The 57,671-nt window shown below is 36.6% G+C and carries 64 protein-coding genes, 1 tRNA gene and 1 other RNA gene (2 of these 66 cut by a window edge); 50 read left to right on the top strand and 16 right to left on the bottom strand.

From position 1 onward, the window contains the following. From gap to EUI_RS0100795, 17 genes are all read left to right on the top strand, one after another. Nucleotides 1–860: the 3' portion of a type I glyceraldehyde-3-phosphate dehydrogenase gene (gap, locus tag EUI_RS0100870; RefSeq protein ID WP_010015429.1), read on the top strand. 157 nt of this gene lie to the left of the window's left edge; only the last 860 of its 1,017 coding nucleotides appear in the window; its start codon lies off the left edge, out of view; the stop codon is at nt 858–860. 114 nt (nt 861–974) lie between these two features. Beyond that, complete coding sequence (locus EUI_RS0100865; protein ID WP_010015428.1) at nt 975–1,784, top strand: metallophosphoesterase; 810 nt, start codon at nt 975–977, stop codon at nt 1,782–1,784. A 175-nt stretch (nt 1,785–1,959) separates the two neighbouring features. After that, nucleotides 1,960–2,406 (top strand): 3-hydroxyacyl-ACP dehydratase FabZ, encoded by a 447-nt coding sequence (gene fabZ, locus EUI_RS0100860; RefSeq protein ID WP_010015426.1) that lies wholly within the window; start codon nt 1,960–1,962, stop codon nt 2,404–2,406. Then, entirely contained in the window at nt 2,399–2,878 is a 480-nt protein-coding gene (locus EUI_RS0100855) for a MarR family winged helix-turn-helix transcriptional regulator (RefSeq protein WP_010015424.1), read from the top strand. Before fabZ (EUI_RS0100860) ends, EUI_RS0100855 begins: the two co-directional genes overlap by 8 nt. Beyond that, nucleotides 2,866–3,837: a beta-ketoacyl-ACP synthase III gene (locus EUI_RS0100850; RefSeq protein WP_010015423.1), complete on the top strand. Its 972-nt coding sequence runs from the start codon at nt 2,866–2,868 to the stop codon at nt 3,835–3,837. Before EUI_RS0100855 ends, EUI_RS0100850 begins: the two co-directional genes overlap by 13 nt. A 73-nt stretch (nt 3,838–3,910) precedes the next feature. Continuing rightward, on the top strand, nt 3,911–4,150 hold the full coding sequence (locus EUI_RS0100845; RefSeq protein WP_010015422.1) for an acyl carrier protein: 240 nt from the start codon (nt 3,911–3,913) through the stop codon (nt 4,148–4,150). Between the two features lie 56 nt (nt 4,151–4,206). Next, nucleotides 4,207–5,172 carry a nitronate monooxygenase gene (locus tag EUI_RS0100840; protein WP_010015420.1) on the top strand — a complete coding sequence of 322 codons (966 nt, stop codon included), beginning with the start codon at nt 4,207–4,209 and terminating at the stop codon, nt 5,170–5,172. Nucleotides 5,173–5,229: 57 nt separating this feature from the next. After that, nucleotides 5,230–6,174, top strand: coding sequence for an ACP S-malonyltransferase (locus EUI_RS0100835; RefSeq protein WP_010015418.1), 945 nt, complete (start codon nt 5,230–5,232; stop codon nt 6,172–6,174). A 2-nt stretch (nt 6,175–6,176) separates the two neighbouring features. After that, nucleotides 6,177–6,908, top strand: a complete 732-nt coding sequence (gene fabG, locus EUI_RS0100830) for a 3-oxoacyl-ACP reductase FabG (RefSeq protein ID WP_029508484.1) — start codon at nt 6,177–6,179, stop codon at nt 6,906–6,908. 15 nt (nt 6,909–6,923) lie between these two features. Continuing rightward, entirely contained in the window at nt 6,924–8,186 is a 1,263-nt protein-coding gene (gene fabF / locus EUI_RS0100825) for a beta-ketoacyl-ACP synthase II (protein WP_010015414.1), read from the top strand. Nucleotides 8,187–8,189: 3 nt separating this feature from the next. Further along, a complete protein-coding gene (accB, locus tag EUI_RS0100820; protein WP_010015413.1) occupies nt 8,190–8,651 on the top strand; it encodes an acetyl-CoA carboxylase biotin carboxyl carrier protein in 462 nt (153 codons plus the stop codon). A gap of 80 nt (nt 8,652–8,731) precedes the next feature. After that, on the top strand, nt 8,732–9,163 hold the full coding sequence (gene fabZ / locus EUI_RS0100815) for a 3-hydroxyacyl-ACP dehydratase FabZ (RefSeq protein ID WP_010382722.1): 432 nt from the start codon (nt 8,732–8,734) through the stop codon (nt 9,161–9,163). 2 nt (nt 9,164–9,165) lie between these two features. Beyond that, the gene (locus EUI_RS0100810) at nt 9,166–10,542 is read left to right on the top strand and encodes an acetyl-CoA carboxylase biotin carboxylase subunit (RefSeq protein WP_010015411.1); all 1,377 of its coding nucleotides are present in this window, start codon (nt 9,166–9,168) and stop codon (nt 10,540–10,542) included. Nucleotides 10,543–10,723: 181 nt separating this feature from the next. Then, nucleotides 10,724–11,563 (top strand): acetyl-CoA carboxylase carboxyltransferase subunit beta, encoded by an 840-nt coding sequence (locus EUI_RS0100805; protein ID WP_010015410.1) that lies wholly within the window; start codon nt 10,724–10,726, stop codon nt 11,561–11,563. A gap of 1 nt (nt 11,564) precedes the next feature. Then, nucleotides 11,565–12,362 carry a carboxyltransferase subunit alpha gene (gene accA, locus EUI_RS0100800; protein WP_010015409.1) on the top strand — a complete coding sequence of 266 codons (798 nt, stop codon included), beginning with the start codon at nt 11,565–11,567 and terminating at the stop codon, nt 12,360–12,362. A gap of 90 nt (nt 12,363–12,452) precedes the next feature. Beyond that, nucleotides 12,453–12,811, top strand: a transfer-messenger RNA (tmRNA) gene (ssrA, locus tag EUI_RS10270). 438 nt (nt 12,812–13,249) lie between these two features. After that, nucleotides 13,250–13,594 carry a hypothetical protein gene (locus EUI_RS0100795; RefSeq protein WP_010015407.1) on the top strand — a complete coding sequence of 115 codons (345 nt, stop codon included), beginning with the start codon at nt 13,250–13,252 and terminating at the stop codon, nt 13,592–13,594. A gap of 729 nt (nt 13,595–14,323) precedes the next feature. Here EUI_RS0100795 and EUI_RS0100785 read toward each other — a convergent pair. From EUI_RS0100785 to EUI_RS10585, 7 genes are all read right to left on the bottom strand, one after another. Next, entirely contained in the window at nt 14,324–14,920 is a 597-nt protein-coding gene (locus tag EUI_RS0100785; RefSeq protein WP_010015405.1) for a hypothetical protein, read from the bottom strand. A gap of 372 nt (nt 14,921–15,292) precedes the next feature. After that, nucleotides 15,293–16,273, bottom strand: coding sequence for a hypothetical protein (locus EUI_RS0100780; protein ID WP_010015402.1), 981 nt, complete (start codon nt 16,271–16,273; stop codon nt 15,293–15,295). Nucleotides 16,274–16,336: 63 nt separating this feature from the next. Continuing rightward, entirely contained in the window at nt 16,337–16,480 is a 144-nt protein-coding gene (locus EUI_RS10595) for a hypothetical protein (protein ID WP_010015400.1), read from the bottom strand. Between the two features lie 344 nt (nt 16,481–16,824). Then, a complete protein-coding gene (locus tag EUI_RS10700; RefSeq protein WP_010015396.1) occupies nt 16,825–17,055 on the bottom strand; it encodes a hypothetical protein in 231 nt (76 codons plus the stop codon). Next, nucleotides 17,056–17,424, bottom strand: coding sequence for a helix-turn-helix domain-containing protein (locus EUI_RS0100755; protein WP_029508483.1), 369 nt, complete (start codon nt 17,422–17,424; stop codon nt 17,056–17,058). A gap of 385 nt (nt 17,425–17,809) precedes the next feature. Beyond that, complete coding sequence (locus EUI_RS0100750) at nt 17,810–18,058, bottom strand: hypothetical protein (protein ID WP_010015394.1); 249 nt, start codon at nt 18,056–18,058, stop codon at nt 17,810–17,812. Nucleotides 18,059–18,229: 171 nt separating this feature from the next. Continuing rightward, nucleotides 18,230–18,376 (bottom strand): hypothetical protein, encoded by a 147-nt coding sequence (locus EUI_RS10585; protein WP_010015393.1) that lies wholly within the window; start codon nt 18,374–18,376, stop codon nt 18,230–18,232. A 465-nt stretch (nt 18,377–18,841) separates the two neighbouring features. Between EUI_RS10585 and EUI_RS0100740 the strand changes: the two genes are divergently transcribed. Then, the gene (locus tag EUI_RS0100740; RefSeq protein WP_010015392.1) at nt 18,842–19,174 is read left to right on the top strand and encodes a DsrE family protein; all 333 of its coding nucleotides are present in this window, start codon (nt 18,842–18,844) and stop codon (nt 19,172–19,174) included. 226 nt (nt 19,175–19,400) lie between these two features. Here the strand turns inward: EUI_RS0100740 and EUI_RS0100735 are convergent, their stop codons facing one another. From EUI_RS0100735 to EUI_RS10885, 3 genes are all read right to left on the bottom strand, one after another. Beyond that, nucleotides 19,401–19,928, bottom strand: coding sequence for a ClbS/DfsB family four-helix bundle protein (locus tag EUI_RS0100735; protein ID WP_010015391.1), 528 nt, complete (start codon nt 19,926–19,928; stop codon nt 19,401–19,403). A 134-nt stretch (nt 19,929–20,062) separates the two neighbouring features. Further along, nucleotides 20,063–20,404 (bottom strand): hypothetical protein, encoded by a 342-nt coding sequence (locus EUI_RS0100730; RefSeq protein WP_010015390.1) that lies wholly within the window; start codon nt 20,402–20,404, stop codon nt 20,063–20,065. 90 nt (nt 20,405–20,494) lie between these two features. Then, entirely contained in the window at nt 20,495–20,620 is a 126-nt protein-coding gene (locus EUI_RS10885; RefSeq protein ID WP_010015388.1) for a hypothetical protein, read from the bottom strand. 191 nt (nt 20,621–20,811) lie between these two features. Here EUI_RS10885 and EUI_RS0100720 point away from each other — a divergent pair, with 191 nt between their 5' ends. Then, nucleotides 20,812–21,264, top strand: coding sequence for a GNAT family N-acetyltransferase (locus tag EUI_RS0100720; RefSeq protein WP_010015387.1), 453 nt, complete (start codon nt 20,812–20,814; stop codon nt 21,262–21,264). Between the two features lie 148 nt (nt 21,265–21,412). Here the strand turns inward: EUI_RS0100720 and EUI_RS0100715 are convergent, their stop codons facing one another. The 4 genes from EUI_RS0100715 to rnhC all read right to left on the bottom strand — a co-directional run bounded on the left by EUI_RS0100715 (nt 21,413) and on the right by rnhC (nt 24,016). Further along, nucleotides 21,413–21,940, bottom strand: a complete 528-nt coding sequence (locus tag EUI_RS0100715) for a hypothetical protein (protein ID WP_010015386.1) — start codon at nt 21,938–21,940, stop codon at nt 21,413–21,415. Between the two features lie 65 nt (nt 21,941–22,005). After that, complete coding sequence (locus EUI_RS0100710) at nt 22,006–22,644, bottom strand: NAD-dependent epimerase/dehydratase family protein (RefSeq protein WP_010015385.1); 639 nt, start codon at nt 22,642–22,644, stop codon at nt 22,006–22,008. 91 nt (nt 22,645–22,735) lie between these two features. Next, nucleotides 22,736–23,026: an AFWIR motif membrane protein gene (locus EUI_RS0100705; RefSeq protein ID WP_010015384.1), complete on the bottom strand. Its 291-nt coding sequence runs from the start codon at nt 23,024–23,026 to the stop codon at nt 22,736–22,738. A gap of 60 nt (nt 23,027–23,086) precedes the next feature. Further along, entirely contained in the window at nt 23,087–24,016 is a 930-nt protein-coding gene (gene rnhC / locus EUI_RS0100700; protein ID WP_010015383.1) for a ribonuclease HIII, read from the bottom strand. Nucleotides 24,017–24,089: 73 nt separating this feature from the next. Between rnhC and zapA the strand changes: the two genes are divergently transcribed. The 13 genes from zapA (at nt 24,090) to EUI_RS0100635 (ending at nt 34,992) form a co-directional block, all read left to right on the top strand. After that, the gene (gene zapA, locus EUI_RS0100695) at nt 24,090–24,488 is read left to right on the top strand and encodes a cell division protein ZapA (protein ID WP_010015381.1); all 399 of its coding nucleotides are present in this window, start codon (nt 24,090–24,092) and stop codon (nt 24,486–24,488) included. After that, a complete protein-coding gene (locus EUI_RS0100690; protein ID WP_010015380.1) occupies nt 24,485–25,006 on the top strand; it encodes a CvpA family protein in 522 nt (173 codons plus the stop codon). Before zapA ends, EUI_RS0100690 begins: the two co-directional genes overlap by 4 nt. Before the next feature lie 64 nt (nt 25,007–25,070). Further along, complete coding sequence (locus tag EUI_RS0100685; protein WP_010015379.1) at nt 25,071–27,476, top strand: endonuclease MutS2; 2,406 nt, start codon at nt 25,071–25,073, stop codon at nt 27,474–27,476. Between the two features lie 199 nt (nt 27,477–27,675). Next, the gene (gene mutM / locus EUI_RS0100680) at nt 27,676–28,503 is read left to right on the top strand and encodes a bifunctional DNA-formamidopyrimidine glycosylase/DNA-(apurinic or apyrimidinic site) lyase (protein ID WP_010015378.1); all 828 of its coding nucleotides are present in this window, start codon (nt 27,676–27,678) and stop codon (nt 28,501–28,503) included. Between the two features lie 13 nt (nt 28,504–28,516). Further along, complete coding sequence (locus EUI_RS0100675) at nt 28,517–29,266, top strand: DUF975 family protein (protein WP_010015377.1); 750 nt, start codon at nt 28,517–28,519, stop codon at nt 29,264–29,266. After that, nucleotides 29,266–29,886 carry a dephospho-CoA kinase gene (gene coaE / locus EUI_RS0100670; protein ID WP_010015375.1) on the top strand — a complete coding sequence of 207 codons (621 nt, stop codon included), beginning with the start codon at nt 29,266–29,268 and terminating at the stop codon, nt 29,884–29,886. Before EUI_RS0100675 ends, coaE begins: the two co-directional genes overlap by 1 nt. Beyond that, nucleotides 29,873–31,219 (top strand): replication initiation and membrane attachment family protein, encoded by a 1,347-nt coding sequence (locus EUI_RS0100665; protein WP_010015374.1) that lies wholly within the window; start codon nt 29,873–29,875, stop codon nt 31,217–31,219. Before coaE ends, EUI_RS0100665 begins: the two co-directional genes overlap by 14 nt. A gap of 1 nt (nt 31,220) precedes the next feature. Continuing rightward, nucleotides 31,221–32,147 (top strand): primosomal protein DnaI, encoded by a 927-nt coding sequence (dnaI, locus tag EUI_RS0100660; protein ID WP_010015372.1) that lies wholly within the window; start codon nt 31,221–31,223, stop codon nt 32,145–32,147. Next, nucleotides 32,144–33,232 (top strand): YibE/F family protein, encoded by a 1,089-nt coding sequence (locus tag EUI_RS0100655; protein WP_014947681.1) that lies wholly within the window; start codon nt 32,144–32,146, stop codon nt 33,230–33,232. The genes dnaI and EUI_RS0100655 overlap by 4 nt, the downstream gene beginning before the upstream one ends. Beyond that, nucleotides 33,229–34,011 (top strand): YibE/F family protein, encoded by a 783-nt coding sequence (locus tag EUI_RS0100650; protein ID WP_010015370.1) that lies wholly within the window; start codon nt 33,229–33,231, stop codon nt 34,009–34,011. Before EUI_RS0100655 ends, EUI_RS0100650 begins: the two co-directional genes overlap by 4 nt. Further along, nucleotides 33,995–34,297 (top strand): hypothetical protein, encoded by a 303-nt coding sequence (locus EUI_RS0100645; RefSeq protein ID WP_010015368.1) that lies wholly within the window; start codon nt 33,995–33,997, stop codon nt 34,295–34,297. Before EUI_RS0100650 ends, EUI_RS0100645 begins: the two co-directional genes overlap by 17 nt. A 95-nt stretch (nt 34,298–34,392) precedes the next feature. Next, on the top strand, nt 34,393–34,788 hold the full coding sequence (locus tag EUI_RS0100640; RefSeq protein WP_010015366.1) for an immunity protein Imm33 domain-containing protein: 396 nt from the start codon (nt 34,393–34,395) through the stop codon (nt 34,786–34,788). A gap of 133 nt (nt 34,789–34,921) precedes the next feature. Next, nucleotides 34,922–34,992, top strand: a tRNA-Cys gene (locus EUI_RS0100635). A gap of 16 nt (nt 34,993–35,008) precedes the next feature. On the opposite strand, the gene EUI_RS0100630 is transcribed toward EUI_RS0100635, so the two are convergent. After that, nucleotides 35,009–36,019 (bottom strand): sugar transferase, encoded by a 1,011-nt coding sequence (locus EUI_RS0100630; RefSeq protein ID WP_010015365.1) that lies wholly within the window; start codon nt 36,017–36,019, stop codon nt 35,009–35,011. 208 nt (nt 36,020–36,227) lie between these two features. On the opposite strand from EUI_RS0100630, the gene EUI_RS0100625 reads away from it, so the two are divergent. From EUI_RS0100625 to EUI_RS0100590, 8 genes are all read left to right on the top strand, one after another. Next, complete coding sequence (locus tag EUI_RS0100625) at nt 36,228–37,292, top strand: BMP family lipoprotein (RefSeq protein ID WP_010015364.1); 1,065 nt, start codon at nt 36,228–36,230, stop codon at nt 37,290–37,292. Nucleotides 37,293–37,504: 212 nt separating this feature from the next. Next, the gene (locus EUI_RS0100620; RefSeq protein WP_010015363.1) at nt 37,505–38,953 is read left to right on the top strand and encodes an ABC transporter substrate-binding protein/permease; all 1,449 of its coding nucleotides are present in this window, start codon (nt 37,505–37,507) and stop codon (nt 38,951–38,953) included. Continuing rightward, a complete protein-coding gene (locus EUI_RS0100615) occupies nt 38,953–39,705 on the top strand; it encodes an amino acid ABC transporter ATP-binding protein (RefSeq protein WP_014947680.1) in 753 nt (250 codons plus the stop codon). The genes EUI_RS0100620 and EUI_RS0100615 overlap by 1 nt, the downstream gene beginning before the upstream one ends. Before the next feature lie 95 nt (nt 39,706–39,800). Further along, a complete protein-coding gene (locus EUI_RS0100610; RefSeq protein WP_010015360.1) occupies nt 39,801–41,234 on the top strand; it encodes an ABC transporter substrate-binding protein/permease in 1,434 nt (477 codons plus the stop codon). Between the two features lie 49 nt (nt 41,235–41,283). Further along, complete coding sequence (locus EUI_RS0100605; protein ID WP_010015359.1) at nt 41,284–42,312, top strand: competence protein CoiA; 1,029 nt, start codon at nt 41,284–41,286, stop codon at nt 42,310–42,312. Nucleotides 42,313–42,409: 97 nt separating this feature from the next. Further along, nucleotides 42,410–44,197: an oligoendopeptidase F gene (gene pepF / locus EUI_RS0100600; protein ID WP_010015358.1), complete on the top strand. Its 1,788-nt coding sequence runs from the start codon at nt 42,410–42,412 to the stop codon at nt 44,195–44,197. Between the two features lie 112 nt (nt 44,198–44,309). After that, the gene (locus tag EUI_RS0100595) at nt 44,310–44,705 is read left to right on the top strand and encodes a cytidine deaminase (RefSeq protein WP_029508482.1); all 396 of its coding nucleotides are present in this window, start codon (nt 44,310–44,312) and stop codon (nt 44,703–44,705) included. Between the two features lie 44 nt (nt 44,706–44,749). Further along, nucleotides 44,750–45,667 (top strand): NAD(P)-dependent oxidoreductase, encoded by a 918-nt coding sequence (locus EUI_RS0100590; RefSeq protein ID WP_010015356.1) that lies wholly within the window; start codon nt 44,750–44,752, stop codon nt 45,665–45,667. A 56-nt stretch (nt 45,668–45,723) separates the two neighbouring features. Here EUI_RS0100590 and EUI_RS0100585 read toward each other — a convergent pair whose 3' ends face one another. Continuing rightward, nucleotides 45,724–46,692 (bottom strand): LacI family DNA-binding transcriptional regulator, encoded by a 969-nt coding sequence (locus EUI_RS0100585; RefSeq protein ID WP_010015355.1) that lies wholly within the window; start codon nt 46,690–46,692, stop codon nt 45,724–45,726. Between the two features lie 193 nt (nt 46,693–46,885). Here EUI_RS0100585 and EUI_RS0100580 point away from each other — a divergent pair, with 193 nt between their 5' ends. The 10 genes from EUI_RS0100580 to rlmD all read left to right on the top strand — a co-directional run. After that, on the top strand, nt 46,886–47,902 hold the full coding sequence (locus EUI_RS0100580; protein ID WP_010015354.1) for a zinc-dependent alcohol dehydrogenase family protein: 1,017 nt from the start codon (nt 46,886–46,888) through the stop codon (nt 47,900–47,902). A gap of 4 nt (nt 47,903–47,906) precedes the next feature. Then, nucleotides 47,907–48,641 (top strand): hypothetical protein, encoded by a 735-nt coding sequence (locus tag EUI_RS0100575; RefSeq protein ID WP_010015353.1) that lies wholly within the window; start codon nt 47,907–47,909, stop codon nt 48,639–48,641. A 62-nt stretch (nt 48,642–48,703) separates the two neighbouring features. Then, complete coding sequence (locus EUI_RS0100570) at nt 48,704–49,087, top strand: VOC family protein (protein WP_010015351.1); 384 nt, start codon at nt 48,704–48,706, stop codon at nt 49,085–49,087. A 370-nt stretch (nt 49,088–49,457) separates the two neighbouring features. Further along, entirely contained in the window at nt 49,458–50,324 is an 867-nt protein-coding gene (locus tag EUI_RS0100565) for an ROK family protein (protein WP_010015349.1), read from the top strand. A 69-nt stretch (nt 50,325–50,393) separates the two neighbouring features. Further along, nucleotides 50,394–50,762 (top strand): winged helix-turn-helix transcriptional regulator, encoded by a 369-nt coding sequence (locus tag EUI_RS0100560; protein WP_010015348.1) that lies wholly within the window; start codon nt 50,394–50,396, stop codon nt 50,760–50,762. Between the two features lie 388 nt (nt 50,763–51,150). Continuing rightward, nucleotides 51,151–52,200, top strand: a complete 1,050-nt coding sequence (pheS, locus tag EUI_RS0100555; RefSeq protein ID WP_010015347.1) for a phenylalanine--tRNA ligase subunit alpha — start codon at nt 51,151–51,153, stop codon at nt 52,198–52,200. 2 nt (nt 52,201–52,202) lie between these two features. After that, nucleotides 52,203–54,662, top strand: a complete 2,460-nt coding sequence (pheT, locus tag EUI_RS0100550) for a phenylalanine--tRNA ligase subunit beta (RefSeq protein ID WP_010015346.1) — start codon at nt 52,203–52,205, stop codon at nt 54,660–54,662. Nucleotides 54,663–54,743: 81 nt separating this feature from the next. After that, nucleotides 54,744–56,030, top strand: a complete 1,287-nt coding sequence (locus tag EUI_RS0100545; protein WP_010015345.1) for a UDP-N-acetylglucosamine 1-carboxyvinyltransferase — start codon at nt 54,744–54,746, stop codon at nt 56,028–56,030. 127 nt (nt 56,031–56,157) lie between these two features. Next, on the top strand, nt 56,158–56,424 hold the full coding sequence (locus EUI_RS0100540; RefSeq protein ID WP_010015344.1) for a type B 50S ribosomal protein L31: 267 nt from the start codon (nt 56,158–56,160) through the stop codon (nt 56,422–56,424). A gap of 156 nt (nt 56,425–56,580) precedes the next feature. After that, a protein-coding gene (rlmD, locus tag EUI_RS0100535) for a 23S rRNA (uracil(1939)-C(5))-methyltransferase RlmD (RefSeq protein ID WP_010015342.1) crosses the window boundary here: on the top strand, nt 56,581–57,671 show its 5' portion. 286 nt of this gene lie beyond the right edge of the window; only the first 1,091 of its 1,377 coding nucleotides appear in the window; the start codon lies at nt 56,581–56,583; its stop codon lies beyond the right edge, outside the window.

The raw sequence follows: 57,671 nt of genomic DNA, 5'->3' as shown, positions 1-57,671 counted from the left end.
CAATTCACGGTACTTTGAACGCTGAAGTTTCATCAGATGATACTGGTATTATCGTTAACGGTAAGCACTACTCAGTTTATGCAGAACGTAATGCTGCTGACTTGAAATGGGTTGCTAACGATGGTGTTGACTATGTATTGGAAGCAACTGGTTTCTACACGTCAGCCGAAAAGTCACAAGCTCATTTGGATGCTGGTGCTAAAAAAGTATTGGTTTCAGCACCAGCTGGTGCTGTTCCTACAGTTGTCTATGGTGTTAACCAAGACATCTTGACTGCAGATGACACAATTGTTTCTGCTGGTTCATGCACAACGCAATCATTAGCACCAATGGCTAATGCATTGAACAAGGAATTCGGTGTTAAAGCCGGAACGATGACAACGGTTCATGCTTACACAGCTTCTCAAGCTTTGCAAGATGCACCTAAGTCAGGATTTGCTAAGCGCCAACAAAACCGCGCTGCTGCAAACACAACTTTGCCACATTCATCAGGTGCTGCTAAGGCTATTGGCTTGGTTATCCCTGAATTGGATGGTCGTTTGCAAGGACATGCATTCCGTGTACCTGTTATCGACGGTTCAGTAACTGAATTGACAGCTACTTTGGAAAAAGAAGTAACTGTTGATGAAGTCAATGCAGCAATGAAGAAGTACGAATCAGAATCATTTGGTTATAATGGTGATGGTCTAGTGTCAGTTGATATCATTGGTGACACACATGGTACAGTATTTGACCCAACACAAACTGAAATCACTACTGGTAACGGTTCTCAATTGGTTAAAATCTCTGCTTGGTATGACAACGAATATGGTTTCACTTCAAACATGATCCGTACATTGTTGCATTTCGCCACATTATAAAAAATATAAAGTAATACTAAAATAAAAACCTGCTTTGGCAGGTTTTTTTAGTGGCAACCTTTTTTAAACAAAATATGCTATACTTTATTCATCTATGCGAAAGAGGTTTCAACAGTGAAAGTTGCGTTTTCATCAGATAATCATTTTGACTTAAATAAGATTGATGTTAAGCGTGCCATGCATGTACAGGCGCTTTATTTATTGAACCAATCTGTTGATATTTATGTTATTGCTGGTGATTTGTTTAATGATTTTCAAAAATCATTATCATTTGCACGTGATATGCAGGATGCATTGGGCGATAAAATAATAATTCGGTTTATTGCTGGCAATCATGATATGGGTAATGGTGTGACATATGATGAGTTAGAGAGTGACATTGATCCACTCTATTTTCATAACAAGTTTATTGATTTAACGCCTACAGTGAGATTGATTGCTAACAATGGTTGGTATAACTATGACTTTGTTGGTGATGATTATACTGAAAAACAAATTCAGCAGTTTAAAAATTCATTTTGGTATGATCGACGAATTAAGCAACCTGTTTCAGATAAAGAACGCTTTAATCGTAATATGGCACAATTACAACACCAATTAGACATGGCTGATCATAAGCAAACTGTTGTTGTATCACACTTTGTCCCACGTAATGATTATATTAAACGTTTTCCAAATGGTGCATCACGCTTGGATATGGCTAATGCACTTTTAGGTAGTAACAAAGTCGGTGAAATTTTAGATAATTCTTATACTATTGCGACAATTACTGGACATCTACACTTACATCCCGCGCCATTAAAAGTTGGAAACAACATATATTACAATGCTGCAGTAGGTTATAACACAGCACGTGTTCATGAATGGGTTAGTGATGATTTTATGACAGAGTGGCAAAATCATCTTATTCTATTGGACTTTTAAGATACTGGCAACAGTATTTTTTTTATTTTACAATATTTAGTTTGACTATCGAAATAAATCATGAGATAATTTTGTTATTATATATTTCGATAGTCGAAGTATTAGACGAAAGGAAATGTGTGTTGTGATTTATAATTATCTCCATTAATAAGGTCACTAACCACGCTTACAAATCATGCCAGTTCTAACAACAACAGAAATTATGGATCTTATCCCAAATCGTTATCCCATTCTTTACATGGACTATGTTGAAGACATGGTCCCCGATGAATCAATCGTTGCGGTAAAAAATGTGACAATCAACGAACAATTTTTTCAAGGCCATTTTCCAGGGAATCCTGTGATGCCTGGTGTTTTAATTATTGAATCGTTAGCACAAGCAGCTTCAATTTTAATTTTATCATCTCCACAATTTAAAGGTAAAACTGCTTATATGACTGGCATTGATGATGCCAAATTCAAAAAAATGGTTGTGCCTGGTGACGTATTGAAGTTACATGTTACTTTTGGTAAATTACGTGCGAATATGGGGAGCGTAATTGTTGAAGCTAAAGTTGATGGAAAGACAGCGACATCTGCTGAGTTGATGTTTGTCGTTTCTCCAGATAAAACAGATGAATGACACACCAACACCGTATTTTGAAGAGTTAAATGATGAGCTTGTTGTCGTGTTTAATAATGTGATGTGGATTGAAGAAGCTGCTTTAAAGCAGAGCTATTTTTCTGATATTACATTAAAAGATATGCATACAATTGACGCCATTTCAATGTATTCTGAAAAAAGTGCATCACAAGTTGCTAAGATGATTCATTTAACCCCCAGTGCAATGACAACAGCTATTGATAGGCTTGTTGATAAGGGATACATTGAGAGGAGACGATCAGACAAAGATCGACGCGTTGTGCGTTTAGGTTTGACACACAAGGGCCGTGTTGTTTATCGTGCTCATCAAGAGTTTCATCGTGATTTAACGCACAACTTATTAAAAGATATGCAAGGGAGTGAAGTCGAAACGGTGAGACGTGCCATTCATAACTTGGTGAGTTATCTCAGAAACGTACGAAACATTAAAGGGGAGCCATGGAACATTTAAAGATTGTAGCCTCAGCACGGCAACTACCAGAACACCAAGTAACCAATCAAGAATTAAGTCACATTATGGATACGAATGATGACTGGATATTTAGTCGAACGGGTATTCATCAACGCCATATTGTGACAACAGAAAATACGAGTGATTTGGCTACGTCAGTGGCTAAACAATTATTAGACAAGTCAGGTATCACAGCAGATAGTTTAGATTTTATTATTGTTAGCACAATGTCACCTGACAGTTTATCACCAAGTACCGCAGCAATGGTTCAGGGGGCAATTGGTGCTAATCATGCTTTTGCTTTTGATTTAAGTGCTGCATGTTCAGGTTTTGTCTATGGGTTAAGTGTTGCTACTAGTCTATTATCAACACGATATCGACGTGGGCTTGTTATTGGGTCAGAAGTGTTGTCAAAATTAGTAGATTGGCAAGATCGTACAACAGCAGTACTGTTTGGTGATGGCGCAGCAGGTGTACTTGTTGAGACAACAACAGAAAATATTGGACTGCTTGGCGAACAATTGCGTACGTACGGTAATAAAGGGGATAATTTAGTAGCAGGGCAATTTGCTAATAAAAATCCTTTTGCTGGTGAAATTAGCCCAGTTGATCCATATTTTCATCAAAATGGTCGTGAAGTCTACAACTTTGCTACTCGTGAAGTTCCCGAGGTGTTACAAGCTGCCTTAGAAGATGCAGAAGTCGCAGCAGATGACGTGGATTATTATTTATTGCATCAAGCTAATGCTAGAATTGTCACATCAATTGCTAAACGCTTTGGACAACCTACGGATAAGTTTCCTACCAATATGGCCCAAAATGGTAATACTAGTGCAGCAAGTATCGGCTTATTGTTGGATGAACTAGTTGAATCTGGCAAGGTTCATGCTGGTCAGACAATTGCTTTTGTTGGCTTTGGCGGTGGTCTAACCGTTGGCGCGCAAATTTGGAAAATTTAAATAAATCGGTGTAGACGGCTGCACCGTAAAAATCTAACGAAAATACATAGACGGATATCAGGAGAATAGAATCATGACAGACACAGAGATTTTTGACAAAGTTAAGGAAATATTAGTAGATCAATTTGATTTAGAAGAAAATGAAGTGAGTTTGACAACAGACTTGACAAACGATATTGACGCTGATTCATTGGACTTATTTGAAGTCTTGAACCGCGTTGAAGACGATTTTGACATTAAGTTGGCTGTTGCCGAAGATATAAAGACAACACAAGACTTGGTTGACAAGGTTAAGGCGCAATTAGCAGCATAAATGTTACAAGTGATCAGTCAATGGTCACGTACATAGTTAATTTAAAGGAAAATATAATGGCAGTAATTGTAAATAACCCACTTTTTAAAAAATTAGGGATGAAATATCCAATCGTTGAAGGCGGTATGACATGGGCAGGAACTGGCGCTTTAGCAGCGGCAATTTCCGAAGCTGGCGGTTTAGGATTCATTGGTACAGGTTACTGGCATGGTGAAGATGTTCGTCGAGAAATCAAACGTGTTAAATCATTAACAGACAAACCTTTTGGGGTAAATGTGATGCTTTTGAGCCGTCATATTCGCGAAGTTTTTGACGTTATTATTGAAGAAGGTGTTGCTGTTGTAGCAACTGGTGCTGGCGATCCCTCACCCTTTTTGGCAGAATTACACGCAGCGGGAATTATTGTTATGCCGGTTGTACCTTCGGTTTCATTAGCACAGATGATGGAGAAAAAAGGGGTTGATGCTGTCATTGCTGAGGGTATGGAGTCTGGTGGACACATTGGCATGCTAACTACGATGACATTGGTACCACAAGTTGTCGATGCTGTGAACATTCCAGTTATTGCTGCTGGTGGTATTGGTGATGGTCGTGGTGTTGCTGCAGCCTTCATGTTAGGTGCAGCCGGTGCGCAGATGGGAACGCGATTCTTAACAGCTACTGAATCTGAAATCCATCCAAATTTCAAAGCTAAAATTATCAAGGCAAAAGATATTGATACGATTGTTACTGGTAATATCCTTGGAAATCGTGCTCGAGTTTTGAAAAATAAAATGGCAAAAAATTTCGTTAAAAATGAAGTGAACGAATTACAAAAAGAAAAACCAGATGCAGCCGCAATGGAAAAACTTGAGTCTGGTACATTACGTCGTGCAGTTCAAGAAGGTGACAAAGATGGTGGTGCATTTATGGCTGGTCAAATATCAGGATTGATTAAAGACGAAAAGCCAGCAGCAGATATTTTGTCAGATATTTGGACACAAGCAACTGATTTGATGGGTATTGACAATACAACATTGTAATATCAACCAATGATTGTTGGTGTGATTACAATTAGATAATATGTGAGGTTTAGTAGTATGAAACTGGGAATTTTATTTAGTGGTCAAGGGGCACAAAAAGCTGGTATGGGTCTTGATTTATATCAAAACATACCAGCATATCAAGCAACAGTTGATCAAGCGTCTAGCATTTTAGGCTATGATTTACAAGAAGTAGCAAATGATGACGCAAAAATTAAACAAACAGCATATGCACAGCCTGCTATTTTAACAATGAGTAACGCAATAATCAATGCATTAGGTGACGCATTACCAACGCCAGTAGCGGGACTTGGATTAAGCTTAGGGGAGTATTCTGCGCTATTAGCTAGTGGCACATTAAATTTTGATCAAGCTGTTGCTATTATTAAAGACCGTGGTATGTATATGCAAACTGTTGGTGATGCAAATCCTGGCAAAATGGTCGCTGTAATGGGAGATAACCAAAAGCTTGTTACAGATATTTTAACAACGTTACAAGCTGATGGTAAACATGTCTACCCAGCTAATTATAATACCTTTGCTCAGTTGGTTATTGGTGGCGTACCAAGAGATGTCGATATTGCAATGACTGCGTTATCGGAAGCAGGGATACAGCGGATGGTAGAATTGCCAGTATCTGGTGCATTTCATACGCCATTATTGACTGATGCAGCAACACAATTGACAGAACGCTTGTCTGGTGAAACGTTCGGAGACATGCAATATCCCGTGTATTCAAATACAACAGGGACACAATTTACCAAAGAAACGCTGTTTAATACATTAACTAAACAAATTATTTCACCAACATATTTCGCGCAAGCTATGCAAAATATGTTAGATCTAGGTGTTGACACATTCTTAGAAGTAGGGCCATCTGATACTTTGATCAAATTTGCTAAGAAAATCGCACCAAAAGATGTGAAGCGATATGCGATTACTGATTTAGAAAGCTTTAATGTGGTCAAAGAGATGTTGTTAGCAGAAGGAGAAAGTGTTTAATGATGATGGACTTTACAAACCAAACTGTATTAATAACTGGTTCTTCGCGTGGTATTGGCTTAGCGATTGCCAAAGCGTTTGATGCAGCCGGTGCGCATGTCATTTTACATGCACGTTCAGAAATAAAACCAAATATTTACGCGGATTTTAAACAAAAACCTCAAATTCTACAATTTGATATTGCAGATGCGGAAGCAGCAGAAGCAAGTTTGAAGGCACTGTACAAGCAAGATAATTTTGCTGGTGTTGATGTGTTAGTTAACAATGCTGGCATTACGAAGGATCAGTTGGCCATGGCTATGGCACCCAATGATTTTGCAGAAGTTGTCAATGTTAATTTGAATGGTACTTTTAATGTGACACAGCCAATATTCAAAAAAATGATTCGCCAAAAGCATGGAGCAATTATTAACTTAAGTTCAGTTGTTGGACTAATGGGAAATATGGGACAGATTAATTATGCAGCTTCAAAAGCTGGTATTATTGGTTTGACTAAGAGTCTGGCTAAAGAAGGCGCTCGTCGCGGCATTCGTGTTAACGCTATTGCGCCTGGTATGATTGTTTCAGATATGACCAGTGTATTATCGGAAGAGACACAGGCTAAAATTTTAGAAAATATTCCATTATCTCGATTTGGTGAAGCTAACGAAATTGCTGAGGCAGCATTATTCTTGGCTGGAAGTGCCTATATCACAGGACAAACGCTTAGTATTGATGGCGGACTATATATTTAATTAAAGGAGAATCACATGTCACGAGTAGTAATTACAGGTCTTGGTGCAGTTACACCGCTTGGTAATGATACAGAAACATTTTTGAATGGTATTTTCAATGAAAAAATTGGTATCAAACCTATTACCAAGTTTGATGCGTCAGAAACTGGTATTACGGTAGCTGGGCAAGTTGATGGATTTGATCCAGCACAACGCGTCGGCAAACGCGATGCACGTAAAATGGATTTATTTTCTCAATATGCTGTTGATGCAGCTGATCAGGCTTTGGAAAATGCTGGTTTAAAGTCAGCAGAAGGTTCAGAAAATCCAACAACGGTTCAAGATCCAACACGATTTGGTGTTATCTTAGGTAACGGTATTGGTGGATTGACAACTATTCAAGATCAAGTGATCAAAATGCATGATAAGGGACCACAGCGCGTTAGTCCATTATTTGTACCAGAGTCAATTCCAAATATGGTATCTGGTAATGTGTCATTACGTTTTGGTGCAAAAGGGGTTAACTACACCATTGTTACAGCATGTGCTTCAGCAACTAATGCTATTGGTGAAGCATTCTGGCGTGTTCAATCTGGGAAAGCAGATGTCATGTTAACAGGTGGTGCAGAGGCAACAGTTAACGAGATTGGTATTGCTGGCTTTGCGGCATTAACTGCCTTGTCAAAAGAAGAAGATCCAGCGCAAGCTTCAAAGCCATTTGATAAAAATCGTCACGGATTTGTTCTTGGTGAAGGTTCTGGTATTTTGGTTATCGAAAGTTTGGAACATGCACAAGCACGTGGTGCTCACATATTAGCTGAATTGGTAGGTTATGGTTCATCATCAGATGCTTATCATATGACTTCGCCATCACCTGATGGTGAGGGTGCTGCACGAGCAATGTTAGATGCGCTGCAAGATGCAAAATTGCCAGCAGAAAAAATTTCGTACATTAACGCACATGGTACAGCAACAGGCGCTAATGATTCTGGAGAAGCACACGCAATTGCGACTGTTTTTGGTGAAAACACATTACCAGTGTCATCAACAAAGGGTATGACTGGTCATCTATTGGGCGCAGCTGGCGCAATTGAAGCATTAATATCTATTGGTGCACTTGTCCGTGGTGAACTACCAGTTAACGTTGGTAATGATGAACAAGATGAAGATACAAAAGTAATTAACTTAGTAACAACGGCAACAAAAAAGCAAGTACCTGAATATGTTTTGAGTGCAAATTATGGTTTTGGTGGTCATAATGCAGCTGTAATTTTCAAGAAATGGCATGAAGAGGCTTAAATCATGAGTTTAAATATCGATGAAATCCGTAGTTTAATGACAGATTTAGAAAATAGTTCATTGCGTGAATTTAAAATTAATGATGGTGATTTTAGTTTACATCTGTCAAAAAATGATCAGGCGACAATTGTGAATACACCGGCAGCTCCTGTACAAACACAAGTACAAGAGCCAAGTACCATATCAGAAATAGAGGAACATCCATTGGCTAAGCCAGTTAAGGTTGGCACAGAGATTGTTGCCCCAATGGTTGGCACGGTATATTTACAACCTAAACCAGATGCACCTATGTTTAAAGCCGTTGGTGATAAGGTGTCTGTTGGTGAAACAGTTGCTGTTATTGAAGCAATGAAACTAATGACTGAAATTCATAGTGATGTTGCAGGTACTGTATCTGAAATCTTGGTTGAAAATGAAGAAGTAGTAGATTACAATAAGCCATTATATGTTATCATATCTGATTAATATATGCGGATTTTCCGCGTACATACCTGAATAGGAGGAAAGACATACAACGTTATGTTGTTGTATGTTCTAAAAAGCAAATGAGCGTTTTAAATACCCAACAAATTATGGAAATTATTCCACACCGTTATCCAATGTTAATGTTGGATACAGTTGAAGAATTGGTACCTGGTGAAAAAGCAGTAGCTTATAAAAATGTCACAATTAATGAAGAGATTTTTCAGGGCCATTTCCCAGGAAATCCAACTTTCCCGGGTGCATTAACTGTTGAAGCATTAGCACAAACAGGTGCTGTGGCCTTATTATCATTACCAGAATACAAAGGCAAGACAGCCTATTTCGGTGGTATTAAAAAAGCGCGCTATCGTCAAATGGTACGACCGGGTGATCGATTACGATTGGAAGTAACAATCGAACGTTTACGTGGTCCAATTGGTACCGGTAAGGGTATCGTCTGGATTGGTGATAAAAAAGCCACGACAGCTGAACTGACATTTATTATTGGAGATTAGTCGTGTTTAAAAAAGTATTGGTTGCGAATCGTGGTGAAATTGCCGTTCGTATTATCCGAACATTAAAAGAAATGGGTATTGCATCGGTTGCTATTTATTCAACAGCCGACAAAGATAGTTTACACGTGCAGATTGCTGATGAGGCAATTTCGGTAGGTGGCCCTAGACCAAAAGATTCATATCTTAATATGAAAAATATCCTAAGCGCAGCATTGCTTTCAGGGGCAGAAGCAATTCATCCGGGGTACGGTTTTCTTGCGGAAAATTCGTTGTTTGCTGAAATGGTTGGTGAAGTTGGTATAAAATGGATTGGCCCACGACCAGAAACAATTGAATTAATGGGGAACAAAGCTAACGCTCGTGAAGAAATGCGCCGTGCAAATGTGCCGATTATTCCAGGATCAGACGGCTTTATACGTGATTTTACCGAGGCAAAAGAAGTAGCAAATCGTATTGGTTATCCATTATTGCTTAAAGCAGCAGCTGGTGGTGGCGGTAAGGGTATGCGTTTTGTTTATGGCGAAGATGAATTATCTGACAAATTTGATGATGCACAGAATGAAGCGCGATCATCTTACGGCGATGATCATATGTATATCGAAAAAGTCATGGAACGTGTGCGTCATATCGAAATGCAAGTATTTCGTGATGAAAATGGGCATGTGATTTATTTGCCGGAACGAAACTGTTCTTTACAACGAAATAATCAAAAAGTTATGGAAGAATCACCAGCAACCGGTGTAACACCAGAAATGCGAGCACATTTGGGTGATATTGTGACACGTGCTGCCCAAGCCTTGCGTTATGTTAATACTGGCACAATTGAATTTTTGCAAGATCGTAATGGTTCATTTTACTTCATGGAAATGAATACACGTATTCAAGTGGAACATCCAGTATCTGAGATGGTAACAGGATTAGATTTGATTAAGCTACAAATTTCAGTTGCTGCTGGTGAAGATTTGCCTGTTTCACAAGACGATGTACAAGTGAATGGGCATTCTATAGAAGTACGTTTGACAGCAGAGCAGCCTGAAAGGCACTTTGCACCAAGTGCTGGTACGATTGACTTTGCTTTCTTGCCTACAGGTGGTCCTGGTATTAGAATTGACTCAGCGTTATTTACAGGTGATAAAATTCAACCATTTTATGATTCAATGATTGGAAAATTAATTGTACATGGCGCTGATCGCTCACAAGCTATGTCTAAAATACGACGTATTATAGACGAAACAGTTATACGTGGCGTGGATACCAGCCGTAATTTTCAAAAAGCATTATTAAATGACCCCCAAGTTCAACGTGGGGAGTTTGATACGCGTTATCTAGAAAGTGAATTTTTACCACGATGGATAGAAAGTTTACCCAAGAGTGAGTGAGGCACAATACCGCGTATGGCAAACATATGCGGTATTGTTATATTCATGGCAGAAAGTATTTGATGAAAATGAAGAGGAGGCTTGTGCTTACTACTGGTTAAGTATATTATCGTTTTTAGCATTAAAAATGATGTTCATATATGGATAATCGGTGTTTAAATGAGTGAGCGCACTTTACAATATGGATTTATATAATAATCAAAAATCAACCTCAAAAATTAAGCGGGATGCGTCAGTCAATGATCGTATACCAGATGGTTTATTTCTAGCGTGCCCTTATTGTGGTGTGCAAATGTATAATAAACAGCTTGGGGCTTTTCGTGTTTGTGACCATTGTGGTTATGGGTTTCGTTTGCAGGCACGTGAACGAGTTGAACTTCTGACAGATTCATTTGAAGAAATGGATTCAGAAATCGAAATGATGAATCCTGATTTTCCTGGCTATGCCGACAAACTTGCACGAGCTAAATCTCAAACCGAGTTAGGGGAATCAGTCTTAACAGGTGTTGCAAAAATTGAAGGTGAAAAAGTAGCACTTGGTATTATGGATTCATACTTTATGATGGGATCGCTTGGTTCAATGACCGGTGAAAAGATCACACGTCTTTTCGAATATGCAACTGAAAATTTTTTACCTGTTGTATTATTTACCGCATCTGGTGGTGCACGTATGCAAGAAGGTATTAACTCACTTATGCAAATGGCCAAAGTTTCTGCAGTTGTTGCAGCACATCAAGAGGCTGGGTTGTTATATCTTGTTGTCCTAACTGATCCAACGACAGGTGGTGTCACAGCAAGCTTTGCCATGCAGGGCGACATTACTTTAGCTGAGCCGCATGCGTTAATTGGTTTTGCTGGTGCTCGTGTAATTGAATCAACTATTCATGAAAAATTACCTAAAGATTTTCAACGTGCAGAGACGTTGATGACAAATGGTTTTGTTGATCAGATTGTGCCGCGTTCAGAACTGAACCAAGTAATTGCAAAAATAGTGAAATTGCATCATGTGACGGAGGTTTAACATGGTAAATATTGGATTGAATCTCTTTAAACATGAATTAACGCCTGCAGAAGTCGTTAAAAAATCTCGAGAAGATCGCTTCTTAGCACGCGAAATAATTGATGGCATATTTACAGACTTTGTGGAATTACATGGTGATCGTTTAAGCGGCGATGATATGTCCGTAATAGGTGGAATTGCAGCATTGAATGGCACACCCGTGACGGTGATTGCAATTGATAAGGGTATTGATATTCATGATAAATTAAGTAAACGTAATGGTTCACCAGAACCATGGGGTTATCGAAAAGCACAACGCTTAATGCAACAGGCGAATAAGTTTCATCGGCCAATTATCACGTTTATTAATACACCGGGTGCTTTTCCAGGTAAGACGGCAGAAGCACAAGGACAGGGTGAGGCCATTGCCACATCTATTTTAGAATCTATGAAGCTCACTGTACCAATGATTGCTATTATATATGGTGAAGGTGGTTCAGGGGGGGCTTTAGCCTTAGCAACAAGTGATCAAGTATGGATGTTTCAAAATGCTACCTATTCAATTTTGTCTCCAGAAGGGTTTGCTTCCATTTTATGGAAAGATAGTAAACGCGCTGATGAGGCGGCAGCTGTTATGGGATTGACGCCAAAGGACCTACTAGCAAAAAAAGTCATTGAATATGTCATCCCAGAGTCACGTAGCCATACTCGTGTATTTAATTTAATGCGCAAACGGTTAGATGATGAATTTAAGCAGTTGAATGCTTTATCACCTCAAGATTTGATCAAACAAAGACGTGCACGTTTCAGAGCATTTTAATATGTTATAATAAGTTATTGACATTTGTCGGTAACTTTTTTATTTAAATGATTTAATAAAAAGGTAGTTGTATGATAGAATTCATATTTTGGGGTCGTTTTTGGAATTCGACAGGTTGCTTAGGGCATGGACTGCGTTTCGCCATCCGGGCGTTAAAACGGGCAGACATTTTAACTGCAAAAAACGAAAACTCTTTCGCAATCGCTGCTTAAAAAACAGTGAAGCGTAACTTAGTCTTGGTTGCTGACATCTGAGATTAGGTCATAAAAGGTCAGATCGCAAATATGCTTACATCTGGAACATGTTTGTCAAAATAATCAGGTTAGTGGTGTGTAGTGGCCTTGTGTTGTGGCGTAACATATCATGAAATTTAAATGACAATACTATAAGCGTAGAAGTTTATGTACCGGGTGGTTTGGACAGGGGTTCGACTCCCCTCGACTCCATTCAGCATTTCATGGCGTTGCATGAGGTTTCAAAACCTTGATGTAGCGCTTTTTCTTATGAAAAACATTGCACTGCATTTCACACAAAATGGGAAACATTTTAATTACGTAAGTAAGCCATTTTTTATTCACACAAAATGGAAATATTAAGCACATCAACAAGAACGTTTATATACTTGATATGTTATTGAGTGTTTATACTCAAATATGTTTAAAACGTTTCTGTGAGCGTATGTTAGGGGGCTATTGGTACGATAAAAGGAAAACGTAGTATAGCTGATATTTTCAATAAATGTGACAGAAAATTAATTTGAAAAAGTCCTAAAAACAACTTTCTAAGAAAGTCATAAATAGATCACTGGGATGATTATTTATTGAATAAATATGATACGTTTATGTTTAACAACGTATCGGTATAAATTAATGGGGGAATCTGTAATTATGAGTGATAGTAATGTTAAGTATGGGATTTTTGAGAAACATAGTTGGAAGGATGTTCTGTGGAATATTGGGAATCGAACAGCGGGTTTTACACGTCGCTATTATTTTTATCAGGAACATGACGGAGAACGAACTTTATTGTCTAAAAAAGCATTGTTAACCTTATTATCAACAAATGAAGATATGAAAAATTATATTTCAAAAGATGAACGTTATAAACAATACATATCTCCTGATAATATTGTAATGAGCGAGAATGGTGAATTTTTTGCTGGTTTAATTAATATGGACTATATTAAAAAGATTATTAATTATTTGAACTCAAGAGTTGAGAGTAACAAATAGTTATAATCACAGATTACTATACTTTAAGTAAGTTGTAGTCGACTAAAGATCACGTTCTTCAAGAATAGAGGGTGGTTTTTTATTTTTCATCTGTTTTGGTTATGGAAATTAAAAATATCCCCCGCCCCTATAAATTTTTTTCAAAATTAAACATTTTTGTAAGACAACGATGTGTGTGCTCTCTATTCTGGTAACAAGGACAGGGATATTAAGTGCAAGGGAGCATACTATCAAAGCAAGGCACAAAAATATGTGTTCTAGGTATTAATCATCCCCACATAATGAATAAATTAAACACAACAGAACAGGCATAATTTGAACATTAGACATAATTAATACTATGAACAGCTAACAACGCTTAAAATGGATATTAGGGCGTTTGGTAGAATTGTAATTTCAATGTATAATGTATTAATTATAAAATTATAAGTAGGGAAGTATTGTGATGTTGAATATTATTTATTGGTTAGTTATTTTTATGTTAATTTTAGTTGGGGCTTTGTTAATCTATAAAAGTTACAAGTATAGTAATGTAAAACTAGCTTGGTGGGATTACTTATTGTATGTTTCTGTATTTATATCGTGGCTCATAGTTAATAAAAATGTTGATATTACGTATTTTGTTTCTTTAGTTACTACAATAGCTGTTCTATATTTACTGTTAGCCACGCACAAGAAAAGTTCATGATAAAGAAAACCACGACCTAGATTTAAACTAGATCGTGGTTTTTATATTGCTAAATATTGCTTATTTTTCTCTAATCGTGCTTGGTAGTCTGGGTCATTAATAATGGCATCATATTGTTTACTTATTTCGTCAGCATGTCTCTTCTTTTCAAGTTGTATGATGTCTAAAAGGGTACAAATTCTGTTGATTAATTTATCAATATATTCGATTTTATGAACATAGGTATTCCAGTGCATCCCCTTAGGCTTATTGTGCAAGGACAGAGTTATTGGGTCATAGCGTAAATAACTATGGAAATGCCAGGCATATTTTGGGTTTAACTCTGTTCTAATATCAGCTAGCAACTTATCATAATAAATAAACTTAGAAATATGGTCACGTTGTACCTTGTTATCTTGCAGTGGGTAATATAGTTTGGCACAGGTACGACAAGCCATTACTGACTTCACATCATACAAGGTGCCTTTACGTTTACCACAGATAGGGCATACAAACCAATAACGTACACCACCATAATTAGGGGATGTTGTCGTGAGTTTTACTTTATGGCCATTGAATCTAACGTAATCCTTAACACTGTGAATATTAGAGACAATATTCTTTATACTTAGTTGTTTATAGTCTGTAACTGTCCGCATAACCTGTCTAAATCATTAAGTAAATTTTGTAACCTTTTGCAACCATGATTGGTTGTTTAAGTCTATTATACTTGATATGGTAGGCATTACAAACGTTGTCACAGCGTGTAACCTTGTTACAAAAAAGGTTACATTAGCGTTGTATTTTATTGCAACCTTGTGAGCCAACATATTGTAGAATATATGTAGTTAGTAAAAATATAAAAAGTCCGTACTTGTGGATTAATAGAACAAATAGGAAGGCGGATATTATGAACATAAAATTAAACGAACGAGAAGTAGAAATTTTGAAGTATATTTTACAATCATACAATGAATTTGAAGGGGAATACTTGATGCCAGAAACTGCATTTAGTTTAGAGGTTAAAAAGCTTATTGATCGGATTCAGTTAGATGATTTAGTGTATGTTCGGGATGACTATCTGCATAATTTTTAGAAGGCACAAAATATCTTGTGTATGTATTTGTTAACGCAACAAACAGTGATTCTACTTCTCTTTCGTTTACAAAACCACTTGTATAGTGTGAAACAGCATTCCGTGTTAAATAGTCTCTATCCATTGTTAATTCATCCAATGCGTCGAAATGAATTTGTTGTTTTTCATCTAATTTTTGGGTGAAATTTCTAAGTTCGCGCATTTTTTTTACGTAGTTTTTCTTAGTAATTTTGTCGCGTTGAGTTTCAAAATTATCTTTACCGTAATTAACGGCAGTTTTGTATAACAACATTTCAATCAATCCACCTATAGCAGAGGCTGATACGTAAAACCAACCTTTATTATATGCTCCAAGTATCTCATTGAGAATTCCTGTGAACTGTGAATCTGCGACCTGGTTTACCATTTCTTTGAATCCGAAGGATGATCGGTTTAACAAATTGCTGTTGAATTTAATTAGTTCAAACTGTTTTTTAGATAAATTATTTTCAATAGAATCAAAGTCAGCTTTTAACCAAAAGTCGGTGTATTGGTCGGTACTTGAGAAATCTATCAGTTGGATTGAAGATGGAACTACCTTTTCCCAATTAATATCCTCATTTAAGAATCCCATACTGCGGAAATACGCTAGGTTATTTTCCGGCCTAAAACCCTCAATATTTAAATCACCGTCTGTTTCTTTTTTTAAGTCTATGTATCTAAAGTTATCTTCTTCAAGGTTGTTAATTTCCGCAAATGTTATTTTCACCTCAGAAACGCTTTGTTTAAAAAGAATAGTATAAATATTAAAATGATTTTCTGGGATAACGAATAATCTTTCCTTTGCAGATAATTTTTCACCCAAAGTTTGTTTTAGTACATGGGCTACTCTTTTTCTAAAATCCGATAACCTTGTTTCTGGTATTTTGTTTAACATAATTTCTCCCAATTATGGCTTTAACGTGGCTCCACACGTATGTACGCACTCTGCGAGTGCTTTTTATTTAAGTAGAGTTATAATACCAACGACTAATAAAATACTGCCAAGGTACTTTTGATATTTTTGGCGTGGGTTGGGTTTTCTATAAGCTCCAATTAGTAAAGCTCCAAATATTAAAAAGATAACTTGTAGTGCTGTGCTCATGTTTCATACCCGCCTACTATCTTTTCGTTCTATCTTGTTGTTTATCTTTTTTATATTGATCAACGGTTTTACCACTAGCAAAGGCACCCAATATTGATTGAAATAACTCTATGATAATCGAAAACATAATTAGCAACCTTTCGTTTATATATTCTTCAAAACAGCACTCTCAAGAGACATAGGAATACCAAAGTACGCCATGAAGTCATAAATCTTACTGTATCTATCTGTGTTCTCATCAAAGTAAAAGTCAGCTAGCATTTTAAACGCATAAGCATTAGCGCTTATTTCAGCATCATTCTTGGCCAAAGGGGAGAACGCATAAGTCTTGCGTTGCTCGCCAGTTAGAATGTGTTGTAACTCACGAAATTTACGAAAAGGGGATGAAAATTTAGTCTTGAGTTGGGGTTAATCACAATCATGTGACGTGAGGGGAAGGCAACATCAGGATCATGGTTGCGCCCAGGGACTTCAACAACCGTTATTTGTTTGTTAGGGGGACGTTCAGCATTATATTTAACGACAACATCTTCAAAGTATTCCAGTGGGGAGCTATAATCTAGGTATTCATACATCTATTTATCATCCTCACGCATTGTTTTCGGCATGGCGAGAATGGCTTGCTTGTAATCTTCGGATAGCTCTTTACCCTCGAATGACATAATGAGTTCATCATCAGATAAATCGACTTGCTTTTTGTCATCCCCGTTATTAGAGGCATTATCAGCGTGTTTAAACACGTTGTCTGTCTTTCCTTGTAAATAGTCCACTGTGGTGTTTAAGGCATCAGCAATTAATGAGAGCATGGCAAAAGACGGCGTGTTGCGGTCAGTCTCATAGTTAGCAATCGCCATACGTGAGGCATTAATTATTTCAGCAATTTCACTTTGAGTGAGCTTTTTTTGTTTGCGTAATGATTTGATACGCTCAGCAGTTATGGACAGCATGATCACCTTTAAGGATTTATTAAGAGCTAACTAAAAATAAAAGTAAGTGAAGGAATTTTAAACCGTATTATTTAGTAACTAATCATTGTTTATAGTTTGGATATTGAATGTTTATTTAATATCCAAATAGTTTGTAACTGATTAATATACACACATCATATCAAACAAGCACAACTATTTAAAGATAAGTAAGGAGAATATTAGAAAATAAAAAAGCTTCGGAGAACTTCAGAAAGAGATCATATTTTTCAATGAGATATGATATAAAAACGGTAAATATTTTGTATTGTTAGCAATATAGATAACCCAATCACTGAAGAGTGAGCTGTAAAAGGCAACCATTTTTTATCTTGATAACTTTTATAAGAAAAAGGAAAAATTATTAAAGGTACTGAATCCAAGGATTTAATAGAAACCAAACACCCGGTAAATAGGGAGCAACGTTTGACCAAATAATTTTGCCGTCTTTTTTTATTGCTATAACAGCGACCAAACACATGACAATACCAATAAATGATGAGCCTATTTTTGAATATAAATGGTTACCTGTTGCAATAGAAGCTATCATTAAGGTCAGGGTTATAGCCAAACTAATTACTACTATTAATATATTAATGATTTTGTGTTTCATATGTGTCATCCCCTGTAATGCTTTTAACGTGGTTCTGCACGTATGTCACTTTGTGAGTGCTTATTTCTTTTGGTGTGTCAAATACCAAACCAACATGACAATCAGCCATACACTACTAGTCGAAAATACTAATATTAAGTTTATTAAGAATGTCATGTGAGTCTCAACTTTTTATTTGCGATTTTCAGACCATTCATAAAATGCAAACCCTGCTAAAAAGCCAATAGGTGTTAATTCAAGTATTGCTTTTGTAAAATAACCGACCACTAAGCCGATAAGTATGCCGATTCCAATATACCAAAAGAATTTATTAACCATTGTTTGAACCTCTTTGTTTATTTGGGAATAGATCATTAAGTAATCTATTGACTATCATGTTAGCTTGATTCTCCGCAAGCAAAGTTCTGTGTCGTTTCTTGTTTGAATAGTCAGCAGGACGCCACCACCAATTATCATAATTAATTCATTTACTAATAGGAGGTAGCTTTTATTTATAGAAAAAATAAGTTAAAAAGCTAATAAAACCTGCTACTAACATCATTATTCCTGCCACACGATACCCTTTATTTTTCTTGTCTTTTGCTAATGTTAAAAATGTTAGTCCACTCATCAAAGTAAAAATCAGCAAGCATTAGCACTGATTTCAGCATTGTTCTTGGCCAAAGGGGAGAAGGCATATGTTTTGTGTTGATCGTCAGTTAGAATGTGTTGTAACATCCAAGTAGGTCACATCCCGACAAATATCAATAACTGGTATATAATCTATTCATAAGGAGAAAGCACATGAATGTAATCTTTCACATTGACGAAACTGATAAATGGCCGACAGTTTTATCGAATATTAAACACATGGTTGATTGGTATCAAAAAACCGGCACACAGGGTGATATAGAGCTATTAATAAATGGCGAGGCAGTTGAGCAAACTGTCAAAACAGCAAATATTAATTTGAATGACATTCATGCGCCTAATGTGAATATAGTTGTTTGTAACAATTCACTGACACAACGTCACATATCAAATGATGATTTACAAGAAGTAACTTCAATAGCGCCAGTTGGTGTTGTAGAGTTAGCACTCAAACAACAGCAGGGATATAGCTATATTAAGCCCTAATTGAAATCATGATGCACAATAAAAGTTCCTAGCTTAATGAGCAAACTATTTACTTTATATTTGAGGTACACATCATAATCATCGGAGGCTTTTTTATTCAGTCTGCAAAATAATGAAATAAAGGGGCTTAATTATTTCTCATTGCAATCATATGCAATTCTTTTTACGCGGATAGCCGTTTATACGTATACAAAATTTTGATATTGTTTCTACAATAATCGGATTTTTAATCTGCTTCTGACAGATTGGTAAGTGATTTTTTCCACTGACGTATTTTTGTTCTAAATGTTTTGAAAGGGGCGACTGAATTGATATGTACCCATTTCCATACAGGCCATTGTGCGTTTGTTGTTGCCCACTGACGTTTGTTTGGTTCAAATAAAATGTCGTCAGGTAGCGTGGATAGCCATTCGCAAAGCTCAGTTACTTTTTGATTCAGTAAATTTATTTGCTCAGAGAGTGTGTATGTATCGTATGTTTCATAAAAAGATTGATATAGACCACCTAAATTATTCCACTTATAGCCTTTTGCTGGAACATATACTTTTTTACCTGCAATTTCATCTTTTTCCCAATTTAGTAAGGCAGTAATCCAGCCTAATTGATATGAAAGATTTTCGCTAGGTGTACGATCAACCTTATCTACTCGTGTATTTTTTAATTCATTGGGGATATTTATAAATTCGTCTATATATTTTTTATAATTGATTTCAATTGCTTGAATGAGCTCTTCTTTATTCGAGTATGATTGCATTGTAGGTATAGAGTCCTTTCAAATATTTAAAAAGCACCGGTTTTGAGTAACACTGGCATACTAAACCTGTCTACAATAGTGATTTCTCAAATAGGCTTGAATTGATAGCTAATTTTTAACGTGAGTACATTAATTTAGTAATGAGTGCTATTCAAAATAGAGGTGATAATTGTGCCTATAAACAAGAAGTACAGAACCATAACAGCCATCGTGATGATGAATTGCACTAATCCTGCGCGATTCCATGTTGCTTGTATGGCTTTAAAAGTTTCAACATCTTGATAGTCGCCTTTTTGCCAAGCCCATTCGTTCCCCTTAAAGCCACAAACAAAGAACCAAACAATATTAAAAATTGGGATCAAGCAAAGTAGGGGTAAGTATGTTTTATTGCCAATACCCCAAAAAATGTTAAACATAAAGGCGCCCCAGTTCCAACCTTTAACCTCTGCTGGTACATTGATACCATTCTCATCCATAATAGTTCTCCTTAATGCTTTTAACGTGGTTCAATACACGTGCATGTGGTACGATACATAATTAACAAGAATATAGCGCAAATTTGATAATTAAACAATCGTTACAAAACCAATAGTTGAACTGATCGATTTGTTTTCTATGTCATTTTGGAAAGTCTTGCCACTGATAATTGCACCTGAAAGTGATTGAAAAGGATCGATAGTGAGCATTAACATGTGAGTCGCCAATTGTATGAATACCTTATTAAAGTAGTATGTTAAAGTAACAAACTGGTAGCGTACACATTCTAACTGTATGTGTGTTATTTAATATAATACATATATATTATATCATTAATTTAAATACCTGTTTATGAAGGCATTTATCATCAAAAAATATGTTGTTAAAAATTAAGGTGTAATAAAAAATGAGTATTGAAATTAGCGAACTACGGCGCAACGATGTAGACGTTGTGACACAATTATATATCGAAGTATTTGCGCAACAGCCCTGGAATGAAAATAATAATTATGATGATATCAGACGCTATATTGAACGTTTGGATAAAATGAATACAAATCATTGCTATTTGTATAAACAAGATGATCAAATAATTGGTGCTGCATTAGGTTTTGTTAAACCTTGGCATCAAGGTATTGAATATCAGCTTGACAATTTTTTTGTGTCGCCAGCCTTTCAGAAACAAGGTTATGGTTCTGAGTTTTTGAAAGCAATTAAAGCTGATATGCACAAAATTGGTGTTGGAAATATCATTTTGGAGACAAATAAAGAGACACCAGCAGAACATTTTTATCTTAAGCATGGTTTTTTATCGGAAACGAACACGCGTGCGTTAACGTTAGTTTGTGATGTCAACTGAGAGGGCTGCATTTTTAGTAATCGGTACGTAAAACAGCAGTAACATCTGATTGATTAGATGTTACTGCTGTTTTATTTGGAAAAAATATTTATACTGATTGGTATGCTCTAAAAAGTAATTGAATTTGAGATGCACATGACAAATTCAGTTACTTTTCTGTATTTATGACAGTAACTTCAGGCTCTAATATAGTTGGCAAAGGATATTTATTTTGTAATCGCTTGAAAATATATACGACAGTAGGGCGTGCAATGAAGAAAAAAACTGGAATAGCAACAAAAAAAGTTTTTGCCCAATTTGACATAAATCCGGTAAAAAAGACGGGATACATATGACGGTGTGTTTCTGTGAATATCGACATCATAACAGTCACGTTAGCTGCAATAACGAAAAATGGCACACTAACATGCGCAGATACCCATGTTTTAAATATTTTTGGAAAGTATTGATGTAAGTATGTGACTAAAGGTAACGTCACATATCTGCGTAAGCTGTATATAAACACCATCACAAAGGGGTACAATATCAAAATGGTTGAAAATACGTGCCATGAAATACCGTAACGCATAATAATGTTATAGCTTAACATGATGGCCACCATAGTGCTGAGTAAAGTAATAACTATGGTGCTTGGATGATGTAATAATTGATTTGCAATGGCATGTGTTTTTTTCATATTTTCTTCTTTTCTGTTGCTATTTTGTGTAAAAATGATTCATTGTTAATGGTAAGATAGGGATTTTATTTGATGGTAACAGTTCGTTTCAATAAATGACTGGGAAATCCAAGTAAAATTTGTTCTATTTCTGTTGCAAATTCAAGTCTACTAATTGAACGGAGGTGATCAAAATAGGATAAGTGCCTGCATTTTTTTATGAGAATACCTAGCAAATAGGATGATCTTCTGTCCTTGTCAAAAACAATACCTGGATATACAATAAAAGCACGGCTACCTAATTGTGTCTTGGCTAATGTTTCGACGGTTAATTTCGCTTTTAGGTAAGGCTTCATGAAAAAGGGACCAGTATTTGCTGAGATAAAAAGAAATTTTGGTTGTGTTTCTTGCTTCAAAATAGCGATCAATTGTTTAGCGGGTTTCACACTGTTTTTGTGATATGTTTGGTGTTTCAGGGGGTTTGGAAACAGAATACCTACGGCATCAATAACCCAGTCAGCATCAGCTATAATCCCTTGCCACTGTTCAGGTTTCTCAAGATCAACGGCATGGTAAATTGTGATGTCATTTTTACTAGGCATAAATGAGTGACGGGATAAACTGTGGATTTCAAATAAGTCAGGGGGAAGATTTTTGACAAGGCCCTGACCAATAAATCCTGTACCGCCAACAATAACTATTTTTTGCTTGCTAATAGTTTCCAAGTTCGTCTCCTTTAGTATTTTTTGATTAACTATTGTTACTGGTATACAAAAGAGAAAAGTTAGTCAACCAACGTTGCACCATAATGATGTATTATTTATCTTTATCAACTTCTTCAAAATGGCCATCAAAAGTATTGTCATTTTGGTGGTGGTGCCTTGTTTGTCTTTTGATAAGTTGCACTCTAATCCAGAAAGCGAGTGAAATTAAGATGATGACACCAACCACTGCAAAAAAGTTTTTAATAATGAAAGATACTAAAAGAACCAAAACAATTGCTAGAATCAATCTTGGTATAACACCAAATGTACTCGTAAATAATGAAGCAAAGAAATAAATAATCAAAAATAAAATAAGGACTGGTATTAAAAGTAGGGTTAACATGTGATAGACCTCCGTCTTTATGATTTTTTAAGGTGAGTTACAAAATGACAATTATTTGCGTCAGTGCTTTAATTTTTCAGCTTTTAATGTATTAGCAAAGTGTAACTTAGCAAAGTGATTTAAATCAGTGCCCTGTTTTAGCAATTGAGCAGCCACAGTATCAACTTCTTTACCTGCGCCAATGGGTAAACGCATGCCTGCTTCATCACTTAGCCTGTCAAGCGCATCTAACTCGACAACGCGTGCTAAAATTGAGGCTGCAGCGACACTAAGATGATATTGCTCACCCTTAGTTGTGAAATAGACATTTTGTTGTACAATGTTTGATTGGTTAGCATTATTTAAATATTTGAAATAGGTACTTTCTTGTGCAAATTGATCAATTAATATACCAGTAGGGATGGTAGGAGAAATTTTTTCTAATACTTTGCCAAGAACGAAATTGTGAGAGATGGCTTTCATTTGATTAACATTGTTGCTTTTTTGCAAGATGTTATATTTTTCAGGCATTAAATTAACAACGTGGTGTGGTAATCTTGCTATGATGTCAGGTGCAATTTGACGCATTTTATCATCAGTTAGCGTTTTTGAATCTGCAATTCCGAGTTGGCGTACCCAACTGATATTTTCTTTGGCAACAAAAACGGCAGCAGTTGTTAATGGTCCAAAATAGGCGCCTGCACCGACCTCATCGGAACCCAGAACTGACCAATTCGAGAAATTATTTGGTATATTAACGCCAGCAGTTGTTGATTTTTTCCCAGTCACTTTGGCGGCAGTCGAAACATTGTTAGTTTGCCAAAGTGCCGCTTCTTGAGCAAATCCCAACCCTTGAAATAATACCTTGCCAGATTTATAGCCAATAATTGATGCCTGGGTGTTTTTCGCTGCAAAAAGGGCACCATTAGGTAAGTGAGGTGTGCTAGTTGATTTGTAAAATGTTGCCATTTTTTGTAATTGTGATGGTGTAACTTGTATGACTGTTTGCATACTGTTAAGTATATCAGTTTTGGTTAAAGGAAATATAGTGTATAATTGATTAGACATAATAAGGGAAAAAACAATGGTTACTCAAAACGAGAAAAAGCATTACAAGGCTAATTTGGCTGGCAAAAATTATACAATATCGGGCAATGCTAGTTTGCCACATTTTAAGGCCACTGAAACTTTATTCAATAAACAATTGATTCAAATAAAAACGGTTGCACCAAATTTATCTCAAGGTGATCAAACAGTATTATTAACATTTAATGCACTTTCCGATCAGCTTTACAAACAAGCTGAAATTGATGAATTACAGGCTAAAGTTGCGACATTAGAATCTGAATTAAAAAACATGCAAAAGCCAAAAAAGAGACGTGAGCCTAAAAATGCCATTGGCTCAATTATTGATGATGCCAAACATGATAGTCAAGCACGTACAACAGATAAGCTATTTAATCAAGGAACAACAAACTTATGATATTATTGGGAATTGCGACACTTTTTGTGGTGGCATGGTTGCTGTCTGGCTACCGTCACGGGTTTATAAACGGTTTGCTGCGGTTAGCATTATGGCTTGTGGTTTGGTATATTGCGATTAAATTTTCTAAGCCATTCGGCACAGTTATATCAAATTTCGTCGACGGGCAGTTTATTCGGACGAGTGTGCCACAAGATCTAGTTAGTCATGGCTCACAATTTTTAGCTTCAGGCATTAGTTTTTGTATTTTATTGCTGCTGGGTGGTGCCATTAGCCACTATGTACTCAGGTCTTTAAAAATTATTCGTCACATACCTTTATTAGGCTGGGTTGATGGTGTACTCGGTGCTTTATTATATGGTGTTATTGGTATAGTTATTGCATTTTTTAGTTTACAAGTACTGTCAGTTATACCAAATGTTTGGGTACAGGACCAATTTTTAAATACGCCTCAGTTGAATGAATTATTAGATAATGCACCGTTTTTTGCGGAACAAATTTATAATTGGTGGCTGTGATGTGTTAATTGGTCTTAATAATTTTAAATATGAAAGAAATGAGCGCGGGTGCGCATAAAATAGTATGAACAAAAAAGTATTACAAACGTTAGAATATGATAAGATCAAGTCACAATTGAGTGGATTTTTGTCTACACCGGTTGGTCGGTTAGAAGCGGATAAGTTACATCCGGAAACTGATGTGAATATCATCAATTATTGGTTGCTTGAGACGGCTGATGGTGTTTTAATTGACCGTTTAAAAGGTGGCATACCTTTGGCCAAATTAGCCGATATCACACCACATTTAAAACGTCTCAATATTAGTGCAAGTTTAAGTGCGACAGAATTATCAGAAATTGGTACAGTATTGCGTAATACGACTGCCATTGCTAATTTTTTTGGGCAGATGACTGATGAAATTATTGGCGAGTCACTTAAAGTATTACCAGAACAAGCAGAAAAATTGGCAGTCCTTTCAGATGTGACACGGCAAATAGAAATTGCTATTGATGCGACGGGGCGTATCAATGATGAGGCATCTTTTGATTTAAAATCAATTCGTGGCAAAATTACTGGTAACGAACATGCTGTTAAAAATAAAATGCAAAGCTATACGCGTGGGAAATCTGCTCAGTATTTAAGTGATCCTATTATAACGATTCGCGCAGAGCGCTATGTATTGCCAGTTAAAGCAGAATATCGTAATCAATTTGGTGGTGTGGTTCATGATCAGAGCCAAACGGGTCAAACATTATATATTGAGCCGCAAGCAGTTGTTGAGCTCAATAATAAATTAAGTGAATTACGTGTTAAGGAGCAAGTTGAGGAGCAACACGTCCTTCAGTTACTATCATCAGCACTTGAACCTTACACAAATGAAATTGCACAAAATGTTAATATTTTAGGTCATTTTGATTTTATCAATGCTAAATCACGATTGGCTGCACGATTAGATGCGATGCAACCAGTTGTTAATATAGAGAATCATGTTGATTTACAACAAGCGTGGCATCCGCTTTTGGAAAAAAAGATAGCTGTGGCTAATGACATTGCCCTAGGCGATCAGTACAAATCAATTATTATTACTGGTCCTAATACAGGTGGTAAAACGATTACAATTAAAACACTTGGCCTGTTACAACTCATGGCACAGTCTGGGTTGTTTATCACAACAAAACGGCCATCAACAGTTGGTGTTTTTCATGAGATTTTTGCTGATATTGGGGATGAACAGTCTATTGAACAGAGTTTGTCCACATTTAGCTCGCACATGGCTAATATTATATCAATGATTGATGATATTGATAGTAATAGTTTAGTTATTTTTGATGAATTGGGTGCAGGCACAGATCCAGCAGAAGGGGCTGCGTTAGCGATTGCTATTTTAGACAAAGTGGCTAGTTTGGGTGGTTACGTCATTGCAACAACCCACTATCCTGAGTTGAAACTATATGGTTATAATAGGCCTGAAACATTGAATGCTTCCATGGTTTTTGATGTTGAAACATTAAAACCAACTTATCAATTTTTGATGGGCGTACCAGGACAATCAAATGCATTAGCCATCGCTAAGCGCCTAGGTCTTGGTGAAGATGTTATTGGTGCAGCTACTGCACTAACTGATGAATCTGATCAAGACTTAAATGATATGATCGTTGATTTAGTCACGCAACGCGACGCCGTTAAAAAAAATAACGCTGCGCTAGAGTTACGTTTACAGTCAACGGCAGAACAGTCAGAATCATTGATAGAACAACAACGTAAGTTGGATAAAGAACGTGCTCAAATTGTTTTAGAGGCAAAAAACGAAGCAAATCATATTGTAGCATCCACTAAGAAGCAAGCTGAACAACTGATATCTGAAATTCGTAAGGAACGTCTGAATGTGGGTCAGCAGGCTGGCAGCTTAAGTGAACAAGATTTGCAAGTTAAGAAGGGGCAGTTTGATAAACTACGTCAAAATGACAGTTTAGAAAAAAATAAGGTCTTACAAAAAGCTAAGCTTGCTAAGGCGTTGGCAACTGGCGATGAAATAGTGGTCAAGTCATATAATCAACAAGGTATTTTAGTTAAACAGCATAGTAACGGGCAATGGGAAGTCGAAATGGGCATTTTAAAAATGCTTGTGGATGAAGATGACATTGTCAAAACTGAAGCGACTGCTAAGGCACAGCAAGTTAAAACAAAGCAGAAAAGAAAAAAAATTGTTAAAACAAGTACGATAACTAGTGCTGCACGTGGCAATGCCAGTGCCAGGTTGAATTTACGCGGTGTACGCTATGAAGCGGCATTAGCAGAACTTGATCGTTATTTAGATACAGCTGTTTTAGCTAATCTTGGTACGGTAGAGATTATCCATGGCAAAGGAACAGGTGCGCTTCGGAAAGGTGTAAGCGAATTTCTTCGTTCAGACCGTCGTGTGAAATCATTTCGTTTTGCTAGTGCTAATGCTGGCGGTGATGGTGCCACCATCGCTGAACTATCATAATATTTGGTTATATCAAAAAAGAAGCATATATTGTTTGAACAATATATGCTTCTTTTTTATACGGTTATCGAAAATGGTACAGCGGTAGTGTGGTAAAATTAGTACTATACATTTTCATGTTATTTTTACGAAGTAAAGTTAGCCCTAAAGTTAGCTTTGTTAATTTAAAACACTTATTTAAGAACATTTAGGGGGTATTATGCCAGAATTACCTGAGGTTGAAACGGTTCGTCGCGGTTTAGAAAAATTAATTGTTGGTGGTCAAATTAGGCAGGTTCACTTACTATATCCCAAGTTAATCAATGGTGATTCACAAGCATTTATAACAGGTGTAACAAATGCTTCATTTACCGCAATTGATCGCCGTGGTAAGTATTTGTTATTACGTTTGTCCAATGGTCATACTATTGTGTCACATTTACGCATGGAAGGACAGTATTCTGTTGAACCAATTGAGACAAGGCCTTATAAACATACAGAAATCATCTTTGAATTATTAGATCAGCGTCAAGTGTTTTATAATGACACACGTCGTTTTGGTCGAATGACGCTAACAAACACGCATTTTGAGATAAATGATGTGCCATCTCTTGCTAAACTTGGACCAGAACCAACAGAAAAAGACCTGGCTTTAGACTATATGGTGGCCATATTTTCGCGATCTAAAAAACCGGTCAAGAGTTTTTTGTTAGATCAAAATCAGATTGCAGGCATTGGAAATATTTATGCTGACGAAGTGTTATGGCAAAGTAAAATTCATCCAGAAACACCGACAAAAACGTTAACAGTGCCTGAACTGTCGCTACTTCGAGAAAATATTATCGCAGAAATGAAACGTGCTATTGCGCATCATGGTACAACGGTACATAGTTTTAGTAATGTGTTTGGGGAGGTTGGCCAGTTTCAAAATGAATTACAAGCATATGGTCGCGTTGGACAACCGTGTTTACGTTGTGGCACGACAATGGTGAAAATAAAAGTTGGACAACGTGGCACAACTTTTTGCCCTGTTTGTCAAATGAATTAGGATAGGAGAATCGATGAAATCAACTGAACCAATTAGTATCCGTGAAGTGAAACGTGAGGCACGTAACTTATATCATGGTCATTTTAAAACTGCCATTAAGATTAATATTGCGCCAATTATTTTTACCATTTTAAACGTCATAACAACACTTATGATGATATTTGCTATTATCATGAGTTTCAGAGGTTTATCACAAATGCCAAGTAGTGCGGCTGTGACTAGTGATAATGATAGTGCTTTACAACAAGTTTTTTCCATTGTCGAGAGTGTTTTAAGTGATGCGATTCAACTGATATTTATTTGGACCGTGAGTTGGACTTTGATTGAATGGTATGAGAATCCAAAAGAACTACCAACGTTTAAAGATGCTTTTCAAATCTTTAATCGTGGTAATTTTTTACATACGCTGTTATTAACAATTGTTCAGAGTATGTTGATATTTTTATGGACGCTGTTGTTTATTGTTCCTGGCATTGTTAAATTATTTTCGTATTCACAAACTTATTTTGCATATAAAATTGATGTTGAAAATGGTGTACGACAAGGACAATTAACAGATTATATTAAGGTTAGTCGGCGAGTAATGGCTGGTCGCAAATGGGAATTATTTTTGTTAGAATTAAGTTTTATAGGTTGGCATATAATAGGTATTTTGACTGGTGGACTGGCTTATATTTATGTTGTTCCCTACCTTAATGCAACTCGTGTTTCTTATTCCCGTCATCTATTCACGTTGGCCATGTCGGAAAGTGTGGCCGTATAATGTTAATCATTGGTTTAACAGGCGGTATTGGAACCGGAAAATCGACTGTTAGTAAAATACTTCGCGATGCAGGGTTTCCGATTGTAGATGCTGATGTGGTGGCTAGAGAAGTCGTAGAACCAGGGACGCACACATTAGAAAATATAAAATTAACTTTTGGACCCGATGTTATTAAAAATGGAATGCTAGACCGGCATAAATTAGGGGATATTGTATTTAGTAACAAAGCTGAATTAACGCGATTAAATGCTATCATGCAGCCAGTAATTAATTCAGCAATGACAGATAAAATTGCCTTTTGGCGTTCACAAAAAGTACCTGTGTTGATAATTGATGTCCCCCTTTTATTTGAGCGTGGCTATGAAAATAATGATTACATCGATAAAGTTGTAGTCGTAACCACCAATTCACAAACACAAATAGATCGTTTAAAGGCAAGAGATAATCTGGATGATACCAAGGCTAAAAATCGTATTAATTCACAGATGCCGCTCGCAGATAAAATTGCACGCGCAGATTATGTATTAGATAATAATGGCGATTACGCATTTTTAGAAAAACAAATCAAAAATTTGATGACAGAACTCAAGGAAATTGCCCCCAGATATGGCACAAAATAATGAAACAATTGAATTCCATGCGACAGCTGGCGCTTTTTTTAGAAGTGATCATTTAATCACTGTTGATGATTTAGACAGGGTATTTAATTTATATTTACCTTTTATTGGTGCAACGAGTTATGCATTGTATCATTTATTGGTGAATGAATTGCCTTTTACCAAAGAGCATCTTAAGCGACAAGATCATAATTTTATAATAGATAGTTTAAATATTAGTTTGCCAAATTTTGTTAAATGTCGTCGACGTTTAGAGGCAGCAGGCTTAATTCGAACGGTTTATGAACAAGATGCTAGAGGTGAAGTTTATGGCTATCGTATTTTAACACCTTTGTCAGCAGATAAGTTTTTTAAAGAACAATTATTATCTGGTTTGCTATATAAATTTGTTGGTGAGGAACGGTATTTAACACTTGAAAATCGTTATGATATACAAGGGCAGGAAAAATTAATAGGGACTGATATTTCGGCACGTTTTTTACAAGTTTTCCAACACCAAAATGATTTAAGCATACCAACCACACCATTAGTTTATCAAGAAGCAACGCTACAAATCGATGAAAATGATTTTAAATTTGATGATTTTTCAGCTATGATTCGTGGGACAAATTTAACAGAGACAAAAAAGCATCGCAACTTTCTGGTAGCGATGCATATGACATATGGCGTTGATGAAGTCACATTGGCAGGTTTTGTGAATCAAAGTGTTACACTAGATACACATGAGATTAATGAACAAGAAGTTCAGCGTCTTTTGCGCAAGCAAATGACACGAAAAGTAGCGATAGAAACTGTTAACAAACAATCTGAACCAATTCAGCCTAAGGCAAATGTACCCGAAATAAAAAACACTGAGGCACGGGCGTTAATTGAAATTGCAAGTACAACGAATGCGCAAGATTTTTTGGGTTATGTCAAGACAACCTTGAAAAATGGTCTTGTTTTAAAAAATGAACGTGACTTAGTCGATTATCTTATTTCACAGAGTACATTATCTATGTCAGTTGTCAATATTCTAGTACATTATGTTTTGATTGGTTTACAAAATGATAGTTTAAAAGCTGCGTTAGTTACAACGATTGCTGATTCTTGGACTCAAAATCGTGTAGACTCACCAGAAAAAGCATTAATACAAATTCAGCAACGGCAAAAAGCAAATCAAGCGAGACAAGAAAAACGATTTAGTCGTAGTCAAAAGTCGGAAAAGACGACACCAAAATTTGTTAAAGCAAATGCGAACCCACCGCAAACTAAAGCCAAAGTAGAGATAAGTGATAATAGTAACGAAGCTGCTGTTGCTTTGGCAAAGTTGAAAAATATAAAGACGAAAAACTAATATGCAAAATTTATCAGAAATACTAAAACAATTTCAACAAAAATATTCTAAAATTGAAGAAACCTCACTGGCTGAAGTTGTGAAAAAAATTGCTAATGACGAAGATGTTCGCCATTTTTGGGCAGAAAATCAAACAAAATTGCGCCAAGACGCTTTTCAATTAAAGATGATGGACTTACATGAATTTGTGCAGCAAAAAGAACGTATTGCACATGGGGAAAAGTCACTATATCCTGGTTATTATCCACAATTAGCGATTGAAAAAGGATACCCACATGTACGTTACGTTGCTGAGGAAAGTACACAAAAACAGTTAATGCAGGCTGAAAAATTGACATCTTACAAGATGCCAAAGGCTATTCGTGATGCTGATTTGCAAACAATTGTAGTTGATTCTGGTCGTGCAAATGTGGTGACGTCAATTGTAGATATTTTGACACAATTACTTAAAAAAGATGATGCGTATGTACAAGGATTATATTTATATGGTGAATTTGGCGTAGGTAAAACCTATTTAATGGGCGCTTTAGCAAATGCGTTAGCAGCTAATAATATTGATGTCATGCTTGTTCATTTTCCTTCTTTTGCGGTTGATTTAAAAAATACAATTGGCAAAAATAGTGATGTGAGAGAAAAACTCATCATGCAAACTAAAACAACGACTGTACTAATTTTGGATGATTTAGGTGCTGAGAATTTAAGCATGTGGATTCGTGATGATATTTTGGGGGTTATTTTAGAATATCGGATGCAAAATGAACTAACGACATTTATTACATCTAACTTTGATATGAATGAAATGACCACTTATTTATCTGAAACACGTGACGATCGTGATACTGGAAAGGCTGCACGTTTGATGCAGCGTATTAAATTTTTGACACGATTAATCGAGGTTAATGGCAAAAATCGACGGTTAGAAAATTGACGTTTATTAAGCAGACAAAAAAATATTGGTTGGTACTCATGATAGTTGCGATGGCTTGGCTATTTTTGCGACATGATGCGTTTTTGTACACTAATCCGGTCGGTCAAGTCACAAGAGTTAGTGAGAAAGAAACGCAAAAAATAACGGATGAACATCAAAATTCAGACTTTATTATGACACAAAAAATAACCGTTAAATTGTTAAATCATGCTAAAAAAACTATCTACGTGAGTAACAGCTATGCACAATCACAGGTTATTTCCAATAAATATCGTGTTGGAGACCAATTATTATTAGAAAATATTGGTTCTACGAAACATATTTTATCATTAAAACGCGATGCAGTAGTTGGGGCGTTAGCCACTTTATTAGTCGGTTTATTGCTAATTTATAGTAAATGGCGGGCAACAAGCTGGCTAATGTTTAGTTTAGTGATTAATATCATATTATTTGGGTTCGCGCTTTTTATTAATGTGCACAGTAAAGATGCAAATGTTTTGCTGCTATTTAGCGTACTAGCGATATTATTTGCAACGGCTAGTTTGGCTTTGGTATTAGGTAAAACTTTGCAAATGGGCATTACGCTACTGACAACGCTATTGACAACAACATTAACAATTGGTTTGTTGCTTTGTGTTTTACGTTTAACTAATAATGCCGGCGTCCATTTTGAAACAATGTCTTATGTCACACAGGTGCCAGTGACACTGTTTATGGCTCAAACGATTATCGGTGTACTGGGGGCTGTGATGGATGAAGCGGCAGATATTGTGGCGATGCAATTTGGTATGCGTCGTGAAGGGATAACACGTCATTTTAGCGACTATTGGCATGCTGGTATGTCTGTAGGTCGTGAAATTATGGGAACATTGATCAATGTGTTGTTTATGATATTTATTGCTGAAACGATGCCAATGGTATTCTTAATGTTGCGTAACGGTAATAACTGGACTTATATTATGGATCAAACTATGAATTTAGGGATATTACAAACGGTTATTTCGGGTATTGGCATTGTTTTGGCAGTGCCAGTCACGAGCGCTTTAGTTGGTTGGATTATGGCAAGGAAGGTGACCAAATTATGAATGCAATCGGAATTCTTGTTATTATTTTGTTTGTATTAATGGTTGTTGTCGGTCGCATTCAGGGCGTCAAAGCTTTTTTAGGACTAGTATGCAATTTTTTTGCTATTTTTATTTTAATTATTTTGATTAATTGGCAATTTAATGCTTATATTGTAACAGCTATTATCAGTGTTATTATTTTGGCGGTTGCTATTTACTTGGGTTCAGATAATATTGAAGTAACCAACATAGCTTTTAAAACGAGTGTTATTGTTGTGGCTATTTTAATGGCTTTATCAATTATCTTACAGTATTTTGGACAATTTCAAGGGTTTACAACGGAAAATTCAGAAGAACTAGAAGGATTGTCTTTGACTGTTGGATTATCATTTAGTGACATTGCCATGGTTGTGATGGTGATTTCAGTTTTAGGTGCCGTCGCAGAAGCAGCCATGGCAATTTCGGCAGATTTAAATGAAGTGATTGAACGATCACCTGATATGACTGGTACAAGTTTGTATGCGCATTCACGTATTATTGGTGGTCAAATTTTAGGAACCGCAATTAATACTTTGTTTTTTGGGGTGTTGGGGGCTAATATACCGCTACTTATTTGGTTTGTTCGGCTACACTATCCAGTTGCAATGTTTGTGAATGCGAAATTATTGATGACAGAAATCGTGACCATGTTACTCGGTATGCTTGGTATTTTATTGAGTATTTGGATTGCCAGTTGGTTCATTGTACGTACAAACGTTAAGCAGCAGAAAGTGAGAATCAAGCATGAAAGAGACATTTAATCTCATAGAAGAAATCACACGCAATGATGATTCAATTTATTTTGAACTCGGAAATATTACACATAATGGTCGCTCAGAGTATGCTGCTGAGCATGGTTACATCAAACGTGTCCGTATTTTAAAAATGAATATTGCACGTTCGTCTTACGTCGAGAAGTTGGAAAACTATATCAATGAACATTACCAATTATTACCATTAGAGTATGATGGTTGGGAAGAATGGCGTCGCACCCCTGATATGGATACGAATATGACACAAATTTTATTGGAAAATAAATTAGGTTAAAATTTGTTATTTTGTAATCAATAAGTTATGAGATATAATTAGAGTAGTTCTTGTTGAAAGAAAACATGTTTTTGAACATGCTAGGGAGATGACTTATGCGCTCAGTATTTAATCAGCCTGAAGCTGTTGTATTAGCTTCAAAGCACTTGATAGATGGTACTGGTAATTTACGTTGGATATACCGAGAATTGGCGCCCACAACATCGCAAGATTCAGGATGGCTGCTATTTGCTGATAACGACACGGCGCAATGGAACGAAAATTCTGAAAACTTCATGCCACTGGTAATTGAAACGGCCCTAGCTATTGAACCTAGTCTAATTGATGTGCTAGATTTACCATATGGTACTGACTTGATGCTTGATAAGCGTGTGAATGTTAAGGGGTGGTGGGATCCGAAAACACATACACCTGTTTGGTTATCAGATGGTACAGTGACACCACATATTGAAATTGTCGCTGGCGATGTCATGGAAAATGATTCAAAGTAACAAAGTATTTGTAATTTGAATCATTTTCACATATAATTGTAAATGTTGTTGTAATGAAAAAAATAACAGATGATTTATTTAATGTTATTTCGCTGTTTGTACGTTCATTATTGTTACAATAGTTTTTCATAATGGTAATATAGCCAAGTGGTAAGGCAACGGTCTGCAAAACCGTCATCGCCGGTTCGACTCCGGTTATTACCTCTAAATAAAAGGATCATTACTTATCTAAGTAATGATCCTTTTGATATGAAATGAGTTGATGCAATGTATTTTTCGTGTATTCGCCGCGACCCACACGATCAGCAATTGTTTGTATATTAATCTGCCATAATTGGTATTGTGCCTCATTTATCACGTGTAATTTTAGATCGAGATCAGTTAAATTATTAATAACAAAACCTAGTTTATGCTGGGCAATAAATTGTCCAATAGCACTTTGAGACCAAGCAATTAATGGTAACCCTGCACGTATGTACAAGCTAGCTTTGTGTGGTGTATTATAACGCGTGTAAGTTTGATAAGTTTTATCATCGAAATCGCTATCCCAGATGAGACCATAACCGTCAGTCAGGTGGTTGACAATTTCTTCGGGGTCAAAATTACCTTGATAATTGATATGTGTTGAGAAATTAACGTTTTGCCATTTTTTTGGTTTTGAACCAAAAAGAGTTAAGTTTGGACCAGTGTAATTCTGTAACCAAGGAGATTTTTGAAAAGTGCCAGCAAAATTAATATTACGGCTAAATAAAGCAGCAGGGCGTGGCTGACTGAGATAATCAAATAACGGTTGCACAATAAAGGCGGTTTTTATACCATTGGCTTGTAATTGATTCTTCATGGCTTTAGAATGGACAATAATAAAATCGTATTGGTTTAAAATCTGATATTCCCAGGCATCTTGCTTAACCAATCTCAAGGGTTCAATGTCATGAATTACAATAGCACGACGAACATTGAGGTGTTTTAATGTATGGACAAATTGACGTTCAAATTCAGCGCTCATATAGGTTGGAAATTGATGGAGGACAAGATCTTCTGGCCTAACATCTGTTAACCATTCGGAGATTTTTTGTAAGCGCGTCTCATTGGAGAAACGCGCATCATTGTAGCGCATTAGAGGCAATTCCTGCCAACCTAAAGCGACCGCAATTGTTGCATAATCCGATTTTGCTTTTAAGGCACCTGCTGGCATCCATGGTTCAATTGTATGTGTGATGTGATATGTCATATGATTATTTTACCAAAATCCGAACCATATTTAATGGAAAGTTTTAAAATACGAACGAAAAATTAAATAAAAATATAAAGTTCGCCTTTTTTGCTAAATTTTAATCATTTTATCATGGTTTCAAAGAGAAAATGACGCATAATGAGTATATAACTTTTTGAGAGGAGAGGTGTAAGTCGATTTTGGGTACTTACACACATTTTTAATTATGCAACGTTCAGCACAAATTGGTATTGGTGTTATTGCAGTCGCAGTTATTGGTGGTGGTATTTACGCTGCTACACGAGGTAGTGGTTCGCAGTCAACGGGTAAGAACAACTACACAGTTGCCTTAGTGACTGATGGTGGTGGTGTAGATGATCGCTCTTTTAACCAATCAGCATGGTCTGGTTTAAAGGCGTATGGTAAAGATAACAATCTTAAACAAGGCACAAAAGGTTTTAATTATTTTCAAAGTACTGATACATCAGATATTAAAACAAATTTACAAACAGCAGTCAAAGGTGGCTATAAATTAGTATACGGTGTTGGTTTTGCAGCGGCACCGGCAATGAATACAGTTGCCAAAGCTAACCCCAAGACAAATTTTGCGATCATAGACTCAGTGATTCCTGATAAGAATGTGGCATCGTTAATGTTCAAATCTGAACAGTCATCATATTTAGCTGGTGTTGCAGCGGCTAAACAAACAAAGTCAAAAACAGTCGGTTTTATTGGTGGTATTCATGGCGATATCATCGATACCTTTGAAGCAGGATTTAAAGCTGGTGTTGCAGCAACAGACCCAAGTATTAAAATTGTGTCACAGTATGCTGATTCGTTTACTGATGCTGCTAAAGGGAAAACAATCGCTGCATCAATGGTAGCTGGTGGTGCGGATGTTATTTTCCAAGCAGCTGGTGGCACAGGGGCAGGTGTTTTCTCTGAGGCAAAAGCTAATAATCAAAAGTTGACAGCTGATTCCGACCATAAGATCTGGGTGATTGGTGTTGACATGGATCAAAAACAAGACGGGGCTTATACGGCTAAAAATAACGAAAAGTCAAACTTTACACTTGTTTCAGCGGTTAAACGTGTGGATCATGCAGTCGAAGCACTTTCAAATGATGGCCGTAAGGGTAATTTTCCAGGTGGCAAAACGATCACATACGGCCTGAAAGAGAAGGGTGTGGCTTTGGCTAAGGATTCAGCTTCAGACAACGTATGGTCAGCAGTGCAATCGGCACAAAAGAAAATTATTGCAGGCGACATCAAAGTACCAGTACATCCATAAATAATTAATTAAAGTAAGCTTGGCATAAAAGGTAACGAGATAATGGCACACTTTGCGGATTAACCAGTGCTGACGGTTAATCTGCAAAGTGTTTTTTATATCAGTAGGTGTTAACATTGGTGTAATGGTTCATTAGTAAAATAATAATTGTGTAAAAAAACCTGACATGAGATTGCTTATAATCATAAATTTTTTGGTAAAATGGAGTTATTATGAAAAAAATAGTAAAAATTTTAATTGTTGGCGTGCTATCATTACTGGCGTTTCTTGTTACGAGTAATAATGTTAATGCGGCTCAAACGCCAAATTACATTATTACAACAGATGCAACGTACCCACCATTTGATTTTCAAGATAAAAATAATCAATATACAGGTATTGATCAAGAAATTTTGAAAACTATTGCTAAACGGCAAGGGTTTACGTATACGTTAAAGCCTATGAGTTTTAATGCTGCGACACAGTCAGTATCTTCTGGACAGGCTGATGGTGTCATTGCTGGGATGTCGATTACAGATGAACGTAAAGCAGTATTTGATTTTGGCACACCATATTATCGATCAGGTATTGGCTGGGCTGTCAAAAAAGGATCAAATATTAAATCGCTAAGTGATTTAAAAGGGCAGACTGTTGCTTTGAAAACAGGTACATCAGGAGCTGACTATGCGTTGTCAGTGCAAAAGAAATATGGTTTCAAAGTCACCTACTTTAATGATTCAGATACATTGTACAATGATGTGATCAATGGTAATGCACAAGCAACTTTTGGTGATTTACCTGTTATTCAATACGCTGTAAAAAATGGTACACAATTAAAGGTTATGAATTCAAAATCACCAATTCAAGCTGGGTGGTACGGTTTTGGTGTTCAAAAGGGTAAAAATGCGAAGTTGTTAGCTGCTTTTAATCGCGGTTTTGCAGAGATAAAAAAAGATGGCACGTATGATAAGATTGTTGCAAAATATCTAGGTGCTAGTGCGACAACGTTTACTGGCAGCAAACAAGACAATAGCTCTGTACTTGGTATACTAAAAGCAAATAATGGCGCTTTCTTAAAAGGTTTGTGGCAGACAATGCTCCTGACTATTTTAGCAATTATCTTGGCGTCTGTTTGGGGAATTTTACTTGGTGTTATGGGTGTCAGTCAAAATGCAATTTTGCGAAGCCTGTCAACAACCATCATTTATATTTTCCGTGGCTTACCTTTAATGGTACTAGCATTCTTTATCTATATTGGTTTACCTGGTGTTATCGGTATGAAAATTCCAGCGTTTACTGCTGGCCTGTTAACATTGGTTTTAAACGAAGGGGCGTATACTGCTGCTTTTGTTCGAGGTGGGTTTGCAGCTGTGGATCGTGGACAAATGGAGGCATCGAGATCTCTCGGATTGTCTTATGCTAAGTCTATGCGTAAGGTGATTGTCCCACAAGGCTTAAAAATCATGATGCCAAGTTTTATTAATCAATTTATTATTACGTTGAAAGACACTTCTATTTTATCAGCGATTGGTATTTTAGAGTTAACGCAAACGGGATCTTTGATCGTTTCTCGTAACTCACAAGGATTCAGAGTGTGGGCAATTGTGGCTGTGATATACTTAATTGTGATTACTTTGCTTACATGGCTGAGTAATTGGGTAGAAAAGAGGACACGTGCATGATGAGTGAAATACAAAAAAAAGTAAAAGTACATGTTGAAAAAGTCAATAAATCATATGGTGAAAATCATGTGTTACGTGATATTTCGTTAGATATCGCTGAAAATGAAGTGGTGGTTATGATTGGCCCTTCAGGATCTGGAAAATCAACATTTCTTCGCATGTTAAATCAATTGGAAACACCAGATAATGGCACAATTGTAGTTGATGGTTTTGATATTTCTGAAAAAGCCACTGATATCAATAAAGTGCGTGAAAATATAGGTATGGTATTTCAAAATTTTAATTTGTTTAATAACTATACTGTACTGGAAAACATTATGTTAGCACCTGTGGAACTTGGAAAATTGGATAAAGTTGCTGCAGAGAAAAAAGCACGTGAACTCCTTAAAACAGTGGATTTGGTTGATAAAGCTGATGTATCAGTGAATTCATTATCTGGTGGTCAAAAGCAACGCATTGCCATTGCTCGTGCTTTGGCAATGGAACCAGATGTGATGCTCTTTGACGAACCTACTTCAGCATTGGATCCCGAAATGGTGGGTGATGTGTTGGAAGTGATGAAGAATTTAGCTGAGTCTGGTATGACAATGATTATTGTTACACATGAAATGGGATTTGCTAAGCAAGTAGCAGACCGCGTTGTGTTTTTCGAAGCAGGTAAAATTCAAGAATCTGGCGTGCCTGAACAAGTCTTTAATGCACCAAAGAATGAACGACTACAAGAATTTTTAAGTAAAGTCATGCATGCATAAATGAAATGGTGTTTATTATGACATATGTGTTAAAATAGATAAAAAAGCCGACCCTATGGTCGACTTTTTTGTGAGATATGGGAGAGTATCATAAAATGTTTAAAAAATGTTTACTAGGGTTGGCAACACTTGTTTCATTCTTTGCATTTGTATCAACAGTTAATGCAGCTGAACCGCATTATACAATTACGACTGATGCAACTTATGCGCCGTTTACGTTTCAAGACAAAAATAGTAACTACGTTGGTATAGAGCAAGATACTATGAAAGCTATTGCGAAGCGAGAAAATTTTACGTATACTATGCGACCTATGAGTTATAATTCTGCGGCACAACTTGTTTCTAACGGGCAAGCTGATGGTATTATTGCGGGTATGTCAATCACGCCTGAACGCAAAGAAGTTTATGATTTTTCAACACCTTATTACAAAACTGGTGTTGCATGGATTGTTAGAAAAAACAGTAAAATTAAGTCATTAAATGATTTAAAGGGCCAAACAGTCGCTTTGAAAACTGGGACAGCCGCTTCGGAGTATGGCAAGTCCTTACAGGCAGAATATGGGTTTAAAGTGAAATACTTTAATGATACGGATACCATGTACAATGATGTTGTCGTTGGCAATTCAGCGGCAACATTTGAGGATATGCCAGTTATTCAGTATGCTATCAAAAATGGCATGGCTTTAAAGGTGATGAATGTTAATAAGCCAGGAAACGCTGGGTCATACGGATTTGCCGTTGAAAAAGGCAAAAATAAAATTTTGTTAGCCTCATTTAATCATGGCTTTGCTGCTATCAAAAAAGATGGCACATACGACAAGATTGTAGCGAAATACCTTGGTGCTAGTCAAGCAACTTTCTCTGGTACCAAGAAAGATAATAGCTCTATATGGGGCATTATGACATCAAATCGGGCTGCTTTATTAAAAGGCTTATGGCAAACACTTGAACTCACAGTCATAGCCATCATTTTAGCCTCAGTTTGGGGTGTATTATTAGGGGTTTTAGGTGTCAGTGAATATAGGTGGGTTCGTGCCATCTCTACAACCATTATTTATATTTTCCGTGGGTTACCGTTAATGGTGTTGGCATTCTTTATTTATATTGGTTTGCCAGGTGTGACTGGTGTTAAAATTCCAGCATTTACAGCAGGAATTATTACTTTAATTTTAAACGAGGGTGCTTATACTGGCGCGTTTGTACGTGGTGGATTTGAAGCAGTTAACCGGGGTCAAATGGAGGCTGCGCGTTCACTTGGCTTACCATATGGTAGTGCTATGCGTCGCGTTATCATGCCACAAGGGCTACGTATTATGGTACCAAGTTTTATCAATCAGTTTATTATCACATTAAAAGATACGTCAATTTTATCAGCCATTGGTTTACTAGAGCTGACGCAAACTGGAACATTAATTGTTGCGCGTAATTCCCAAGGATTCAGAGTGTGGGCAATTATAGCTGTGATCTATTTAATCGTCATTACGCTGTTAACTTGGTTAAGTAATTGGGTAGAAAAGAAATTGAAATAATTGTGAGCAAAGCGTCACCGATTCGTATGATGAATTGGAGGCGCTTTTTATGATCATAGCACTTAATGATAATCAAGAATATGTCAAGGCAGCCGATGCGATTAAAAATCAACAATTTGTATGCCCTGGTTGCAAAGAAAAAGTCATACTCAAAAGTGGTGATATCAAACAAAAACATTTCGCTCATTACGCAAAATCAACTTGTGAAACATTTTCAGAAAATGAAACAACACAGCACTTAGCAGGGAAATTACAATTGGCGATATATTTACAACATTTCGGTGATATTAAAATTGAAGCAGTGATACCAGAAATTAACCAACGACCTGACCTTTTAATGCAACGTGGACATAGACAAATAGCAATTGAATATCAATGCAGTCCGATTTCGCAAAAAAAACTTGATCAACGTAATGCAGGCTATAAAAGTCAAAATATTCATGTTATTTGGATTTTAGGCAATGACTACTATGTTAAAAATATGACCCAAACAACAATTCTAAAATTTTTAATGCAAGGGAATTTAACGTTTTATTTACCAAATGTTGAAAAATTTATCCATCGTACAAATTTCAAAAAATACGATTTTGAACGTGTCAGTTACATAGAAAAATACAGTCATCAGTTATTTGAAACAGTTACAGTTGATGATAAATTACAAATCAATATTCAAAAGCAAATTTATAAGTTACAAAACTTACTGATTCAAAAACGTATAGATGAAAAAATAGTGCGTTATCTTTATCAACGTCAACGGTTACTGCTTAATGCACCACTTTGGATTCATCAAGGTTGGCATTTTGGTCTATCTATTCCCAATTGGCATTGGCGCATGTTATCTTTACTACTTATTGAGTATATAGGCATAGGAAATGTTGTTCATCAAGATGCTTTTTTAACTAAATTAGAAAATTATGTTTTAGGAGATAAAGAATTTAAAAAGCAACAATCAATGAGTCTTTTAAAGGAACTTGTACAGCAAAAATATATTGTCAAAAAAGAGCAATACATATTAGTGAAACATGTACCCTTATGGTATGAATCTATACAAGAAAAACTAGGTAAAGTGAGAAAATAGTGATAAAATAAGATATTATATCATGTAGAGGAGAAATGTCAGTTTGACTTTTTAAAGTTGCTTATTACTTTAAGAATGATAGCTGAACGTTAATATTATGGCACAACTATTACGCAATGAAGTACCTGAAGATCTTACGTGGGATCTGTCTACAATTTTTGATTCTGATAGTGACTGGGAACTCGCTTTTGCTGCTGTTAAACAGGAAACGGAAATGTTGAGTCGTTTTGTTGGACATGTTGGCGATTCAGCTGAATTGTTACAATCTGCATTAGAGGCTGATTTGAAAATAGAACGGGAATTGGAAAAAGTGTATGTATATGCACATCAAATTTATGATCAAGACACAACAAATCAATCGTATGCGGCTTTCAATTCACGCGTACAAGCACTTTGGGCTGAAGTAAGTCAGGCAACAGCCTATTTCCAACCCGAAGTTTTAAACATACCGGATGATAAATTGGCAGTTTATTTAATGACTGATGGCTTAAAACAGTATGCACATTTATTTGAAACATTACGTGCTTTAAAGCCACACACGTTAGCTGCGGAACAAGAAAAATTATTAGCTGGTGTGGGTGATATTTTTAATGCATCAGAAAACACGTTTGGTGCACTTGATAATTCAGATATAACTTTTGGGGATGTGCATACGGAATCAGGCGAGACTGTAGCGTTGACTAATGGCCTATATAGCTTGCTACTTGAATCAAAGTCACGGGATTTGCGCCGCGAAGCATTTGAAACATTGTATGACAGTTACATCGGGTTGCAAAATACATTTGCTTCAACTTTGTCATCTCATATTAAAGGACATAACTTTTTAGCTAAAGTGCGTCATTATAATTCAGCACGCGAAGCTGCTATCTTACCACACAACGTCCCAACAACTGTTTTTGATACGTTAAGTCAAACGGTAGCGGCTAATTTACCGTTGTTACATCGCTTTGTATCATTACGTAAAAGAATCTTAGGCGTAACAGATGTGCATAGTTATGATTTGTATGTGCCATTGGTGGATGAAGTTGATTTTGACGTCACATATGAAAAGGCGCAAGAAATTGTGTTAGCTGCTTTAGCACCATTAGGCCAAGATTATCTTGATATTGTCAAAAAAGCATTTGATGAACGCTGGATTGATGTTGTTGAAAATAAAGGGAAACGCTCAGGAGCATACTCGAGTGGGACTTATGATACAAATCCTTTTATTTTGTTAAACTGGCAAAATAATTTGAATAATGTTTATACGCTGGCTCATGAAATGGGTCATTCTGTTCATTCTTATTTAACACGACATAACCAGGATTATCATTATGGTGACTATCCGATTTTCTTAGCAGAAATTGCTTCGACAACTAATGAAAGTTTACTAACAGATTATTTACTAAAAACAAATAGTGACCCTAAATTTCAAGCATATGTTTTAAATCAATATCTTGATGGCTTTAAAGGAACTGTCTTTCGTCAGACGCAGTTTGCGGAATTTGAAAATTGGATTCATGAGCAAAGTGCAGCGGGTGTCGCTTTGACTGCTGACCACATGAGCACCTATTATAGTGAACTTAACCAAAAATATTATGGACCAGATTTGTTTCCGGATGAAGAAATTGCGTATGAATGGACACGAATACCACATTTTTATTATAACTACTATGTTTATCAGTACGCAACGGGTGAAGCGGCAGCGACAACATTAGCAGAACGCATCATTAAAAATGATGGCGCAGAAGATTATAAAGCGTACTTAAAAGCCGGTTCATCGGACTACCCTTTGAACGTGATTTTAAAAGCTGGTGTGGATATGAGTCAAGCTGATTATTTAAAGCAGGCATTCAATGTGTTTGAAACACGATTAAATCAATTAGAATCATTATTAATCAAGTAAGTAATAAGGCTATTATTGTTTTACAATACATAATAAATAGTATATATTACTGAATCAAAAGATGTGATGGATAGGATGCGTGATCATGAATAATGAGCAAATAGAAATAAAAATGGCAACGGCGCCACAACAATTAGTTGAAGTGGCACTTGGGGCGCTTAATCAAACGTATACACCTTATTCACATTTTCCGGTGGGAGCAGCGTTATTAACGGACGATGATACAATATTTAAAGGTGTTAATATTGAAAATGTATCGTTTGGCTTAACAAATTGTGCAGAAAGGACGGCTATTTTTAGTGCAATTGCTGCAGGGTACAAACAATTTAAAGGACTGGTTATTGCTGGGCGTACTGATGAACCAATTGCGCCTTGTGGTGCTTGTCGGCAAGTAATGGTAGAATTTTTTGAACCCGATATGCCAATTTGGTTAATTAATGATACAGGTAAAGAAATTCAGACTACTATTGCGGCATTAATGCCGGGATCTTTCAATGCTTTAAAATAGTTGGCAACATGTGAGAAATTATTTAGAATATTAAGGGAGATAGTATGAAAAAAGTATTAGTATTTGATGAAATTGCAGAGACGGCTATTACTTACTTAAAAGCAAATGATCTTGAAGTTATTTCAAATAAACAAAATGATGATAATGACTTGATTGCACACTCAGATGCTGATGGCATGATCTTAATGATGCATCCTGTGTCAGAAAAAATATTGTCTCAAATGCCAAAGCTGAAGGTAATTGCGCGTTATGGTGTTGGCTATGATAATGTGAATTTAGATGATGCCGATGCACATGGTATTATTGTGACAAATACACCGGGAGCAAACGCAACGGCTGTAGCTGAAACTGCTGTTATGCATATGCTAATGGCTGGACGTTCATTTTATCAACAACGTCTGAGTATTACTGAAGATGTTAACAACATACAAATAGGTCAGGAAGTTACGAATAAAACTATTGGGATAATCGGATTTGGTGCAATAGGTCAAAAAATTGATCAATTGTTAACAGGTTTTAATGTTAAAGTATTGGCATACGCTCGGCATAATAAAGTGGTTAAAAATGGCCGTATGGCTTCCCTTGAAGAGATTTATACGCAATCGGATTTTGTGGTACTGGCACTACCCGCAACATCTGAAACCAACAATATGATTGATATGGCCGTTTTTAAGAAAATGAAATCAAATGCGGTATTAGTCAACATTGGTCGAGGGACAGTCATTGATGAACAAGCGCTGATTAATGCGCTGAAGTCTGGAGAAATTGCTGGTGCTGGTTTAGATGTCGTAGCTGTTGAACCAATTAGTGAAGATAATGAACTACTGTCTTTGCCTAATGTTTTTGTTACACCACATGTTGCAGCAAAATCACGTGAAGCTTTTGATACAGTTGGATTAACTGCGGCAGAAGAAGTTGTCCGTGTACTAAATGGTCAAGCACCACGTTATCAAGTGAATTAAAAAGCATAAAGCGGCAGACAGAGATTATTATAATCTCTGTCTGCCGCTTTATGCTTTTATTTTGGTACATATAATGTCACAGGTAACATACTAAATTCGGTAGATACTTGGTTATCAATTTCATGAAATAAGGTATCAATTAGACGTTGGGCTGCTTGTCGGATTGGTTGAATAATTGTAGGTAAGTCTGGGTGAAGTAATTGCACAATTGGCGAACCATCATAACCAACGACAATAACATCTTCTGGGACACGAATCTTTGCATCTCTCAGAGCATTTTGCAATTGAATAGCCATAATATCATTATAGGCAAATATACCATCAATACTTTCGGCAATCACATAATTGACAATCATTTTAATATCATCTTTTGTTGAAATAGTGGTGGAATTACGATTTTGAGTTGCTAAATGACTATGTTCACTCACAGCATCTGCAAAGCCTTGATAGCGTTTGGTGGTTGGTGAATTAGAGTGATCGTCATCAGACAACATGAGTAATTTTTTAGCACCCTTTGATACAAGATACTCACCGAGTAGATAGCCACCACGGTAATTGTCTTCAGATACGATTGGAATATTGTCTGACAAATAACGATCATATGACACGATTGGTAAGAAAGTATCTTTATAGGTTGCAATGTCAAGATTATGTGAGGATGTGATAATGCCTTCAACTTGGTTTGCGGCTAACATTTGGAGATATTGTTGCTCTTTTTCAATGTTATTAGCACTTGTAGCAATAATAACTTTGTAGCCCTTTTCAAACAAAAGTTGCTCGATCTCATTCGTTAAGGCTGTAAAAAAGGGGTTTTGAATATTTGGAAAAATTAGTCCGATAAATTGTGATGATTTGCCTTGAAGTGAACGTGCCATCGCATTCGGTTGATAGCGTAATTCACGCATTGCAGCATGAACTTTATCAATTGTTTTTTTGCTAAGAGAACCATAATTGTTAATAACACGGGATACTGTTGTAACAGAAACGCCAGCTAGTTCAGCGACGTCATTTAATTTTGCAACCATTTTATAGGCCTCCAAGGGCAAAGAGAATATTCTCTTCATTTTCATTTTTGTGTTTATACAGCCTATTATACACTGTTTTTCAACGTATTTTTTAGTATATTTTAAATCGGTTAACGCTTGACAAATAAAAATGTAAGGTTTATTATTGTCCATGTAAGTTACAGTAATCACAAATGGAAAAAGGAGAATTATCATGGAAGCATTGGTACTAACAGGCATCAAATCATTAGAGTTACAAGATCTTCAACAACCAGAAGTAAAACCAAACGAGGTTAAAATCCATACAGCATTTGCAGGTATCTGTGGCACAGATCATGCTTTGTATGCTGGTTTGCCTGGTTCAGCACCTGCTGTACCGCCTATTGTTTTGGGACACGAAAATTCAGGTGTTGTTGCTGAAATTGGATCAGCAGTTACAAATGTTAAAGTTGGTGACCGCGTCACAGTAGACCCTAACATTTATTGTGGACAATGCAAATTCTGCCGTACAGGACGTCCAGAATTATGCGAAAACTTATCAGCTGTTGGTGTCACACGTGATGGTGGCTTTGAAGAATATTTCACAGCACCAGCCTCAGTCGTTTATCCAATTCCTGATAATGTGTCATTGAAGTCAGCAGCAGTTGTTGAACCTATCTCATGTGCTGTTCATGGTATTCAATTGCTCAAAGTAACGCCTTACCAAAAAGCTTTGGTTATTGGTGATGGCTTCATGGGTGAATTATTTGTTCAACTTTTGCAAGCATATGGTATTCACCAAGTTGACTTGGCTGGTATTGTTGATGAAAAACTTGCGATGAACAAAGAAAAGTTCGGTGCTAAAAACATATATAACACAATGAAGGGTGACAAGATTCCTGACGCAGAATATGATGTTGTCATTGAAGCTGTTGGTATGCCACAAACACAAGAAGCCGCTATTGAAGCAGCCGCGCGTGGTGGACAAGTTTTGATGTTTGGTGTTGGTGGACCTGATGCTAAATTTGAAATGAATACTTATGAAATTTTCCAAAAGCAATTGACAATTCAAGGATCATTTATCAATCCAAATGCGTTTGAAGATTCATTAGCTTTGTTATCATCTGGAAAATTGGATGTAGAATCTCTTATGTCTCATGAATTAGATTACAAGACTGTTGATGACTTCGTGAACGGTAAGCTTGGCGTTGTTTCAAAAGCTGTTGTGAAGGTTGGCGGAGAAGAGGCATAAAAATATGACCGCTAAAAACGTAACAATTAAAGCGACCAGTAATTCAGGTCGTACGCTTACGATTGGCGCTTCCTTATCATATTTTATCTTTTCTTTGATAATCAACGCGGCTGGTAATGTTCTAACAGTTGTTACCAGTCAAAAAATTCATCCAACTTTTTTAGGGTCAGCGTATTGGACTGCTGCACAGGCAGGATTCAATAAAGCAGCTTTTGGTGGGAATAGTGCCAGTTTAGGTTGGATATTCTTTGTTGTAGGTGTATTGACAGCTATTTTAAATGTTTTTTTGCAAGGCCACTTTAATTGGCGCAAATTTGTTGGGAATGTTGCTTTCATGGTGCCTTTCTCACTATTAATTAGTTTTTTTGCTGATATGTTTTCAAGAGTACTACCAGATGCACATAGTGTTGCTATGACGATAGGTTATACTGCTTTGAATTTTATTGGTGTCATTATGATTGCATTGGCAATATCAATTTATCAACGTGTTAATTTGATATTGCATCCAGCAGACGATTTGATGCAGATTCTACGATTTAAATATTTTAAGGGCTCTGCAGCAAAAGCTATGTGGGCATCTTATATTCCGCCCACAATCATTGGTATTATTGCTATCTTTATGCTACCTGACTTTTCAAATTATGGGTTAGGAACAATATTTGCTTTCCTATTTCAGGGTGGTATAACGGGTTTGGGAGACAGATTTGTATTTCCTAGGCTAAAGCATCAAGGTATTTGATTAAAGAGTGGAGACTAACAATATTCAGCCTCTATGAACGTAAATTATAGGAGGAGTGTCACATGTCATTTTCAGATTATTATTCAGGTGTACAACATATTGGTATCCCAACAAAAAACTTAGAAATTGCTGAGAGCTTTTGGACAAAATTAGGTTTTAAAAAGGCTGGTGATTTTCCAGTAGGTAATGTTATCTTTATGCAACGTGACAATCTAGTGATTGAAACATGGCAACAAGATGAAGTTGCTGGCAAGCCAGGCGCCATTAATCATATTTCTATGGATACAACAAACGCTGATAAAGCATTTGTTGCAGCAAAAGCAGAAGGTTTTAAGTTGATTGATACTGAAGTACAACACTTAGCTTTTTGGGAAAAAGGTATTAAATTCTTTAACATAGAAGGCCCAGATGCTGTTATTGTTGAATTTTGTGAGATTGTTAAGTAATAGATTGTGAAATGAACCTCTTTAGATAACACATTGCGTTTTGGTGTGTTGTCTAAAGAGGTTTTTTACTTGCTGTGATTTTGTTTTAGCAGCTTATAGAAAAAATGGTCAACTGTAAATTAAAGGGTTAGCATAAAGTTCATAAAAAATGCTGTTGAGCGCTTGACATACAGTGTTCAAATCGATTAAACTAGATATGTAAGCGCTTTATATATGTTTTAAAAGTAAAATTTACATGTTAATTCAAAATAAAGCGATATAAGTTCACATCGTCATTTAGTTAGCGGTGTTTTAACTTTAGTCGAATAAGTGGCGACGATAGTTAAATGCCATGTGAATTTGGAAAAGTGCAGAGGAAAAGAGAAAAATCATGGGATTATTAGGAGCAATTGAAGCAGGTGGCACAAAGTTTGTTGTTGCTGTTGCTGATGAGAATTATAACGTTGTTGAACGCACTGCGTTTCCAACACTAGATGGTGAGAAAACATTAGATCAAGTGATTGCATTTTTTGATAAATTTGAGAATATCGATGCAATTGGGATTGCAGCATTTGGACCTATTGATATTGTTAAAGGATCACAAACATATGGTTATGTGTTAGACACACCAAAGCGTGGCTGGTCAGGTTATGATTTTCTTGGTCGTATGAAAGCATGGCGTGATATTCCCTTCTTTTGGACGACTGATGTTAATGGTGCTGGTTGGGCTGAATTTGAAACAGGTGCAGCAAAAGATGTCCAAAATATGGTTTATTTGACTGTTGGTACAGGCATTGGTGCTGGTATTGTTTCAAATGGGCATCTTCTAAGTGGCTATGGGCATCCAGAAGCTGGACATATTTTCTTACAAAAACATCCAGAAGATAAGTATGCAGGGCATTGCCCATTCCATGGTGATAACTGTTTGGAAGGATTGGCTGCTGGACCAGCAATTGAAGAACGTTGGGGAATCAGTGCTAAAGAAATTCCTGACGATGATATTGCTTGGAAAATTGAAGCTTACTATATTGCACAGGCAGCATTGGACTATACGATGATTTTACGCCCTGAAAAAATTATTTTGGGTGGGGGTGTCCCACATCGAGACATTTTGTTCCCATTGATTCGTGAAAGCTTCTCTGAACAGATGAGTGACTATCTTGAAGTGCCTGATTTAGATGATTATATTGTCCCAGTAGCAAATGGGGACAACGCTGGTATTTTAGGTTGCTTCTATCTCGCTAAAACATTACTTTAATTTGCTTACTTTTTGTTAATGACGGTATTCTATGTTATTATTAACACATAATAATTTCGAGGATAAAAAATGACAAAATTAGCAGAACATACAGAAGATTTACTCTGTCAGAATTTTACTAGTACTTTTCAAATTCTTGGGCGTAAGTGGAATGGTTTAATCATTGAAACATTGTTAATTAGCGGTCCCAAACGTTTTTTAGAGATTTCACGCGCTATTCCAGTTTGTTCTGATCGCGTATTAGTTGAGCGCTTAAAAGAATTAGAAGCGGAACACTTGATAAACCGGGTGACTTATGAAGATTCTAGTTTAATTGAGTACAAGCTAACACCAGCTGGTGAAGCAATGAGACCAATGATGGCGGCTGTACACGAATGGTCTGATAAATATAATAATGTGACGCAAACAAAAAATAACGACACGGATAGTATTGCGTGATATACTAATAGTATGCGGTTTGTTATGTTGTAATTGGACGTAACGCAATGATAATTAATTATAAATAGAAATGATTATTTTTTTAATTAAATGCACGGTGAATGACCTAGTAGTTGTATTCTTAACAAAAGCGAGTGATATATTTTCGGTGAAAGTATCATAGTGGAGAATATAACGAATTTCAGTCAGGAGTGTTTGACTTAATCGTCAACGTTTGGCCATGTTACAGTCATTAAAGCTGGTGCAAATCAGGAATTTGGGTGGTACCACGGTAGTTAACGTCCCATGTTGTCTTTTAGACAGCATGGGACGTTTTTATTAGCGGGATGGTAATGTTTATTTGCTCAAAAGCAAATAAACTTATATTCAGAATTGAAAGGATATATTTATGAGCTTAATTGAAGATCTAACAACACTAAAAACAGAAGCGGTTGAACGTATTAATGCCACAGGAGCAGATATTGAATCATTGCGAGTGAGCTTGTTAGGTAAAAAAGGTCAACTAACTGCTTTATTAAAAGGCATGAAAGACGTGTTGCCGGCAGAGCGTAAAACAGTTGGTGAAATTGGTAATGATGTTCGTCAAACAATTACGGCTATGTTGGCTCAAAAAAAAGCAACCGAGGAAGCTGCTAAATTAAATGCGCAATTAACTTCAGAGACGGTAGATGTCACCTTGCCTGGCAGTGTCCATAAAGTTGGTCAACCGCATGTTTTACAACAAATTATTGATGAAATTGAGCAACATTTTTTAGGACTTGGCTTTGAAATCATTGACGATACGGTTGATTCACCCGAAGTTGAAACAGATGAGTATAATTTTGAACGAGAAAACTTGCCAAAAGATCATCCAGCGCGTGATATGCAAGACACATTTTATATTACACCTGGAATATTGCTTCGAACACAAACGTCGCCTGTGCAGTCACGTTCTCTAGAAAAACATGATTTTTCAAAAGGACCTTTAAAAATGATTGCACCAGGAAAAGTCTATCGCCGAGACACAGATGACGCGACACATTCACATCAATTTCATCAGGTTGAAGGTATGGTTGTTGGCGAAAATATTACGATGGCTGATCTAAAGGGCACTTTATTATCTATCATGCAGGAATTGTTTGGCGAAAAACACCAAATTCGTATGCGGCCTTCTTATTTTCCGTTTACAGAGCCTTCTGTTGAAGTAGATGTGTCATGGAATGAAGTCACACCAGATACGAAACCAGAAGATATTGAATGGATTGAAGTACTAGGAGCTGGCATGACGCATCCGAATGTGTTACGAATGGACGGCATTGATCCAGAAAAATACTCAGCGTTTGCTTTTGGTTTAGGACCAGATCGCTTTGCCATGTTGAAATATGGTGTTGATGATATTCGCCAATTCTACTTAAATGATGTCCGCTTTTTGTCACAATTCAATCGAAAGGGTAATTAAGTATGAAAACGAGTTTGAAATGGTTAAATGAATATTTAAATAACAGCATTGATTTGAATGCTGATGCTGTTGCAGATTTAGCAGAACATGTCGAACGAACAAGTGTCGAAATTTCTGAGGTAACGACTTTAGCTAGACAACAAGACGGACTGGTTGTTGCAAGAGTTGTATCAGTTATACCACATCCAGATTCAGATCATATGGTCATAACACAAGTAGATATTGGAGAATCGACGTTAACTAAAGTAGTTACCGGGGCGCCAAATGTTGCTGAAGGGCAACTAGTGGTGTTAGCAAAAGTTGGGGCACACATTATTAATCGTGAAACAGGTGAATTAAACGTGTTAAAACCTGTCAAACTTCGCGGTGAAGATTCTAATGGCATGTTGGTGGCTTTGCAGGAAATAGGATTTGACAGTAAAATTGCACCAAAAGATTTTGAAACGGGCATATATGTATTTAATAATAGTGAACATGTTAATCCTGGTGATGATGCGATGAGCGTTTTGGGCATGACAGAGCCTGTTTTGGACACTGATTTAACGCCAAATCGTGCCGATATGTTGTCAATGATTGGGACAGCTTATGAGTTTGGAGCCATGCTTAAACAGTCAGTGACAATACCGGATTTTGATTTAGTAGAATATGAAACACCTGCAAGTGATCAAATATCTGTCATGATTCACGATGATAACTTGGCGTCTAAATATGCCGTGCGTGTTGTTAATCACGTCAAGATTGGTGATTCGCCACTTTGGCTGCAAAAAAGATTGTGGAATGCTGGCATGCGCCCAATCAATAATGTAGTTGATATTACTAATTATATGATGCTGATGTATGGGCAACCGCTACACGCATTTGATTTAGACAAACTAAACGGCCAAAAATTGCATGTTCGTCGTGCTGAAAAAAATGAAGAGTTAGTGACGTTAGATGGTCAAAAACGTGATTTGCGTTTTGGTGAAGACATTATCATTGCAACGGATGAAGAGGTTTTGATGTTGGCTGGTGTTATGGGCGGATTAAATTCGGAAGTTGACGAAAATACGAAAAATATTGTGTTAGAGGGTGCTATTTTTAATCCGAGTTTGGTACGTGCCACAGCACGCAGACATAATTTACATTCGGAAGCATCGGCACGCTTTGAACGTGGCGTGAATTGGGATGCTACATTTACTGCGTTAGACCATGCTGCCAGTTTAGCGGATGATATTGCTGATGGGCAAGTTGCTCGTGGACGTGTGACTGCTACCGATACTAAGCGTGATAATATTGTGCTATCATTAACCGCTGAACGTGTGAATCAAATATTAGGCACTCAGTTAACGTTAGAAAACATTGCGCTATTTTTCAAACAATTAGCATTTGAGTATACAAATGATGGCATTAGTCTTCATGTAACACTACCAGCACGACGAGCAGATATGAGTATAGAAGCAGATTTAATCGAAGAAATTGCACGATTGTATGGCTATGATAATTTGCCGGTGACACTGCCTTATGGCCTTACAACACCTGGCAAACTGACATTGCAACAACGACAAATAAGAGCAAGTCGTCGGATTATGGAAAGTTTAGGCTTAAATCAAGCTATCTCTTATGCCTTGACAACGCCTTTGAAATCACAACAATTTGCTGAAGATCGTACAGCAAAAGTTGTGGCTTTAGATTATCCAATGAGTTCTGATCGAACGACTGCACGCCAAAATTTATTAGCAGGTTTGCTAGAAGATGTGGTTTATAATGTCAATCATTCTGTCCATGATATTGCACTTTATGAGCAAGGTCGTGTATTTATTGCTAAGGATAATAATGATGAATTACCGATCGAAATTGAACATGTTGCTGGTGTTTTAACTGGTAATTATGAAACGTCATCTTGGCAACATTTAAAAAAGGCACGTGCTGTTGATTTCTATGACATTAAAGGCATTGTGGCAGCTTATTTGGACCAAATTGGCGTTGAAAATGTACGATATATTGCAACGGATCGACATAGCAATATGCATCCTGGTCAAACAGCGGATATTTATACGGCAGATGTGTATCTTGGATTTGTTGGTCAAATTCATCCACTACTCACTAAATCACAAAAAATGGCGTCAGTCTTCGGATTTGAGTTGAATTTATTTGCCGTGATGGCTGCGGCTAAAAGTGACGTGCAATACAATAAAATTTCACGCTTTCCACAAATGAGTCGTGACGCAGCTTTGTTGGTGGACGAATCAGTTCAACATGCAGTGATTGAGACAGTTATTCGTAGTGCTGCGGGTAGTAAACTAGTTGATGTCACGTTGTTTGATGTTTATACAGGCGAAAATTTACCGCATGGTAAACGATCATTGGCATATAGTTTAACTTATCAAGATAATGATGAGACATTAGTTGAAGCAGAGGTTAACTCAGACTTTGAGCGCGTAACAGATGCCTTAGTAAAGCAACTTAATGTGGAAGTGCGTTGAGTTATTTTCTAATTTAATTTGAGTTTAGTCTAATTTCACGGTATAATTGAATTTGGACTATAACTTTTACAAGGAAAATTCATGGCTAAAATAATTGTACACGGTGGCAAACGCCTCCATGGTGAGGTCACAATCGGTGGCGCAAAAAATTCAACAGTTGCACTCATTCCAGCTGCTATTTTGGCTGACACACCTGTCAAATTTGATACGGTACCGCAAATTCTCGATGTCAAAAATTTACAATTGATTTTGAATGCGATGAATGTTCATTCAGTTTTTGCAAATGGTAATTTGGATATTGATCCAACGCAAATTCGAGAAAGTGAGCTACCAAGTGGTGCGATTAAGTCTCTTCGCGCATCATATTACTTTATGGGTGCTTTGCTTGGACGTTTTAATCGTGCGACAGTCACATTTCCTGGTGGTGATAATTTAGGTAGACGGCCAATAGATCAACATATCAAAGGCTTTGAAGCACTTGGGGCAACTGTTACTGAAAGTAATGATATTATTCATATTGATGCGACTGCTCATGGATTGATTGGCGCTCGAATTGCTTTAGATACAGTATCAGTTGGGGCCACAATTAATATTATTTTAGCTGCAGTACGGGCTAAAGGCCAAACTGTGATTGAAAATGCAGCACGCGAACCGGAAATTATTGATATTGCAACTTTTTTAAATAATATGGGTGCTAACGTTCGTGGTGCTGGAACAGATACAATTCGTATTGCAGGTGTTCCTAGTTTAAAGGCAAAGAACACACATACAGTTATTCCAGATCGAATCGAGGCAGGTACATACATGAGCATGGCTGCGGCTTTTGGTGATGGCGTAACAATTAAAAATGTGATTCCAGAACATTTGGAATCATATACGTCAAAGTTAATAGAAATGGGTGTTAACCTGGATATTGGCGAAGATATGATCCACGTTTATAAATCAGATGATTTGAAACCAGTAGCTATTAAAACAATGCCTTATCCAGGTTTTGCAACAGATTTACAACAACCAATAACACCACTATTATTGATGGCGAGTGGTGAAAGTACAATTCAGGATACAATTTACCCAAAGCGCGTCAAGCATATTGCTGAGCTACGACGGATGGGTGGAGACATTGATTCTGAAAAACCAGGTCAAATTAGAATTAATTACTCGCCTCGTCTTGTAGGTACAGATGTTCAAGCAGCTGAGATTCGAGCAGGTGCTGCGTTGATCATTGCAGCTATTATGGCTGAGGGTGAAACAGTTATTAACGATGCAGACCATATTTTACGTGGTTATGATCGTATTCAAGATAAACTGACGCACTTAGGTGCTGAAGTTTCAATTGAAGGCATTGATTTAATTAATCTTATGCCTTAGTGTAAAGATAATTAACATTAATTATCAGTACAGTAGATTGTTGCAATTTGATTATTAACATGCTAGAATATACTAGTTATAGACTGACTCTGGTACAGAAGTATCAGGGCGCTAAGGAGAAATTACCATGCAAGCAGAAATCCATCCCAAGTACCAACCAGTTGTTTTTCTTGATGCAACAACAGGTAAGAAGTTTTTATCAGCTTCTACTGTGACATCAAATGATACAACCGATTTTGAAGGTACAGAATACCCAGTTATCCGTATGGATATCACATCAGATTCACATCCATTTTACACAGGTAAGCAAAAGTTTACACAAGCGGATGGTGCAGTCGACAAGTTCAACAAGAAGTTTGCTGGATTTGGCTTCAAGAACAACGAAGACAAGTAAGTCATTGTTCTTAATAAAAGCGTTCACTTTAGTGAACGCTTTTATTTTTTAAATTATAATTCTAAGAAGGGAAAATATCTGGTGACAATTAAGTTAGCGACTATGCGAAATTGCATCGTGTTGTCGCAAAAAAATTAATCACGATATATTGATATTATGGCTCGAACAATTCTCCCGGTGAAGTTGCATGAAAAAATAACAGTAATAATTGATGATATACGTATTGATGGTATGGGAATTGTCTATGTAACACCGACATATCCGCTATATATTGCTGATGCAATTCCAGGTGAAAAAGTATTTTTAGAAGTGATCCAAGTAGATAAATTTTCTGGTTATGCTAAGGTTATTGAAATTATTGAGGCATCAAATAAACGTCAAAACAGTCATCGCCAATATTTAATTGCAGCTGGTACTGCACCACTTGTGAATTTGAAATATGATGCACAACTTGAGTTAAAACAAGCTCAAATTAAAAAACTGTTCCAAGATAAAAACATAACAGTGACAGTTGAACCCACGATTGGCATGCACAACCCAACCTATTATCGTAATAAGACAATTGTGCCAGTTAAGTGGCAGGGAGGCCATTTGACGAGTGGATTTTATCGTCGTGGAAGCCACGAATTAGTACCTATGACAGATTATTTTGTGAATGATCAAGCCATTGACCAAGCCATTATTAAAGTGCGTCAGGTGTTGGAAAATTATAAAATTACTGCCTTTGATCCCGATTTTGAAAAAGGAACTATCAGGTATATTATGATTAGGCGTGGCTATTATTCGCATGAATTAATGGTCGTGCTCGTATCAAACGAGAGTGCTCTTAATTTCGAAAAAGAAATTGTTAAGGATATTGTGGCACAGTTACCTGAAATTAAAAGTTTGTTATTTAATTTTAGTCCAAAGAAAGATTTTGTTCTATTGAGCCCAAACAATAGAACACTTTGGGGAGAGGACGCTATTCATGACACCTTACTGGGTTATGATTTTATTATTGGACCGAATTCGTTTTATCAAGTGAACCCACAGACAACGGAAGTGTTGTATGATTTGGCTGCAAAAAAAGCTGCTCTCAAACCAACAGACCTTGTCATTGATGCCTATTCAGGAATTGGTACGATTGGCATAACAATTGCTAATCGAGTTCGTCAGGTTATTGGCGTTGAAGTAATCCCTGGTGCAGTAGCAGATGCGCAAATTAATATGCGTGCAAATAATATCAATAATGCTGACTATATCCTTGC

The organism is Leuconostoc gelidum subsp. gelidum KCTC 3527 (genome assembly GCF_000166715.1).
GTDB lineage: Bacteria > Bacillota > Bacilli > Lactobacillales > Lactobacillaceae > Leuconostoc > Leuconostoc gelidum.
This window is presented reverse-complemented; position numbering and strand designations above follow the sequence as displayed.

Bases quoted from the DNA above. Each gene is read 5' to 3' on its own strand.
- fabZ (WP_010015426.1), top strand. From the start codon at position 1,960: ATGCCAGTTCTAACAACAACAGAAATTATGGATCTTATCCCAAATCGT.
- EUI_RS0100855 (WP_010015424.1), top strand. From the start codon at position 2,399: ATGAATGACACACCAACACCGTATTTTGAAGAGTTAAATGATGAGCTT.
- EUI_RS0100850 (WP_010015423.1), top strand. From the start codon at position 2,866: ATGGAACATTTAAAGATTGTAGCCTCAGCACGGCAACTACCAGAACAC.
- EUI_RS0100845 (WP_010015422.1), top strand. From the start codon at position 3,911: ATGACAGACACAGAGATTTTTGACAAAGTTAAGGAAATATTAGTAGAT.
- EUI_RS0100840 (WP_010015420.1), top strand. From the start codon at position 4,207: ATGGCAGTAATTGTAAATAACCCACTTTTTAAAAAATTAGGGATGAAA.
- EUI_RS0100835 (WP_010015418.1), top strand. From the start codon at position 5,230: ATGAAACTGGGAATTTTATTTAGTGGTCAAGGGGCACAAAAAGCTGGT.
- fabG (WP_029508484.1), top strand. From the start codon at position 6,177: ATGATGGACTTTACAAACCAAACTGTATTAATAACTGGTTCTTCGCGT.
- fabF (WP_010015414.1), top strand. From the start codon at position 6,924: ATGTCACGAGTAGTAATTACAGGTCTTGGTGCAGTTACACCGCTTGGT.
- accB (WP_010015413.1), top strand. From the start codon at position 8,190: ATGAGTTTAAATATCGATGAAATCCGTAGTTTAATGACAGATTTAGAA.
- fabZ (WP_010382722.1), top strand. From the start codon at position 8,732: ATGAGCGTTTTAAATACCCAACAAATTATGGAAATTATTCCACACCGT.
- EUI_RS0100805 (WP_010015410.1), top strand. From the start codon at position 10,724: ATGGATTTATATAATAATCAAAAATCAACCTCAAAAATTAAGCGGGAT.
- accA (WP_010015409.1), top strand. From the start codon at position 11,565: ATGGTAAATATTGGATTGAATCTCTTTAAACATGAATTAACGCCTGCA.
- EUI_RS0100795 (WP_010015407.1), top strand. From the start codon at position 13,250: ATGAGTGATAGTAATGTTAAGTATGGGATTTTTGAGAAACATAGTTGG.
- EUI_RS0100785 (WP_010015405.1), bottom strand. From the start codon at position 14,920: ATGCGGACAGTTACAGACTATAAACAACTAAGTATAAAGAATATTGTC.
- EUI_RS0100780 (WP_010015402.1), bottom strand. From the start codon at position 16,273: ATGTTAAACAAAATACCAGAAACAAGGTTATCGGATTTTAGAAAAAGA.
- EUI_RS10595 (WP_010015400.1), bottom strand. From the start codon at position 16,480: ATGAGCACAGCACTACAAGTTATCTTTTTAATATTTGGAGCTTTACTA.
- EUI_RS10700 (WP_010015396.1), bottom strand. From the start codon at position 17,055: ATGTATGAATACCTAGATTATAGCTCCCCACTGGAATACTTTGAAGAT.
- EUI_RS0100750 (WP_010015394.1), bottom strand. From the start codon at position 18,058: ATGAAACACAAAATCATTAATATATTAATAGTAGTAATTAGTTTGGCT.
- EUI_RS10585 (WP_010015393.1), bottom strand. From the start codon at position 18,376: ATGGTTAATAAATTCTTTTGGTATATTGGAATCGGCATACTTATCGGC.
- EUI_RS0100740 (WP_010015392.1), top strand. From the start codon at position 18,842: ATGAATGTAATCTTTCACATTGACGAAACTGATAAATGGCCGACAGTT.
- EUI_RS0100735 (WP_010015391.1), bottom strand. From the start codon at position 19,928: ATGCAATCATACTCGAATAAAGAAGAGCTCATTCAAGCAATTGAAATC.
- EUI_RS0100730 (WP_010015390.1), bottom strand. From the start codon at position 20,404: ATGGATGAGAATGGTATCAATGTACCAGCAGAGGTTAAAGGTTGGAAC.
- EUI_RS10885 (WP_010015388.1), bottom strand. From the start codon at position 20,620: ATGTTAATGCTCACTATCGATCCTTTTCAATCACTTTCAGGTGCAATT.
- EUI_RS0100720 (WP_010015387.1), top strand. From the start codon at position 20,812: ATGAGTATTGAAATTAGCGAACTACGGCGCAACGATGTAGACGTTGTG.
- EUI_RS0100715 (WP_010015386.1), bottom strand. From the start codon at position 21,940: ATGAAAAAAACACATGCCATTGCAAATCAATTATTACATCATCCAAGC.
- EUI_RS0100705 (WP_010015384.1), bottom strand. From the start codon at position 23,026: ATGTTAACCCTACTTTTAATACCAGTCCTTATTTTATTTTTGATTATT.
- rnhC (WP_010015383.1), bottom strand. From the start codon at position 24,016: ATGCAAACAGTCATACAAGTTACACCATCACAATTACAAAAAATGGCA.
- zapA (WP_010015381.1), top strand. From the start codon at position 24,090: ATGGTTACTCAAAACGAGAAAAAGCATTACAAGGCTAATTTGGCTGGC.
- EUI_RS0100690 (WP_010015380.1), top strand. From the start codon at position 24,485: ATGATATTATTGGGAATTGCGACACTTTTTGTGGTGGCATGGTTGCTG.
- EUI_RS0100685 (WP_010015379.1), top strand. From the start codon at position 25,071: ATGAACAAAAAAGTATTACAAACGTTAGAATATGATAAGATCAAGTCA.
- mutM (WP_010015378.1), top strand. From the start codon at position 27,676: ATGCCAGAATTACCTGAGGTTGAAACGGTTCGTCGCGGTTTAGAAAAA.
- EUI_RS0100675 (WP_010015377.1), top strand. From the start codon at position 28,517: ATGAAATCAACTGAACCAATTAGTATCCGTGAAGTGAAACGTGAGGCA.
- coaE (WP_010015375.1), top strand. From the start codon at position 29,266: ATGTTAATCATTGGTTTAACAGGCGGTATTGGAACCGGAAAATCGACT.
- EUI_RS0100665 (WP_010015374.1), top strand. From the start codon at position 29,873: ATGGCACAAAATAATGAAACAATTGAATTCCATGCGACAGCTGGCGCT.
- dnaI (WP_010015372.1), top strand. From the start codon at position 31,221: ATGCAAAATTTATCAGAAATACTAAAACAATTTCAACAAAAATATTCT.
- EUI_RS0100650 (WP_010015370.1), top strand. From the start codon at position 33,229: ATGAATGCAATCGGAATTCTTGTTATTATTTTGTTTGTATTAATGGTT.
- EUI_RS0100645 (WP_010015368.1), top strand. From the start codon at position 33,995: ATGAAAGAGACATTTAATCTCATAGAAGAAATCACACGCAATGATGAT.
- EUI_RS0100640 (WP_010015366.1), top strand. From the start codon at position 34,393: ATGCGCTCAGTATTTAATCAGCCTGAAGCTGTTGTATTAGCTTCAAAG.
- EUI_RS0100630 (WP_010015365.1), bottom strand. From the start codon at position 36,019: ATGACATATCACATCACACATACAATTGAACCATGGATGCCAGCAGGT.
- EUI_RS0100625 (WP_010015364.1), top strand. From the start codon at position 36,228: ATGCAACGTTCAGCACAAATTGGTATTGGTGTTATTGCAGTCGCAGTT.
- EUI_RS0100620 (WP_010015363.1), top strand. From the start codon at position 37,505: ATGAAAAAAATAGTAAAAATTTTAATTGTTGGCGTGCTATCATTACTG.
- EUI_RS0100615 (WP_014947680.1), top strand. From the start codon at position 38,953: ATGAGTGAAATACAAAAAAAAGTAAAAGTACATGTTGAAAAAGTCAAT.
- EUI_RS0100610 (WP_010015360.1), top strand. From the start codon at position 39,801: ATGTTTAAAAAATGTTTACTAGGGTTGGCAACACTTGTTTCATTCTTT.
- EUI_RS0100605 (WP_010015359.1), top strand. From the start codon at position 41,284: ATGATCATAGCACTTAATGATAATCAAGAATATGTCAAGGCAGCCGAT.
- pepF (WP_010015358.1), top strand. From the start codon at position 42,410: ATGGCACAACTATTACGCAATGAAGTACCTGAAGATCTTACGTGGGAT.
- EUI_RS0100595 (WP_029508482.1), top strand. From the start codon at position 44,310: ATGGCAACGGCGCCACAACAATTAGTTGAAGTGGCACTTGGGGCGCTT.
- EUI_RS0100590 (WP_010015356.1), top strand. From the start codon at position 44,750: ATGAAAAAAGTATTAGTATTTGATGAAATTGCAGAGACGGCTATTACT.
- EUI_RS0100585 (WP_010015355.1), bottom strand. From the start codon at position 46,692: ATGGTTGCAAAATTAAATGACGTCGCTGAACTAGCTGGCGTTTCTGTT.
- EUI_RS0100580 (WP_010015354.1), top strand. From the start codon at position 46,886: ATGGAAGCATTGGTACTAACAGGCATCAAATCATTAGAGTTACAAGAT.
- EUI_RS0100575 (WP_010015353.1), top strand. From the start codon at position 47,907: ATGACCGCTAAAAACGTAACAATTAAAGCGACCAGTAATTCAGGTCGT.
- EUI_RS0100570 (WP_010015351.1), top strand. From the start codon at position 48,704: ATGTCATTTTCAGATTATTATTCAGGTGTACAACATATTGGTATCCCA.
- EUI_RS0100565 (WP_010015349.1), top strand. From the start codon at position 49,458: ATGGGATTATTAGGAGCAATTGAAGCAGGTGGCACAAAGTTTGTTGTT.
- EUI_RS0100560 (WP_010015348.1), top strand. From the start codon at position 50,394: ATGACAAAATTAGCAGAACATACAGAAGATTTACTCTGTCAGAATTTT.
- pheS (WP_010015347.1), top strand. From the start codon at position 51,151: ATGAGCTTAATTGAAGATCTAACAACACTAAAAACAGAAGCGGTTGAA.
- pheT (WP_010015346.1), top strand. From the start codon at position 52,203: ATGAAAACGAGTTTGAAATGGTTAAATGAATATTTAAATAACAGCATT.
- EUI_RS0100545 (WP_010015345.1), top strand. From the start codon at position 54,744: ATGGCTAAAATAATTGTACACGGTGGCAAACGCCTCCATGGTGAGGTC.
- EUI_RS0100540 (WP_010015344.1), top strand. From the start codon at position 56,158: ATGCAAGCAGAAATCCATCCCAAGTACCAACCAGTTGTTTTTCTTGAT.